49 protein-coding genes and 1 other RNA gene (2 of these 50 only partly in view) are annotated in these 57,202 nt (G+C 71.5%); 15 read left to right on the top strand and 35 right to left on the bottom strand.

The annotated features are described in order from the left end of the window. From ACIRD8_RS13375 to ACIRD8_RS13325, 11 genes are all read right to left on the bottom strand, one after another. Nucleotides 1-76 carry the start of a translation initiation factor IF-2 gene (locus ACIRD8_RS13375; protein ID WP_403989827.1) on the bottom strand. Its footprint begins 1,379 nt before the window's first position, so 76 of the gene's 1,455 nt are visible here — the first part of the coding sequence; the start codon lies at nt 74-76; its stop codon lies beyond the left edge, outside the window. Nucleotides 77-122: 46 nt separating this feature from the next. Next, complete coding sequence (locus tag ACIRD8_RS13370; RefSeq protein ID WP_403989825.1) at nt 123-629, bottom strand: hypothetical protein; 507 nt, start codon at nt 627-629, stop codon at nt 123-125. Nucleotides 630-767: 138 nt separating this feature from the next. Next, a complete protein-coding gene (locus tag ACIRD8_RS13365) occupies nt 768-3,104 on the bottom strand; it encodes a xanthine dehydrogenase family protein molybdopterin-binding subunit (RefSeq protein WP_403989823.1) in 2,337 nt (778 codons plus the stop codon). A 79-nt stretch (nt 3,105-3,183) separates the two neighbouring features. Further along, nucleotides 3,184-4,692 carry a (2Fe-2S)-binding protein gene (locus tag ACIRD8_RS13360; protein WP_403989821.1) on the bottom strand — a complete coding sequence of 503 codons (1,509 nt, stop codon included), beginning with the start codon at nt 4,690-4,692 and terminating at the stop codon, nt 3,184-3,186. Next, nucleotides 4,689-5,585, bottom strand: coding sequence for an FAD binding domain-containing protein (locus ACIRD8_RS13355; RefSeq protein WP_403989819.1), 897 nt, complete (start codon nt 5,583-5,585; stop codon nt 4,689-4,691). Before ACIRD8_RS13355 ends, ACIRD8_RS13360 begins: the two co-directional genes overlap by 4 nt. Before the next feature lie 249 nt (nt 5,586-5,834). After that, nucleotides 5,835-7,490 (bottom strand): beta-N-acetylhexosaminidase, encoded by a 1,656-nt coding sequence (locus ACIRD8_RS13350; protein WP_403989817.1) that lies wholly within the window; start codon nt 7,488-7,490, stop codon nt 5,835-5,837. A gap of 7 nt (nt 7,491-7,497) precedes the next feature. Beyond that, nucleotides 7,498-8,346 (bottom strand): carbohydrate ABC transporter permease, encoded by an 849-nt coding sequence (locus ACIRD8_RS13345; protein ID WP_403989815.1) that lies wholly within the window; start codon nt 8,344-8,346, stop codon nt 7,498-7,500. Continuing rightward, nucleotides 8,343-9,314, bottom strand: coding sequence for a carbohydrate ABC transporter permease (locus ACIRD8_RS13340; RefSeq protein ID WP_403989813.1), 972 nt, complete (start codon nt 9,312-9,314; stop codon nt 8,343-8,345). The genes ACIRD8_RS13345 and ACIRD8_RS13340 overlap by 4 nt, the downstream gene beginning before the upstream one ends. Nucleotides 9,315-9,316: 2 nt before the next feature. Then, nucleotides 9,317-10,621, bottom strand: coding sequence for an extracellular solute-binding protein (locus tag ACIRD8_RS13335; protein ID WP_403989811.1), 1,305 nt, complete (start codon nt 10,619-10,621; stop codon nt 9,317-9,319). A 254-nt stretch (nt 10,622-10,875) separates the two neighbouring features. Continuing rightward, the gene (locus tag ACIRD8_RS13330) at nt 10,876-11,178 is read right to left on the bottom strand and encodes a DUF3039 domain-containing protein (RefSeq protein WP_042837321.1); all 303 of its coding nucleotides are present in this window, start codon (nt 11,176-11,178) and stop codon (nt 10,876-10,878) included. Between the two features lie 30 nt (nt 11,179-11,208). Continuing rightward, nucleotides 11,209-11,811 (bottom strand): YqgE/AlgH family protein, encoded by a 603-nt coding sequence (locus ACIRD8_RS13325; RefSeq protein ID WP_403989809.1) that lies wholly within the window; start codon nt 11,809-11,811, stop codon nt 11,209-11,211. 297 nt (nt 11,812-12,108) lie between these two features. On the opposite strand from ACIRD8_RS13325, the gene murA reads away from it, so the two are divergent. Beyond that, entirely contained in the window at nt 12,109-13,449 is a 1,341-nt protein-coding gene (murA, locus tag ACIRD8_RS13320) for a UDP-N-acetylglucosamine 1-carboxyvinyltransferase (RefSeq protein ID WP_014155976.1), read from the top strand. 349 nt (nt 13,450-13,798) lie between these two features. Here the strand turns inward: murA and ACIRD8_RS13315 are convergent, their stop codons facing one another. The 13 genes from ACIRD8_RS13315 to ACIRD8_RS13255 all read right to left on the bottom strand — a co-directional run bounded on the left by ACIRD8_RS13315 (nt 13,799) and on the right by ACIRD8_RS13255 (nt 30,055). Next, a complete protein-coding gene (locus tag ACIRD8_RS13315) occupies nt 13,799-14,080 on the bottom strand; it encodes an HU family DNA-binding protein (protein ID WP_003968811.1) in 282 nt (93 codons plus the stop codon). Between the two features lie 402 nt (nt 14,081-14,482). Next, nucleotides 14,483-15,916, bottom strand: coding sequence for an NAD-dependent malic enzyme (locus tag ACIRD8_RS13310; RefSeq protein WP_403989807.1), 1,434 nt, complete (start codon nt 15,914-15,916; stop codon nt 14,483-14,485). A gap of 643 nt (nt 15,917-16,559) precedes the next feature. After that, entirely contained in the window at nt 16,560-18,929 is a 2,370-nt protein-coding gene (locus tag ACIRD8_RS13305) for a HelD family protein (protein ID WP_403989805.1), read from the bottom strand. 84 nt (nt 18,930-19,013) lie between these two features. Next, entirely contained in the window at nt 19,014-19,880 is an 867-nt protein-coding gene (locus ACIRD8_RS13300; RefSeq protein WP_403989803.1) for an anti-sigma factor family protein, read from the bottom strand. After that, nucleotides 19,877-20,464: a sigma-70 family RNA polymerase sigma factor gene (locus tag ACIRD8_RS13295; protein WP_403989801.1), complete on the bottom strand. Its 588-nt coding sequence runs from the start codon at nt 20,462-20,464 to the stop codon at nt 19,877-19,879. Before ACIRD8_RS13295 ends, ACIRD8_RS13300 begins: the two co-directional genes overlap by 4 nt. 130 nt (nt 20,465-20,594) lie before the next feature. Further along, nucleotides 20,595-21,182, bottom strand: coding sequence for a CGNR zinc finger domain-containing protein (locus ACIRD8_RS13290; protein ID WP_403989799.1), 588 nt, complete (start codon nt 21,180-21,182; stop codon nt 20,595-20,597). A gap of 99 nt (nt 21,183-21,281) precedes the next feature. After that, entirely contained in the window at nt 21,282-21,845 is a 564-nt protein-coding gene (locus tag ACIRD8_RS13285; protein WP_403989797.1) for a GNAT family N-acetyltransferase, read from the bottom strand. Between the two features lie 20 nt (nt 21,846-21,865). Next, on the bottom strand, nt 21,866-23,011 hold the full coding sequence (locus tag ACIRD8_RS13280) for a uroporphyrinogen-III synthase (RefSeq protein ID WP_403989795.1): 1,146 nt from the start codon (nt 23,009-23,011) through the stop codon (nt 21,866-21,868). 130 nt (nt 23,012-23,141) lie between these two features. Then, complete coding sequence (locus tag ACIRD8_RS13275) at nt 23,142-24,473, bottom strand: nitrate/nitrite transporter (protein ID WP_403989793.1); 1,332 nt, start codon at nt 24,471-24,473, stop codon at nt 23,142-23,144. A gap of 156 nt (nt 24,474-24,629) precedes the next feature. After that, nucleotides 24,630-26,066: an acyltransferase gene (locus ACIRD8_RS13270; protein WP_403989791.1), complete on the bottom strand. Its 1,437-nt coding sequence runs from the start codon at nt 26,064-26,066 to the stop codon at nt 24,630-24,632. Continuing rightward, on the bottom strand, nt 26,063-28,192 hold the full coding sequence (locus ACIRD8_RS13265) for a glycosyltransferase (RefSeq protein WP_403990706.1): 2,130 nt from the start codon (nt 28,190-28,192) through the stop codon (nt 26,063-26,065). The genes ACIRD8_RS13270 and ACIRD8_RS13265 overlap by 4 nt, the downstream gene beginning before the upstream one ends. Nucleotides 28,193-28,261: 69 nt before the next feature. Continuing rightward, the gene (locus ACIRD8_RS13260; RefSeq protein WP_403989789.1) at nt 28,262-28,918 is read right to left on the bottom strand and encodes a hypothetical protein; all 657 of its coding nucleotides are present in this window, start codon (nt 28,916-28,918) and stop codon (nt 28,262-28,264) included. 165 nt (nt 28,919-29,083) lie between these two features. After that, nucleotides 29,084-30,055, bottom strand: a complete 972-nt coding sequence (locus tag ACIRD8_RS13255; RefSeq protein ID WP_403989787.1) for a LysR family transcriptional regulator — start codon at nt 30,053-30,055, stop codon at nt 29,084-29,086. Nucleotides 30,056-30,138: 83 nt separating this feature from the next. Between ACIRD8_RS13255 and ACIRD8_RS13250 the strand changes: the two genes are divergently transcribed. Next, nucleotides 30,139-31,347: an MFS transporter gene (locus ACIRD8_RS13250; protein ID WP_403989785.1), complete on the top strand. Its 1,209-nt coding sequence runs from the start codon at nt 30,139-30,141 to the stop codon at nt 31,345-31,347. Between the two features lie 72 nt (nt 31,348-31,419). On the opposite strand, the gene ssrA is transcribed toward ACIRD8_RS13250, so the two are convergent. From ssrA to ftsE, 5 genes are all read right to left on the bottom strand, one after another. Continuing rightward, nucleotides 31,420-31,806, bottom strand: a transfer-messenger RNA (tmRNA) gene (gene ssrA, locus ACIRD8_RS13245). A 119-nt stretch (nt 31,807-31,925) separates the two neighbouring features. Continuing rightward, entirely contained in the window at nt 31,926-32,414 is a 489-nt protein-coding gene (smpB, locus tag ACIRD8_RS13240) for an SsrA-binding protein SmpB (protein WP_403989783.1), read from the bottom strand. An 18-nt stretch (nt 32,415-32,432) separates the two neighbouring features. After that, nucleotides 32,433-33,620 (bottom strand): S41 family peptidase, encoded by a 1,188-nt coding sequence (locus tag ACIRD8_RS13235; protein WP_403989781.1) that lies wholly within the window; start codon nt 33,618-33,620, stop codon nt 32,433-32,435. A 68-nt stretch (nt 33,621-33,688) separates the two neighbouring features. After that, entirely contained in the window at nt 33,689-34,609 is a 921-nt protein-coding gene (ftsX, locus tag ACIRD8_RS13230; protein WP_103760449.1) for a permease-like cell division protein FtsX, read from the bottom strand. A gap of 23 nt (nt 34,610-34,632) precedes the next feature. Further along, nucleotides 34,633-35,322: a cell division ATP-binding protein FtsE gene (ftsE, locus tag ACIRD8_RS13225; protein WP_014046319.1), complete on the bottom strand. Its 690-nt coding sequence runs from the start codon at nt 35,320-35,322 to the stop codon at nt 34,633-34,635. Nucleotides 35,323-35,579: 257 nt separating this feature from the next. On the opposite strand from ftsE, the gene ACIRD8_RS13220 reads away from it, so the two are divergent. Further along, entirely contained in the window at nt 35,580-35,771 is a 192-nt protein-coding gene (locus ACIRD8_RS13220) for a hypothetical protein (RefSeq protein WP_099172928.1), read from the top strand. Between the two features lie 31 nt (nt 35,772-35,802). On the opposite strand, the gene ACIRD8_RS13215 is transcribed toward ACIRD8_RS13220, so the two are convergent. Both ACIRD8_RS13215 and ACIRD8_RS13210 read right to left on the bottom strand, forming a co-directional pair. Beyond that, nucleotides 35,803-37,365: a class I adenylate-forming enzyme family protein gene (locus ACIRD8_RS13215; protein ID WP_403989779.1), complete on the bottom strand. Its 1,563-nt coding sequence runs from the start codon at nt 37,363-37,365 to the stop codon at nt 35,803-35,805. Between the two features lie 4 nt (nt 37,366-37,369). Then, nucleotides 37,370-38,905 (bottom strand): arginine decarboxylase, encoded by a 1,536-nt coding sequence (locus tag ACIRD8_RS13210; RefSeq protein ID WP_403989777.1) that lies wholly within the window; start codon nt 38,903-38,905, stop codon nt 37,370-37,372. 310 nt (nt 38,906-39,215) lie between these two features. On the opposite strand from ACIRD8_RS13210, the gene ACIRD8_RS13205 reads away from it, so the two are divergent. After that, entirely contained in the window at nt 39,216-40,514 is a 1,299-nt protein-coding gene (locus ACIRD8_RS13205; RefSeq protein WP_403989775.1) for an IS701 family transposase, read from the top strand. Here the strand turns inward: ACIRD8_RS13205 and ACIRD8_RS13200 are convergent. Both ACIRD8_RS13200 and ACIRD8_RS13195 read right to left on the bottom strand, forming a co-directional pair. Next, nucleotides 40,490-42,436 (bottom strand): helix-turn-helix domain-containing protein, encoded by a 1,947-nt coding sequence (locus ACIRD8_RS13200; protein WP_403989773.1) that lies wholly within the window; start codon nt 42,434-42,436, stop codon nt 40,490-40,492. The genes ACIRD8_RS13205 and ACIRD8_RS13200 overlap by 25 nt on opposite strands. Nucleotides 42,437-42,558: 122 nt before the next feature. Next, nucleotides 42,559-43,452, bottom strand: a complete 894-nt coding sequence (locus ACIRD8_RS13195) for a hypothetical protein (RefSeq protein WP_403989771.1) — start codon at nt 43,450-43,452, stop codon at nt 42,559-42,561. Nucleotides 43,453-43,682: 230 nt separating this feature from the next. Here ACIRD8_RS13195 and ACIRD8_RS13190 point away from each other — a divergent pair, with 230 nt between their 5' ends. The 11 genes from ACIRD8_RS13190 to ACIRD8_RS13140 are packed head-to-tail and all read left to right on the top strand — an operon-like array spanning nt 43,683 to nt 55,340. Further along, a complete protein-coding gene (locus tag ACIRD8_RS13190; RefSeq protein WP_403989769.1) occupies nt 43,683-43,871 on the top strand; it encodes a lysine biosynthesis protein LysW in 189 nt (62 codons plus the stop codon). Next, the gene (locus ACIRD8_RS13185) at nt 43,868-44,749 is read left to right on the top strand and encodes a RimK family alpha-L-glutamate ligase (protein WP_403989767.1); all 882 of its coding nucleotides are present in this window, start codon (nt 43,868-43,870) and stop codon (nt 44,747-44,749) included. The genes ACIRD8_RS13190 and ACIRD8_RS13185 overlap by 4 nt, the downstream gene beginning before the upstream one ends. 20 nt (nt 44,750-44,769) lie before the next feature. Next, nucleotides 44,770-45,399, top strand: coding sequence for a DegT/DnrJ/EryC1/StrS family aminotransferase (locus tag ACIRD8_RS13180; protein ID WP_403989765.1), 630 nt, complete (start codon nt 44,770-44,772; stop codon nt 45,397-45,399). After that, a complete protein-coding gene (locus ACIRD8_RS13175) occupies nt 45,396-46,715 on the top strand; it encodes a DegT/DnrJ/EryC1/StrS family aminotransferase (RefSeq protein WP_403989763.1) in 1,320 nt (439 codons plus the stop codon). The genes ACIRD8_RS13180 and ACIRD8_RS13175 overlap by 4 nt, the downstream gene beginning before the upstream one ends. Then, entirely contained in the window at nt 46,708-47,784 is a 1,077-nt protein-coding gene (gene argC / locus ACIRD8_RS13170) for an N-acetyl-gamma-glutamyl-phosphate reductase (protein WP_403989761.1), read from the top strand. Before ACIRD8_RS13175 ends, argC begins: the two co-directional genes overlap by 8 nt. Beyond that, on the top strand, nt 47,781-49,634 hold the full coding sequence (locus ACIRD8_RS13165) for a M20/M25/M40 family metallo-hydrolase (protein ID WP_403989759.1): 1,854 nt from the start codon (nt 47,781-47,783) through the stop codon (nt 49,632-49,634). Before argC ends, ACIRD8_RS13165 begins: the two co-directional genes overlap by 4 nt. Beyond that, complete coding sequence (locus ACIRD8_RS13160) at nt 49,634-50,482, top strand: thiamine pyrophosphate-dependent enzyme (protein ID WP_403989757.1); 849 nt, start codon at nt 49,634-49,636, stop codon at nt 50,480-50,482. Before ACIRD8_RS13165 ends, ACIRD8_RS13160 begins: the two co-directional genes overlap by 1 nt. Then, nucleotides 50,479-51,423, top strand: a complete 945-nt coding sequence (locus ACIRD8_RS13155) for a transketolase family protein (protein WP_403989755.1) — start codon at nt 50,479-50,481, stop codon at nt 51,421-51,423. The genes ACIRD8_RS13160 and ACIRD8_RS13155 overlap by 4 nt, the downstream gene beginning before the upstream one ends. 58 nt (nt 51,424-51,481) lie before the next feature. Next, nucleotides 51,482-52,735, top strand: a complete 1,254-nt coding sequence (locus ACIRD8_RS13150; protein WP_403989753.1) for an ATP-grasp domain-containing protein — start codon at nt 51,482-51,484, stop codon at nt 52,733-52,735. Next, nucleotides 52,735-54,045 carry a hydrolase gene (locus ACIRD8_RS13145; RefSeq protein ID WP_403989751.1) on the top strand — a complete coding sequence of 437 codons (1,311 nt, stop codon included), beginning with the start codon at nt 52,735-52,737 and terminating at the stop codon, nt 54,043-54,045. Before ACIRD8_RS13150 ends, ACIRD8_RS13145 begins: the two co-directional genes overlap by 1 nt. Beyond that, on the top strand, nt 54,042-55,340 hold the full coding sequence (locus tag ACIRD8_RS13140) for an MFS transporter (protein WP_403989749.1): 1,299 nt from the start codon (nt 54,042-54,044) through the stop codon (nt 55,338-55,340). The genes ACIRD8_RS13145 and ACIRD8_RS13140 overlap by 4 nt, the downstream gene beginning before the upstream one ends. A 107-nt stretch (nt 55,341-55,447) precedes the next feature. Here ACIRD8_RS13140 and ACIRD8_RS13135 read toward each other — a convergent pair whose 3' ends face one another. After that, nucleotides 55,448-56,104, bottom strand: a complete 657-nt coding sequence (locus ACIRD8_RS13135; RefSeq protein WP_403989747.1) for a hypothetical protein — start codon at nt 56,102-56,104, stop codon at nt 55,448-55,450. 368 nt (nt 56,105-56,472) lie between these two features. Further along, a protein-coding gene (gene prfB, locus ACIRD8_RS13130; RefSeq protein WP_359471426.1) for a peptide chain release factor 2 crosses the window boundary here: on the bottom strand, nt 56,473-57,202 show its 3' portion. The gene runs 377 nt beyond the window's last position; 730 of the gene's 1,107 nt are visible here — the last part of the coding sequence; its start codon lies beyond the right edge, outside the window — the gene reads right to left on this strand; the stop codon is at nt 56,473-56,475.

Here is a 57,202-nt window from a genome sequence, read left to right as displayed (position 1 = left end):
CGTCCAGCCACGCGAGCATCTCCTCGTGCGACATGCTGTCGAACGGAGTGCCCTGGCCTGCTTCCTTGTGATCCATCCCCGTACCCCCGTCTGTCCCCGTGCCGCACCAGTGATCGTCGTCCTCAGAGCCCGCTGACACCTGCGGTGTCGCCGGTGTCCGGTTCCGTCGGCTTCGTGGCAGACGGCTGTCCCCCGCCCTGCTTCGCCGGGCCCTGCGACGGGTCGTACTTCCCGCCGTACTGCTCCTCCACCCCGTCACTGATCGCGAGCATCCGGCGGCGCAGGTCGTCGTCGATGTTCGCGTAGCCGTTGTGCGAGGCGAGCACCGCGATACTCATGCCCTCGATGCAGTCCGAGAGCAGCTTGGAGAGCGACTCAAGCTCCATGATCACTGTCTGGTACGAGGTGAACAGCGAGGCCGCCTCGGCCCACCGGTTGTCGCCGCCGCCGAACTGCTGGCGGGACATGGGGTCCTCGGCAAGATTCCTGGGTCCCGCGGGGGACTCCTTCAGTTCGCGCAGAATTTCTTCTATGCGGGCACGGAACTTCGTGAACGACGTGAGCTCTGTCGCAAGGGACGCCGCCGCGATGCCCACTCCCGCGAACCCCGCCAACGGCATCGCCGCCATGCCCACTCCGGAACCATCACTCGGCAGCACAGCACTCCCCCGGATACAGCTCACTACAGCCTTCAGGTCACTGTAGCCAGCACCGGTGACACACCGCGCCCCCAGGTACACGTTTAGCGCACATCTGCGTCCGGAGCGTTACGCCTTGGGCGTAGCCGCCACCGCCGCCTGGGGCCGGATCGGCAGCCGGTTGACCGGGCGGCCCGTCGCCGCGCGGACCGCTGATGCCACCGCTGCCGGGGACGTCACCACCGGGGCCGCCGAGGCCGGCTTGGCGCCGAAGGGGGCCACCACGTCGCGTTCCTCGATCAGCTTGACGATGCGGATGTCCGGCGCGTCCAGGGACGTCGGAAGCGCGTACCCGGTGAGGTCCGGGTGGCGGATCAGGCCGCGGGCGGTGCGCAGGTTCTCCGTGAGGGCCGCGCCGATGCCCTGGGTGACGCCCGCCTCGATGCGGGTCGCCAGCTGGGACGGGTTGAGGATCCGGCCGACGTCCTGGGCGACGGCCATCTCGACCACCCGGACCGACCCGAGCTCGATGTCGACGTCGACCACCGCGCGGACCGCGCAGAAGGCCAGGCCCACGAACGCGTCGCCCTGGCCCGATTCGTCGAGCGGCTCGGTGGGGTGCGGGCGGCACTGGGCGGTCGCCCAGAGTTCCTTGCCGTCCATCGCCTCCGTGACCGTCGTGGACAGCACACCGTCGTACGAGGTGATCTTGCCGTCGGCGATCTGGAGGAGCTCCGTGGACATGCCGAACTTGTGCGCCAGCGGCTGGAGGAGCTGGGTGCGGACCATCTTGGCGGCGCGTTCGATCGCTCCGCCCGAGACCCAGGTGTGCCGGCCGTGCGTCGCCGGGCCCGCGGGGGGCTGGTCGGTGTCCACCGCCGCCACATGGACCTCTTCGACGCCCAGGGTCTCCTGGACGATCTGGCGGGCCAGCGTGGTGAAGCCCTGGCCGGTCTCGACGGCCGCGCAGATGACGGTGGCGACGCCGTCATGGACCCGGACCGTGGCCGTGGAGACCTCGTCGGCGCCCTCGGCGCCGAGCATGTGGACCATGCCGAGGGCGTAGCCGACACCCCTGCGTACGGCCCCGGGCTCGCCGGCGCCCTCCGGGCCGCCGGGGAGCAGCCAGTCGTCCTCCGGGGAGTCCTTGGGGAGCGCGGGGAGCGGGAAGTCGCGCAGCTCGCCGAGGAGTTCGGCGACAGGCGCGGGGCAGGTCACGGTCTGGCTGGTGGGCAGGATGTCGCCCGTGGACAGGGCGTTGCGCAGGCGGAGTTCGACCGGGTCGATGCCCAGCTTCGCCGCCAGCTTGTCCATCTGGCCCTCGTACGCGGCGCAGACCTGCATCGCGCCCTCGCCGCGCACGTGCCCGGACGGCGGGTTGTTCGTACGGACCGCCCAGCCCTCGATGAAGGCGTGCGGGACGACGTACGGACCGCAGGCGAAGGCCACGGCGGCGGCCAGGGACTCGGAGGAGGCGTCGGCGTACGCGCCCGCGTCGAGGAGGATCTGCGCCTCGACCTTGACCAGCCTGCCCTCGGTGTCCGCGTGGTGGCGGTAGCGCAGCAGGGTGGGGTGGCGGTGGGCGTGCCCGAGGAAGGACTCCTCGCGCGTGGCGGCCAGTTTGACCGGGCAGCCGGTGCGCAGGGCGAGCAGGCCCAGCGGGATCTGGAAGCCCGGGTCCTCCCGGTCGCCGGTCGCCCCGGGGACACCGGTCACGACGACCTTGACCCGCTCGGGGTCCAGGCCGAAGCAGGCGGCGGCCAGGTCGCGGTCGGTGTGCGGGTCGGTGGATGCCGTGTAGAGCTCGACGCCGCCGTCGGGGCGGGGCACGGCGAGGCCGGCCTCCGCGCCGATCGGGGCGGGGTCCTGCCGGCCGATGCGGTAGAGGCCCTCGACGATGACCTCGCCCACGGTGTCCGGGTCGCCGTAGCGCAGCGGGATGTGGCGGATGAGGTTGCCGTCGGGGTGCAGCGGCTCGGCGGCGAAGGCCTTCTCGGGGTCGGTGACCGGTTCGAGGACCTCGTACTCGACGGCGATCGCCGCGGCGGCCAGCCGGGCGGTGTCGGGGTGGTCGGCGGCGACGGCGGCGATCGCCTCGCCGTGGTGGCGTACGAGCTCGGAGGCGAACACCGGTCGGTCGACGACCCGGCGGCCGTACGAGCCGTCCCCGGGGATGTCCTCGTGCGTGACGACCGCGCGTACACCGGGCATACCGGCGGCGGCCGTCGTGTCGATCGACAGGATGCGCGCGTGCGGGTGCGGGGAACGCAGCATCGCGGCCCACAGCAGCCCCTCGGCCCACAGGTCGGCCGCGTACGGGAAGGTGCCCTCCGTCTTGGCGCGGGCGTCGGCGGGCGGCAGCGAGGTGCCCAGTCCGAGCGCGGGCAGCTCCTGGTCCTGCTCGGGGCCCTCGGGCGGCGGTGCCGTGCGTGGGGTGCTGGTCGCGGTGGCTGCGTCGCTGGTCACGCCGCCTCCTTGTCGTTCGCTCCGCTGTGGTGGCGGCTGGTGGTGGGGGTGACCGGTGGTGCGGGGGACGGCACGGTGTTCACCGGACGTCTCCCTCGTGCTCGGGTGCCTGGACGCCGCCCGCGCCGGGGGCGGCCTGGTGCGGGATGCGTGGTGCGGCGTCGTCCGGAGCGCTCGCCGCCGCCTCCGCGGTCGCCTCCCGGCCCTCGACGACCTCGCGTACGGCGTCGAGCACACCCCGGTAGCCGGAACACCGGCAGAGGTTGCCGCACAGGGCCTGACGGGTCTCCAGCTCGCTGGGGGCGTGGTTGCCCTCCAGGAGGTCGTGGACGGTCATGGCCATCCCCGGGATGCAGAAGCCGCACTGGACGGCGCCGCACTCGGCCAGGGCCCGCTGGACGTCGGACGGTTCGCCGTCCACCGCGAGCCCCTCGACGGTACGGACCTCGCTGCCCGCCGTCGTGGCGGCGGGAACCAGGCAGGAGGCCACGAGACGGCCGTCGACCTGGACGTTGCAGGCACCGCACTCACCCTGCGAGCAGCCGTCCTTGGCGCCGGCGAGGCCGAGGCGCTCCCGGAGCACGTACAGCAGGGACTCACCGATCCAGGCGTCGCTGACGGGGCGGTCCGCGCCGTTCACATGGAGGACGTACGACGCCGACGGGTGCTCGCTGGGGGCGGCCGACGGGGCGGGATCCGCGGGCTGCTCCGTGGCCTCCGTGGGCACGGGGCCGTGCTCCTGGGCGAGCTCGGGGTCATGTCCTGGGGCAGGTTCGTGGCCGGCCCCGGGCGTCTCGGCCGACGGCTCCGGGGCCTCTGCCGCGGGCTCCTCGGCCGTCACCGGCTCACCGGCGGGCTCCACAGGGGCCTCGGCCGCCTCGGGCGCCTCCCCGGCGGCCTCCGGGGTCTCCTGAGCCTCCACGGGCCCGGGCGGGGCCTCCTCCGCGGCGGGTGCGGGCTCGGCCACCGGCTCCTGCGTCGCCCACGGCGCGGGCGCACCGCCCGGCAGTGTGGCCGGGGGCGCCTCCGCGTACCACTGGGCCATCGCCGACGCGGCGAACTCGCCGGACTCCTCCGGGAGGTCGCCGTCGGCCACCGGGATCGTCCACTCGCCGGTGTGACCGGCGGGCTCAGGCGTGGGCTCGGGCTCGGCGGGGACGGCCTCGGTGAAGTTCCACTGGGCCGTCGTGGACGACGTCTGCGCGTACTGCGAGGTGTCCGGGTACGGCTGCCGGTACGGATCCTGCTGCTGGTTCGGGTCGGGCCAGTGCACCGCCTCGGGCGCGGCCTCCGGGCCCGAGGCGTGACCGGCCGCCCGCTCCTGCTGGCTCTGCGTCTGCACGACCCAGCTGCCCGTCGCCGCGGGGTCGAGACCGGCCGCCGGGGTCAGCGGAAGGATCATCGGCGGTACGTAGCTGTGGCCGGGAGCGGCCAGCGGGTCGTTCCCGAGGTCGGCGAGGTCCTCCGGGGGCAGGTGGACGAAGGCGGTCGCCTCGGCGTCGTACTCACCGCCCTGCGGGGTCGGCGTCCAGCCGGCGTACGGGTCGGGCTGCCCGTGCTGCTGCTCGGGGTTCTCTTCATTGCTCACGACAGTGCCCTCCCCAGTGCGCGTCGGGCGAGCGCGGCGACCGTGCGCCGCAGGTGCAGGACGGCGGGCGACAGCGGAGGTGCCTCTCCCCCGTCGTCCGGTGGAGCCTGGTCCGGGATGCAGGCCGCCGCGACGTACTCGCCGAAGGCGGCCAGCGCGTCCGGGGCCAGGCCGCGTTCGGCGTCCCAGTCGATCAGGGAGGCGATCCAGCGTTCGGCCTCCAGGGGCCGCAGCGGCATCGGGGCGATCGCGCCGACCGCGCAGCGCACGCCGCGCCGGGCCGGGTCCAGGACGATCGCGACGGAGGCGGTGGCGCGGCCGGGGCCGGTGCGGCCGGTCGCCTTGAGGAAGACCTGGGGGGCGTGCAGCAGCGGGACGCGGACGAAGCCGATCAGCTCGGCGGGTTCGAGCATCTCGCGGCCCGCGAGCAGGTGCGAGACGGGGATCTCACGGCGGGCGCCCCCGGGGCCGGCGATGACCAGCTCGGCCTCCAGGGCGGCCAGGACCGGCAGGGCGTCGCCGGTCGGGGCCGCGGTGGCGATGTTCCCGCCGAGCGTTCCGGCGTTACGGATCTGGGGCGGGCCCGCGGCGCGCGCGGACGCGGCCAGCGCGGGGATGAGCGCGGCGAAGTCGGGCCGCCCCATGCGCGCGTGGGTGAGCCCGGCCCCGAGCAGCGCGTGGCCGTCCTGGTAGTGCCAGCCGCGCAGCTCGCTGATGCGGCCGAGGCCGACCAGTCCCGAGGGCCGCAGGAGCCCCTTGTTGACGGCCGCCATGAGGTCCGTGCCCCCGGCCACGGGGACGGCGGCAGGCATGGCGCCGAGAGCCGCCACGGCCTCGTCGAGCGAGGCCGGGAGCGTCACCGACTGCATCGCCTGCGGTGCGTGCGTGGTCAACCCAGCTGCCCCTTCCCGGTGTCCCGGCAGTCCCGCCTGTCCGCCGTACGGTACGTGCTCACGGCCGGGACGTGGCAACTCTGGCACATCTTCCGGGCTGTCCGACGCGAGGGTCCGCGAAGGGTGTTTCCGTCCCCGACCAGGGGAAAAGTCACCTTTGGCAGCTCTTCTGCCCGGCGCACGAATTGACACTCTTCAGCGGGTTCGTACGACTTATTCGGTTCCCCTGGCCGGTGCGCGGGCCCCTGGTCACACGGTCGGGGGCGGCCCCTCGATCGGGCGACCCAGGACGCCGGGCCGCCGCTGCCAGGGGTGCGGGCCCGTCGGCGGCCGGTAGGCGACGCCCAGGGCGTCGAGCCGGGCGTAGTGAGTGTTCATCCGGCGTTCGAAATCGGCGAAGTCCCGCTCCCCCGGCGCCGGGAGCCGTGACCAGGCGACCTCGGCGAAGGCGGTGAGCCTCGGGAACACCTGGTAGTCGACGCGGTCCCGGTTCTGCATGACCTCGGTCCAGACGTTGGCCTGGGCGCCCATGATGTGTCCGGCGGCCTCCTCGGAGAGGCCCGGGGGCACGGGCTCGAATCGGTAGACGTCCTCCAGGGTGCGGACGTACCCGATGGGCATCGGCTCGTCGGGGCCGCCGTGCTGACGGTGGTCCAGGTACACCTGCTGCTCGGGGCACATCACGACGTCGTGCCCCGCCTCGGCGGCCGCGATGCCGCCCGCGTAGCCCCGCCACGACGTCACGGCCGCGCCCTCGGCGAGGCCGCCCTCCAGGATCTCGTCCCAGCCGATGAGGCGGCGGCCCCTGGCGGTGAACCAGCGGTCGAAGTGGCGGATGAACCAGGACTGGAGTTCGTCCTCGTCCCTCAGGCCGAGTTCGGCCATGCGGGACTGTGCCGCCGGTGACGCCTTCCACTGGTCCTTGGGGCATTCGTCGCCGCCGATGTGGATGAACGGCGAGGTCTCGGCGGGGAACAGGTCGAGCAGTTCTTCGAAGACGCCCTCGAAGAAGCGCAGGGTGTTGTCAGTGGGGGCGAGTACGTTCGGATTGACCCCCCAGGTGTCCCACACGGAAAGCGCGGAGGTATCGATGACGTCGGTGTTGCCCAGTTCCGGATACGCGCTGATGGCTGCCTGCGAGTGGCCCGGGATGTCGATCTCGGGGACCACCCGGATATGCCGCTCGGCGGCGTAGGCGACGATTTCGCGGATGTCGTCCTGCGTGTAGAAGCCGCCGTGCGGAGTCTCGTCCCACAGTTCGGAGGCTCGGTGGCCGTATTTGGTGCGTGCGCGCCAGGCTCCGGCCTCCGTGAGCCGCGGGTGACGCTTGATCTCGACGCGCCAGCCCTGGTCGTCGGTGAGGTGGAAGTGGAAGACGTTCAGTTTGTGGGCGGCCAGCAGGTCGAGCATGCGCAGCACGCCGTCCTTGGGCATGAAGTGCCGCGCCACGTCGAGCATCATTCCGCGCCAGCCGAAGCGCGGGCCGTCCTCGATCTCCGTGGAGGGGATGCCTTTCCGCTCATCGCCCGGACCGAGGGGCGCGCGGCGGAACGCCTCCGGGCCGAGGAGCTGACGGAGGGTCTGTGCTCCCCAGAACACCCCGGCCGGGCCACCCCCGGTGATCCGTACGCCCGAGGTGGGCGCCACGGTCAGCCGGTAGCCCTCGGGCTCCAGCGAGGGATCGATGCGCAGATCGACGGTGTTCGTGTCAACGGTGTTCGCGGTCCCGTCCGCCGGGGTGCCCGGGGCGAGCGGCACGCCGAAGGCCGCCCCGAGCGTGGTGCGCAGCCAGCGTTCCGTGCTCTCGGTGCCGGGGCCCGCCGTGAGGGTCGTGGCCGCGTCCAGGAGGAATACGCCCCCGCCGTCGCCGCCGGTGCGTACCGGTGCCGGGATCAGGTGGTCCATACGTCGATCAGTCCTTCACCGCGCCGCCGAGTCCGGAGACCAGGCGCCGCTGTACGAGGACGAAGAAGACCAGGACGGGAATGGTCATCACCGTGGAGGCCGCCATGATCCCTCCCCAGTCGTTCTCGTCGGGTTTGAAGAAGACCAGCAACGCCATGGGGAGCGTCGACTGGGAGGTGTCGCTGATGATGAACGATTTCGCGAACAGGAAGTCGTTCCAGGTCGAGATGAACGAGAAGACGCTCGTCGCGACGAGGCCGGGAAAGACGAGCGGGAAGAGGATCTGCCAGAGGAAGCGGGTGCGGCTCGCCCCGTCGATGTAGGCGGCCTCCTCCAGGGCGTCCGGGACGGCCTTGACGAAACCGCGCAGCATCCAGATCGCGAACGGCAGGGAGAAGGCGAGGTGCGGCAGGATCAGTGATCCCAGCGTGTTCAGCTGCCCGAAGTCCCGCATCAGGAAGAACAGCGGGATGGTCAGCGCCTCGACCGGCACCATCTGCGCCACGAGGAACATGATGAGCAGGGTCGTGCGGAACTTGAAGCGGAATCTCGTCACGGCCGTGGCGGCGAGGAACGCGATCAGCGCGGAGGCGATGACGACCGTTCCGGCGACGACCAGGCTGTTGAGGAAGTAGCGGCCGAATTCCTGCTGTTCGAAAACCCGCCGGAAGGAGTCGAGGGAGGGTGCCAGGGTCCAGGGGCGGGCCTCGGTGGACTGGATCTCGCCCGTCGGCTTGAAGGCGGAGAGCACCATCCAGTACAGCGGGAAGGCGACCACGACGGCGATGACGAGGGCCGCGGCCTCCGCCGCGAGCCTCCCGGGCCGGCGTACCCGCAGCAGCGTGCGCGCGCTCACAGTTCCTCCCCCTGGCGCCGCACCAGGCGCAGATAGACCAGCGTCACGGCCAGCAGGATCACCAGCATCACGACGCCGATCGCCGATCCGAGGCTGTACTGCGAGGACGCGAACGCCTTCTGGTACGCGTACACGTTGAGCACCAGGTTCTGGCCGGCGATGCCGCCGCCGTTGGTCATGACGTAGATCTGGGTGAAGACCTTGAAGTCCCAGATGACCGACTGGATGGTCACGACGACCAGGATCGGGCGGAGCATGGGGGCCATGACCGACCGCCAGATCCGCCACTGCGAGGCGCCGTCCAGCGAGGCCGCCTCCAGCACCTCGGTGGGGATCGCCCGGATGCCCGCGTACACGGTGACCATCACGAACGGGAACGAGCACCAGAGCACTTCGAGGAGCACCAGAGCGAAGGCGCTGTAGCGCCCGTACGTCCAGGAGAAGTCGCCGAGCCCCAGGACCTTGTTGACCGGGCCGAAGTCCGGGTCGAAGAGGAAGACCCAGACGGTGGAGCCGGTGATGGCCGGTGTGGCCCAGGCGCCCAGCGCGGCCATCATGAGCGCGAGCCGGGGCAGGGCGCGGACGCGGGTCAGCAGGACGGCCAGGGCGCAGCCGACGAACAGGGTGGCGAGGACGCAGGCCGCGGCGAAGACCACGGTCGCGAGGAGCACCTGCCAGAACTGGCTGTCGCGGAAGAGCGTGGCGTAGTTGCCGAAGCCCTGGAAGGTGGTCGGTTCGCCGCCGCTGACCTGGGCCTGGGTGTACTCCAGGAAGGAGATCAGGCCCAGCTGGTAGATCGGGTAGACGAGCAGCCCGCCGAGCAGGACGAGCGCCGGCAGCAGATAGAGCCAGGGGGTCCAGCCGGAGCGCCGCGCGGGGGAGGCCGGGACGCGCCGGGGCGGGCGGGCCGGAGCCCCGCTCGCCCCGGACACGGCGGGGACCTTGGGCGGTGCGGTGTTCGCGGTCATCGTCAGCCCGCTTCGGCGAACGCCGCGTCCATCTTCTTCGCCGCGTCGTCCGAGGCGGTGGCCACGTCCTTACGGCCGCTGACGATCTCCTGGAACATGTTCGGGAGCACCAGCGAGGCGTCGATCTGGCCCCAGGCCGGTGACGCCGGGACGAACTTGGCGCCCGCGCCGAGCGTGTCGACGAAGGGGCCGACGAAGGGCTCCTTCTCCGCGGCGGTGTCCAGCACGTCCGTGTACGTCGGCAGGAAGCCCATGGCGTCGAACATCTTCGCCTGCGTCTTCTTACCGGTCAGGGACTTCATCAGGTCGACCGCGAGGGTGCGGTGCGAACTGCTCTTGAGCACGCCGATGTTGTTGCCGCCGGCGAACGCCGGGGCGATCGTGCCCTTCTTCACGCCGGGCAGCGGCACGACGGCGTACTTGCCCTTCACGGTGCCCGCCTCGACCGCGGCGTGGCTGAAGTCGCCGCCGATCGCCATTGCCGCCTTCCCGGAAGCGAAGGCGGTGACGGTCGCGTTGCCGCCCATGGCCGCGCACTTGGCCGCGGGGCAGTTGTCGTCGCCGAAGAGCGAGGTGTAGGCCTCGATGCCCTTCCGGGCCTTCTCGCTGTTGATGGCGGACTGGTAGGTCACCCCGGTCTCGTCGGCCAGCTCGCCGCCCCGCGCCCAGATGAACGGCATGGCGCCGTAGGTGTACGCGCCGCCGACCGCGAGGCCGTAGAGGCCGGGCTTCTTCGCGTGGATCTTCTTGGCGGTGGAGATCAGCTCGTCCTGGGACTTCGGGGGCTCGACGCCGAGGTCCTCGAAGACATCGGTGCGGTAGTACAGCGCCCGTACGCCGACGAAGAACGGCGCACCGTAGACCTGGCCGCCCACCGTCACGGACTGCTTGGCGGTCGGGTCGGTGTCCTTGGCCTCGTCCCAGGCCGCGAACTCCTTGCTGACGTCGGCCAGTCCGCCGTCCTTCACGTATCCGGCGGTGTCGGTGTTGCCGTACTCGATGAGGTCGGGGGCGCTCTTCGGGTCGTTGAAGGCGGCCTTGATGCGCTGGGCGCGGGTGTCGACGGGTATGTACTCGACCTCGACCTCGGCCCCCTCGTGGGCCTTCTCGAAGTCGGCGACCGCCGCGTCGACGACCTTCTCCTTGGGCTTGTTGCCGACCTCCTGGAAGAGCCAGACGCGGAGCGTCCCGGACTTCTTGTCGCCCTCGGCGCTCGTGTCGGAGGTCTGCGGCGCGCAGGCGGTGGCGGTGAGGCCGGCCAGCACAAGTGCCGCGGCCGGAGCGGCGATTCGGGCAGAAAGCTTCATCCGGGACCCCTACCGGTCAATCGTTGCATTCCATGCAACGTGCGTTTCGTTCTGCACAACCTGCAGGAGACTAAGGGCGCCTCACCACGCCGACAAGTGGTCTCAACCACTCTGTGACCCCGGGGTGCAGCCCGTGCAACGGCCCCGGGGCTCCCGGGCATGCGAACGGCCCCCGGGGCGCGCGTCTCCGCGCGCCCCGGGGGCCGGGGTCAGGGTCCGGACAGGAGGGAAAAAGGGATAAGAGGCCGGGCGGGCTACTTCTTGCCGCTGTTGTCCTTGCCGCCCTTGCCCTTGTCCTTGTCGCCACCGGCGCCCATGGACTCGTAGATCTCCTTGCACATGGGACAGACCGGATACTTCTTCGGGTCGCGGCCCGGGACCCAGACCTTCCCGCACAGCGCCACCACGGGGGTGCCCTCCAGGGCACTCGCCATGATCTTGTCCTTCTGGACGTAATGGGCGTAGCGCTCGTGGTCACCGTCGCCGTTCGACACCTGCGGCGTCGGCTCTACGAGGGTCCCCGTACCTGCCCCGCGCTCGGGCTCAAGAGTGCTCATAACTGCCAAGCGTACTGAAAGCTCCGCGCATCAGTTCACCGAAGGGTCGTCCGGATACGTCGCGATCATCGCGAGTTCGCTGCGCTGGCGCCGCAGAACCGCACGCCAGAGGTTCTCCGGGCGTGGCGAGGAGACATCGCCGGGCTCCGACTCGACCACGTACCAGGCGCCGTCCGAGAGCTCCGCCTCCAGCTGGCCCGGTCCCCAGCCCGCGTATCCGGCGAAGATCCGCAGCGAACCGAGCGCCGCGGCCAGCAGCTCCGGCGGCGCGTCCAGGTCCACCAGACAGATCGCCCCGTGCACCCGGCGCCAGCCGATGGGAGCCCCGCCGCCGCCCGGGCGGAGCCGGGAACCCGGGGAGGCCCCCTCGTCCCCGGGGATCACCGCCACGCCCAGCGCGGAGTCGAGCGAGACCGGGCCGCCCTGGAAGACCACGTCCGGCTCGCCGGTCAGACCGGCCCAGGACGCGAGGATGTCCCTGACGCCGACCGGGGTCGGACGGTTCAGGACCACACCGAGCGAGCCCTCCTCGTCGTGGTCGAGGAGCAGCACCACCGCACGGTCGAAATTCGGGTCCGCCAGGGCGGGCGCGGCCACGAGCAGCCGCCCTGTGAGCGAGGACACCTCCGTCATGGCACAGATGATCCCGCATCCCGGCCCTCCGTGGGGGCCAAGTGGCCCGCCCGGCCCCGGCCGGCGCAGCGGCGCAGCTCAGGGCGTACGGACGCCGCACGGGCGCACGGGGAGCGCTCGGCCGGGGGGCCGCCGGAGCGGCCTTGCGGACGGTGACCCTCCGCAAGGCCCGGGGAGCAGAACGTGTTGTGGCCGATTCATGACATTCGTATACCCCCCGGCGCCCTACGGAAGGGGGGCGTGAGCCCATTACCCTTTTGATGGCCCCCTGCCCGACCACTCCGGAACGCGAGATACATGACCGGCACAGACGATGTCCTGCTTGTCCACGGCGGCACCCCGCTGGAGGGCGAGATCCGCGTCCGAGGCGCCAAGAACCTGGTGCCGAAGGCAATGGTCGCCGCGCTGCTCGGCAGCGGGCCCAGCCGGCTCCGCAACGTGCCCGACATCCGCGATGTGCGGGTGGTCCGGGGGCTGCTGCAGCTGCACGGCGTGACCGTCCGCCCCGGCGACGAGCCGGGCGAACTCATCCTCGACCCGTCCCACGTCGAGAGCGCGAACGTCGCCGACATCGACGCCCACGCGGGCTCGTCGCGCATCCCGATCCTCTTCTGCGGTCCCCTGCTGCACCGCCTGGGCCACGCCTTCATCCCGGGCCTCGGCGGCTGCGACATCGGCGGCCGGCCGATCGACTTCCACTTCGAGGTGCTCCGCCAGTTCGGCGCGACCATCGAGAAGCGGGCGGACGGCCAGTACCTGGAGGCCCCGCAGCGACTGCGCGGCACCAAGATCCGGCTGCCGTACCCGTCGGTGGGCTCCACCGAGCAGGTGCTGCTGACCGCCGTACTCGCCGAGGGCGTCACCGAGCTGTCCAACGCGGCCGTCGAGCCGGAGATCGAGGACCTCATCTGCGTACTGCAGAAGATGGGCGCGATCATCTCCATGGACACCGACCGGACCATCCGGATCACCGGTGTCGACAGGCTCGACGGTTACACCCACCGGGCGATCCCGGACCGTCTGGAGGCCGCCTCCTGGGCGTCCGCGGCGCTGGCGACCGAGGGCAACATCTACGTGCGCGGCGCCCAGCAGCGCTCGATGATGACCTTCCTCAACACCTTCCGCCGTGTCGGAGGTGCCTTCGAGATCGACGACGAGGGCATCCGCTTCTGGCACCCGGGCGGCGCGCTGAACGCCATCGCCCTGGAGACGGACGTGCACCCCGGCTTCCAGACCGACTGGCAGCAGCCGCTCGTGGTGGCCCTGACGCAGGCCGCCGGTCTTTCGATCGTCCACGAGACGGTCTACGAGTCCCGGCTCGGCTTCACCTCGGCGCTCAACCAGATGGGTGCGCACATCCAGCTCTACCGCGAGTGCCTCGGGGGCTCCGACTGCCGCTTCGGGCAGCGGAACTTCCTCCACTCCGCGGTCGTGTCCGGGCCCACGAAGCTCCAGGGCGCGGATCTGGTCATCCCCGACCTGCGCGGCGGGTTCTCGTACCTGATCGCCGCCCTGGCGGCCCAGGGCACGTCCCGGGTGCACGGCATCGACCTGATCAACCGCGGCTACGAGAACTTCATGGACAAGCTCGAGAAGCTCGGCGCCAAGGTCGAGCTGCCCGGCGGTTCACTCGTCTGACGCTCCGCCCGGCGCGCTCCGGCGCGCGCACAGTGCTGCCGCACACAGCATTGCGCACCCCCGCACCACAGTCCGCCGCCCCGGCCCCCGTGAGGGACCGGGGCGGCGGACTTTTGCGTCCACCCGTCCCGGCCGCCCCGTACGGGCGCCGCAGAACGCCCGTACAGAGCCGAACGGGGCGGGTGGCCTCCCCCCGGGCCGACAGGGGGCGCCGGGGGGCCGCAGGCCGCCTCACAGCCCCCGTACGGGCGATGTGCGCGCGGCTGAAGGCTCCCGCGTCGGCCTCCGGGTATGCCGAAGGGCGGCCGCCCCGGTCAGGACGGCCGCCCTTCTTGATGCCTTGGGGGCCTTACTTGCCCTTGGCGGCTTCCTTGAGCTTCGAGCCCGCGGAGACCTTCACGCTGTAGCCGGCCGGGATGTTGATCGGGTCGCCGGTCTGCGGGTTACGAGCGGTGCGAGCGGCACGGTGGGTGCGCTCGAAGGTCAGGAAGCCGGGGATGGTGACCTTCTCGTCGCCCTTGGCGACGATCTCGCCGACGGTCTCGGCGAGGGCGGCCAGAACGGCGTCGGCGTCCTTGCGGGTCACCTCGGCACGGTCGGCCAGGGCGGCCACCAGCTCACTGCGGTTCATGTTTGTACTCCCGTGTTCTTCTTGCCTGTGAGGCGTGAGATCGAAGCCGATGCTGCCAGGGCCCTCTGACAGTCCCCGGACCCGGGTCTGATGTCAGACCCTCGCGCCCGAATACGCATCCTGCCCCCACCTGCGGCGCTAACGCCAATCCGGAACCCCTCGACGTCACACGAAAAGCACCACCGAATGCCTGTGATGACGTTCCGTCGACTTGTTGGAGCGGTCCGCAGCGGATGCCGGGCCTGTGGGGCTCGCTGCCCGCCCACCCTAAAGGGGCGTTTGGGACGCCGCGACCCGCGACGCGCCGGACGGGCCGCCCGGACGTGAGCTACGGCACCGTCCGCGGGAGCCGTGGCCGACCCCCGCGGACGGCGTGTGACAGGGCCGTGCGGTCGTACGGTCCTACGCGGGGTCGGACGCCGCCTCGGCGACGCCGGCCGCTTTCGCGGCCTCCCGGACGGCGCCCGCGACGGCGCCCGCGACCTTGTCGTTGAAGACCGAGGGGATGATGTAGTTCGCGTTCACCTCGTCCTCCGCGACGACGTCGGCGAGGGCGCGCGCCGCGGCGAGCATCATCTCCGTGTTGACGGTGCGGGACTGAGCGTCCAGCAGGCCGCGGAAGACACCCGGGAAGACCAGCACGTTGTTGATCTGGTTCGGGAAGTCGGAGCGCCCGGTGGCGACAACGGCCGCCGTCTCGCGGGCGATTGCCGGGTCCACCTCGGGGTCCGGGTTCGCGAGCGCGAACACGATCGCGCCCTCCGCCATGGCCGCGACGTCGGCGCCGTCCAGGACGTTGGGGGCGGAGACGCCGATGAAGACGTCGGAGCCGGCGACGGCCTGCTTGAGGGTGCCGGTGGCGCCCTCCGGGTTGGTGTTGTCGGCGATCCAGCGCAGCGGCGAGTCGGGGGTGGCGTCCACCAGGTCCTCGCGGCCCGCGTGCACCACACCGTGGATGTCGGCGACGACCGTGTGCTTGACGCCGGCCGCGATGAGCAGCTTCAGGATGGCCGTACCGGCCGCGCCGGCGCCGGACATGACGACCCGTACGTCACCGATGGACTTGCCCACCACGCGGAGCGCGTTGGTCAGCGCGGCCAGGACGACGATCGCGGTGCCGTGCTGGTCGTCGTGGAAGACCGGGATGTCCAGGGCCTCACGCAGCCGTGCCTCGATCTCGAAGCAGCGGGGGGCGGAGATGTCCTCCAGGTTGATGCCCGCGAAACCGGGGGCGATCGCCTTGACGATCTCGACGATCGCGTCGGTGTCCTGGGTGTCCAGGCAGATCGGCCAGGCGTCGATGCCGGCGAAGCGCTTGAAGAGCGCCGCCTTGCCCTCCATCACGGGGAGCGACGCCATCGGGCCGATGTTGCCGAGGCCGAGGACCGCCGAGCCGTCCGTGACCACCGCGACGGAGTTCCGCTTGATGGTGAGCCGGCGGGCGTCCTCGGGGTTCTCGGCGATCGCCATGCAGACCCGCGCCACACCGGGGGTGTAGATCATCGAGAGGTCGTCACGGTTGCGGATGGGGTGCTTGGACGCCATCTCGATCTTGCCGCCGAGGTGCATCAGGAACGTTCGGTCGGAGACCTTGCCGAGGACGACGCCCTCGATGTCGCGCAGACCTTCGACGATCTCGTCCGCGTGCGAGGTGGAGGAGGCCGCGATCGTGACGTCGATCCGCAGCTTCTCGTGGCCGGAAGCGGTCACGTCGAGGCCGGTGACCGAGCCACCGGAGGACTCCACGGCCGTGGTGAGCTGGGAGACCGCTGTGCCGCTCGCGGGCACCTCCAGCCTGACCGTCATCGAGTACGAGACGCTGGGCGCCGTTGCCATGGCCGAGTCCTTCGCTTTCCTGAGCTTCGTTGCCGCACGCAGACGGGGTACTGCCCCGTACGTGCGTTCCGATCGTCGCACCTACCGGCCGGTAGCCGGTAATGACTGCCACCTTTCGGAAACTTTCTTCCACCATACGAGAAGTGACGGTTCTGCGTAACCCCGGAACGGTCCGGATCGGCCCGGGTCACCCCCAGGAACATCCCGGCAACACAAACAGACCCGCGCCACCCTCAGGTGACGCGGGTCTGTCTTCTTGCTGTCAGGTGACACCGGCCCGCCATGCTCGCCTCGCGGCAAGTGGTCGCTCGAAGCGACGAAGGTTGGGCCCGGGGGCTTGGATCGAGCCGGTGCCAACACCAGGCTAACAAAGACCCCGGAAAAGTGATTCCCGTGCGCCGGGTTGACTCGGGAAAGCCTGGCGGCCTAAGGGCTGTCCCGTAATCCCTGGCGGGCGCACGACGACAGCTACGGCACCTCGCCGCGTTGTCGGAACGCCCGAATACATCCAGTATGCGGACGTCCCTCCGCCTTGCGATGCACCGCATCTGACGCCGTGCGCTGATCCACCAGGGATTACGGGACAGCCCTTAGGGCCTTTCGTTTGGATCAGGCGAGCCCGGCATGATCCAAACGAGAGGCCCTAGTCCCTCAGCAGGTCCGGGACACCGGCCTCGTCCGGCATGTCGCGCTCCCCGGAGACCACGGTGAGCTGCTGCGTCGCACGGGTGAGTGCCACGTACAGCACCCGCAGCCCGGCCGGGGACTCGTCGGCGATCTCCGCGGGAGAGACCACCACCGTGGCGTCGTACTCCAGCCCCTTCGCCTCCAGGCTGCCCAGCGCCACGACCCGCCCGCCGAGCTCCTCCAGCCACCCACGGGCCTCGGCGCGGCGGTTCATCGCGACGACCACGCCCACGGTGCCGTCCACCTCCGCGAGCAGCCTGCGGGCCTCCTCGCGGACGGTCGAGGCGAGGTCCCCGCCCCGTACGCTCTCGAAGCGCGGCTCGACCCCCGTCGAGCGGACCGCCGCCGGGGACTCCATCCCCGGCATGGCCAGCGCCAGCACCTTGGCCGCGAGCTCGGCGATCTCCGCCGGGTTGCGGTAGTTCACGGTCAGGGTGAACCGGCGCCGCGGCCGGTTGCCGAGCGCCTCGTCACGGGCGGCGGCCGCCTCGTCCGGGTCCGACCAGGAGGACTGCGCCGCGTCACCGACGATGGTCCAGGTCGCGTGCCGGCCGCGGCGGCCGACCATCCGCCACTGCATCGGCGTCAGGTCCTGCGCCTCGTCGACGATGACGTGCGCGTACTCCGTACGCTCCGCCGCCAGCCGCTCGGCCCGCTCCCACTGCGTCTCCTCGCGCTGCGGCATCAGCTCCTCCAGACCCGTGAGCTGGTCCAGCGGGCTCGCCTCCCGCTGCCTCTTCGGGCGGGCCGGGGTGCCCAGGAGGGTCTGCAGCTCGTCCAGGAGCGCCACGTCGTGGACGGAGAGCGGGCCCTTGCCGTCCTCGTCCAGCCGCTTCAGCGAGCGGGCGAGGCGGCGCACCTCGCCCTGGTTCAGAATCCGGCGCGCCCATCTGCTGAGCCGCCGCTCGTCGGACATCGCGGCCAGCACCCCGCGCGGGGTGAGCTCCGGCCACCAGGCGTTCAGGAAGGTGAGGAACGGGGTCTCGGTGGACACGTCCTCGTCGAACGAGGAACGCAGCTCCGCGACCAGCTCGGGGTCGGTGTAGCGGCCCCGGCCCGAGGACTTGTTCCACAGGGCGTCCAGGAGCAGCTTGCGGGCGCGCGGGCGCAGCAGGTTGACGGGTGCCGTGCCGCCGAGGACGTTGTGCCGGATCCGCCGGAGCTCGTCGGCCTCCAGCTCCACCCGGGCGCCGAAGGCCACCACCCGCAGCCGGGTGGGGGTGCCCGCCTCGGCCGGGGCCTCCCCGAACTCCAGCTGCCCCTCCTGCGGGGCGGGCCGGGGCGCGGGCTGCTCCAGCGCCCCGCGGGCCGCCTTGCGCAGCACGTGGAGCATCCGGGACGAGCCCTTGATCCGGGCGACGGCGGGTTCGTCGTATGTGGTCGCGCCCTCCACCCCCGCGGCCTCGTCGGACAGCGAGCCGACCGCGCGGATCGCGACCTGGCCCTCCTCGCCGAGCGAGGGCAGCACGCCTTCGGTGTACGCGACGAGGAGCGGGGTCGGCGAGACGACGAGGATGCCGCCCGCGTACCGGCGCCGGTCCTGGTAGAGGAGGTACGCGGCCCGGTGCAGGGCCACCGCCGTCTTGCCCGTGCCGGGGCCGCCGGCGACCTCGGTGACGGAGGCGGCGGGGGCGCGGATCACGAGGTCCTGCTCGGCCTGGATCGACGAGACGATGTCCCGCATCGTGTGGCTGCGGGCCTGGCCCAGCGCGGCCATCAGGGCGCCGTCGCCGATGACGGGCAGCTCCTCGCCCTTCAGCCGGGCGGTCAGCTCCGGGCGCATGAGGTCGTCCTCCACCCCGAGGACCTTGCGGCCCTTGGAGCGGATGACCCGGCGGCGTACGACCCGGCCGGGGTCCTTGGGCGTCGAGCGGTAGAAGGGCGCGGCGGCCGGCGCCCGCCAGTCGATGACCAGCGGTGCGTAGTCGGAGTCGAGTACTCCTATGCGGCCGATGTGGAGGGTCTCCGCGATCTCGGCCGTGTCGTCCTCCCCCACGGCGTCGTCGGCCGCCTCCACGGAGGTGAAGGCGCCGTCCGGGCCGCGTTCACCGTCCTTGCCGCGCAGCAGGTCGATCCGCCCGAAGAGGAAGTCCTCGAACTCACTGTTCAGCCGGTTGAGATGGACTCCGGCGCGGAAGACCTGTGCGTCCCGTTCGGCGAGTGCCCCGGGGGTGCCTACCTGGCCCCGTTTGCTGGCGTCCCGCATGAGAAATTCCGCCTCGTCGATCTTCTCTTCGAGACGGTGGTAGACCCGGTCCAGATGTTCTTGTTCGACACCGATTTCCCGGTCCCGCAACGAATCGACAGCGGCATCCTGCGCGGCCACCGAGGCCCCCTTCTGACGTGCATCGGGCAGCCGTCAACCGTACGCGAAAGGGGGGCCCGAGCGCACCTGCCGCCCGCATTGCGTTTACGCGTCGATCTCCACGAGCCGCTCGCCGTCGAAGGTGCGGACCTCGAAATGGTCGATGTCCCCGCGCGCCATCGCCGCGCCGCCGTGCACGTACAGGGGGTGCTGTGCGCTCGCGTGGGAGGAGTCCTCGATCCCGTATCCCCATTTCGGTACGGACCAGGAGGTGACGACCTCCTCGTCGCCCGACTTGGACACGGCGACCAGGCTGCATTTCTGCGGGCCCTTGACGTTCTTCAGTTCCAGGACCGTGTGCGTGCCCCAGGCCTTGGGTTCCATGCCGACCGTGGCGTCGACCCGGGTGACGGGATCGGTCGCGCTCAGCTTCTCCGGCATGTGGTGGAAGAAGGCGTCCTCGGCGGGGCTCGTGGGGTGCGGGTCGGCCGCCTCGACCTGCCGGCCCGAGTCCTCCCCCGCCGTGGCGGTGACCGCGACCACCGGGCCGCCGATCACGAGGACGGCCGCCGCGGCGATCAGATACCGGGTGCGCCGCCGCCGCTGGGAGCGCTTCCGCGTGACCTCGTCGACCAGTCCGTCCAGCAGCCGGGGCGCGGGGGGCTCCGGGACGTGCGGGACGGGGCGTGCGCCCGGCACGGCGGACGGTGACTCCGCGAGCATCGCCAGCATGGGTTCCATCCCGGCGAACTCGTCGAGATGCGCGGCGCACAGCGCGCAGCCTGCCAGATGGGCCTCGAAGGCGCTCGCCTCGGCGTCGTCGAGGATGCCCAGCACATAGGCACCGGCGGCGTCGTGCGCCTCGCCCTGCGCGGGGAACCCGAAGAGGTCGCCCGGAGGGTCCGGCGGTCCCGACGGGCGCCGGGGGGCGGCCGGGCGGGGCCCGAAGGGCTGCCAGTCCTGGTCGCTCATGCCGTGATCCCCCTCTCCTCGAGTGCGAGCTTCATGGAACGGAGTGCGTAGAACACCCGGGACCGCACGGTCCCGCTGGGGATGCCGAGCACTTCGGCGGCCTCATTGACCGTACGGCCCCGGAAGTAGGTCTCGACCAATGCTTCCCGGTGGGCCGGGGTCAAATCTTCGAGTGCGTCCGAGAGCGTCATCAGCCACAGCGCCTTGTCGATCTCGTCCTCCGCGGGGATGACCTCCAGCGGCGACGGATCGACCTCACGCGGCCGGGCCTGCCGGCTGCGATGGGCGTCGATGACGATGCGCCGGGCGACCGTCACCAGCCAGGGGCGGACGGAGCCGGTGGCCCGGTTGAGCGAACCGGCGTTCTTCCAGGCACGGATGAGCGTCTCCTGCACCACGTCCTCGGCCCGCTGGCGGTCACCCGCGACGAGACGCAGTACGTAGGCGAGCAGCGGCCCGGCGTGTTCGCGGTAGAGCGCCCGCATCAGCTCCTCGTCGGGGACGTCGGAGGGAGGACGGGGCGGTGCACCGCGATGTCGAGCCCTGTGCGGACGGTCATCGGCCACGGCCGCATCCTTGCGCACCCGAACCTCCCGGTCGAGACCCTGTCGAGCTCTGTGGCCATCGGTACGGAAACGGGCGCGGGTTCATTCAACGAGCGCACAACTTTCTTTCGCCGCCGACGATTTGGGATCAACTGCCGCACTCGCGGCGTCAGGTCACCGCCCTGACGCGGCGTCGGTGTCTGGCCACCCGCTCCCGGTTGCCGCAGACCTCGCTGGAGCACCAGCGGCGCCGCCGGCCCCGCGAGGTGTCCAGGTAGAGCAGCCGGCAGGCATCGCCCTCGCACCGGCGCAGCCCCGCCAGCGCGACCGGGTCCGTCAGCAGGTCCACGGCGTCCCTGGCCACCGCGGCGAGCAGTTCCCCGCACCCCGGGTCGGCGATCGGCGCCCGTACGAGGGCCCCGCCCCGGTCCCGTACGGCCCGCAGCCCCGGCGGGGCGCCCGCCGCCAGCGCGTTGACGCGCTCCAGCGCGTGGTCGGCGTTCCCGCCGGTCAGTTGGGCCGACATCAGCCGGTCGATTCCCGTACGCAACTGCCGGAAGCGCGCCACCCAGGTCTCGTCGACGGCCGCCATCGGGGTCCCGTACGGAACCAGCCGTGAGGCCACCAGCCACTCGGCGAGACGCGCGGGGCGGTCCAGCCGCTCGCACGCGCCGGAGGCCGGCCCGGTCGCCACCAGGTCCAGACAGACGCGCCCCGGGTCGAACCGCCGGTCGTACACGCCCGTGCCCGCCGCCATGAGCCTGTCACCGCCTCGGGGGTCCCCTGTGGAGTCACCCCCAGAGTGCCCGCATCCGGCCCGGCCCGGAACCCCTCCTGCCGCGCTGTCGGGCGGGCCTCAGCGCTGCGGCGGGCCGTCGTGCAGGATGCGCTGGAACATCCGGTGGTCCTGCCAGGCGCCGTTGATGTGGAGATAGCGCGGAGCCGTGCCGTACAGCTCGAATCCGCACTTCGCCAGGACCCGCTGCGAGGCCGCGTTGTCCAGGACCGTCCCGGCCTCGACCCGGTGCAGGCCCAGGCCGTCGCGTGCCAGCTCGCAGACCCGGGTGACGGCGGCCGTGGCCAGGCCCCGGCCGGCCTCGTCGACGTCGATCCAGTAGCCGAGCCGGGCGTTGCGGAACGGCCCGCGTTCGATGGAGGCGAGCGTCATCGCCCCCACGACCCGGTCCTCGTCGTCCACCAGCGCCCAGGGCATCGCGCGCCCCGCGTCCCGGTCCGCCAGCAGTCCGGTCAGCCGCTGGTGCTGGCCCTCGGGGGTGTAGAAGGCCTCGGGGCGCACGGGGTCCCAGCGCCGCATGTACGCGCGACTGCGGGTCAGGGTCTCGGCGAACGACCCGGCGTCGTCGAGGGTCACGGGCCTCAGCCGGACGCCGTCGGTCAGGGGGTGGATGTCGTTGATCATCCCCGCACCGTAGCGGCCCGTCAGGAACCGTCGTACTTGGTGTCCGCCGAGGGGTCCAGCGCCAGCCGGTAGCCCCGCTTGACGACCGTCTGGATCAGCCGTGGCGCCCCCAGCGCCGTACGCAGCCGGGCCATCGCCGTCTCCACCGCGTGCTCGTCGCTGCCGCTGCCCGGCAGGGCGCGCAGCAGGTCGGCGCGGGAGACCACCCAGCCCGGTCTGCGGGCCAGCGTGTGCAGCAGGGCCATGCCGGCCGGGGGCACCGGCCGCAGGGCGCCGTCGACCAGCACCGCGTGGCCGCGGATCTCGACCTGGTGGCCCGCGACGGGGAGCGTACGGGCCCGGGCGGGCAGCTGGGCGCAGAGGACCTGGACGAGCGGGCCCAGCCGGAAGCGCTCCGGCTGGACGGTGTCGATGCCCTTGGCCTGCAGCGGCAGGGCCGTGACCGGCCCGACGCAGGCGGTGACGACGTCGTGGCTCAGGGCGTCCAGCACCTCCGGGAGCATGCCGCGGGCCTCCGCCCGGTTCAGGTAGGACGCGGCGGCGGGGGCACTGGTGAAGGTGAGGGCGTCCAGACCGCGGGCGACGGTGACGTCGAGCATGCGGTCCAGCGGCGCGATGTCCTCCGGGGGCATCCACCGGTAGACGGGTACGCCGACGACCTCGGCGCCGGCCGCACGGAGCGACTCGACGAAGCCCGGCAGGGGTTCGCCGTGCAGCTGGAGGGCGATCCGGCGGCCGGAGACGCCTTCGCCCAGCAGCCGGTCGAGGACCTCTGCCATCGACTCCGACTGCGGCGACCACGCCTCGGTGAGCCCGGCCGCCCGGATGGCGCCCTTGACCTTGGGGCCACGGGCGAGCAGCTCGATGCCGTGCAGCAGTTCGAGGAGCCGGTCGCCGATGCCCCAGCCGTCCGCGGCCTCCACCCAGCCCCTGAAGCCGATGGCGGTGGTCGCGATCACGACGTCGGGCGCGTGGTCGATCAGTTCCTTGGTGGCGGCCAGGAGTTCGCTGTCGTCCGCGAGCGGCACGATCCGCAGTGCGGGCGCGTGCAGGACCGCGGCGCCCCTGCGCGTGAGGAGCGTCCCGAGCTCCTCGGCGCGACGGGCTGCGGTCACCCCGACCGTGAAGCCCGCCAGGGGCCCGTGCTGTGCGTCGTCGTCGTGCATGGCGTGATACCCGGCTCTCGTCCCGCTGTTGCTCGATGATGCGGAGGACCGAGACTGTCAACGTCGCGTGACAGTCTCGGTTCTCCTGTATTTCCCGCCCGTTACGTCGTGCGCCGTCCTATGGTCATCCTCACACCTCGGCATAGCTGAGCTGGGGCTTCGCGGCCACCGCTTCGGTACGCCGAAGGTATACCGCCCACGTGAGGGTGAAGCAGACGGCGTAGAAGCCCAGGAAGCACCAGAAGGCGGCCGTTCCGGCGCCCGAGGTGGCGAAGGACTGGCGGAACGCGAGGTTGATCGCGAGACCGCCGAGGGCCCCGATCGCCCCGATGAGGCCCATGGCCGCCCCGGAGAGCCGCCGTCCGTACGCCGCCGCCTGTTCGCCGCTCAGCCCCTTGGCGATCCCCTGCGCGTGGAAGATGCCCGGGATCATCTTGAAGGTGGAGCCGTTGCCCAGTCCCGTCAGCACGAACAGCGCGATGAAGCCGACGAGGAACACCGTGAGCGACTCGATGCGCGAGGCGTGGACGACGACACCGGTCGCGGCGGCCATGGCCGCGAAGTTCCACAGGGTGATCCGGGCGCCGCCGTACCGGTCGGCCAGCCAGCCGCCCGCGGGCCTGATCAGGGAACCGAGCAGGGGGCCGATGAAGGTGAGCGAGGCGGCCTGCAGCGGCGTCCGGCCGAACTGCGTCTGGAGGACGAGGCCGAAGGCGAAGCTGTAGCCGATGAACGAGCCGAAGGTGCCGATGTAGAGCACCGACATGATCCAGGTGTGCGGCTCGCGCACGGCCTGGAGCGCCGCCCCGGTGTCGTTCTGGACGGGCCTGAGGTTGTCCATCCTGAGCGCGGCGCCGAGCGCGGCGACGACGATCAGCGGTACGTACACCCCGAGCACGATCCGCGGGTGCGCGGCGCCGGCCGTGCCGATGACCAGCAGCCCGACGAGCTGGACGACGGGGACGCCGATGTTGCCGCCGCCCGCGTTGAGCCCGAGCGCCCAGCCCTTCTTGCGCAGCGGGAAGAAGGCGTTGATGTTCGTCATCGACGAGGCGAAGTTGCCGCCCCCGATGCCGGTGAGTGCGGCCACGACGAGGAATGTGGTGTACGAGGTGCCCGGCTCCATCACCCAGAAGGCGGCGAGGGTCGGCAGCAGGAGCGACAGGGCGCTGACGATGGTCCAGTTACGCCCGCCGAACAGTGCCACCGCGAAGGTGTACGGCACCCGGACGACGGCTCCGACCAGGGTGGCCGTGGAGATCAGGAAGAACTTCCCGGCCGGGTCGACGCCGTACTCCGGCCCCATGAACAGGACCATGACGGACCACAGGGACCAGACCGAGAACCCGATGTGCTCCGAGAGGACGGAGAACCACAGGTTCCGCCGGGCGGTCCTCTCGCCCGTCTCCCGCCAGAAGGTCTCGTCCTCCGGCTCCCACTGTTCGATCCAACGACCGGCCATCACGCGCCTCCACAGGGGTCGGGGTGTTGTCCTGTCGACGCTAGGGAGTCCGCGTTTCGGTGCGGTGCCGTGAGGTGACCGGTGCGCAACCTTGCTCTCACTCGGCCGAGGGGGGTGCGGTGAGCCGCGCCCACCGCACCCCCGCGAGGAACCGGGTCAGGCCTTGCGCGCCCGGCCCGAACCGTTCGGCCACAGGCGTGGCCGGCGCTTGGCCGCGACGTCCTCGACCCAGCCGAACGCCAGTATCGCGAGCCCTATCAGCGGCCATATGGCGATCAGGACCAGCACCTCGTACGACTGCTCTATGTACGTGTCGAACGTGTCGCCGAACCACGGGACGGACCAGAGCTCGTCCACGAGGTGCGCGGCCGCCATCAGCAGCAGGTTGTGCCACAGGTAGATCGTCACGGCCCTGTTGTTGGCCAGCGTGACCAGGCTGTCCCAGCCGGCGAGCCGGCCGGGGAGCTTCTGCCAGGACGGGGCGTAGATCAGGAGGATCGCGCAGAAGCCGAGGGACCAGGTGGCCTGGGCGAGCGGGATCTCGTCCAGGTTCCAGCCCTCCTCGGTGAGGTGCCCGGAGGCCCACCACAGGCCGAAGCCCATGACGATCGCGGCGGACGACACCGCGATGTAGCGCGGGATCTCCTTGAGCAGCCCGTCGTTGTGGGCGAATCCGAGGATCCAGCAGGAGCCGAAGACGGCGAAGTCGATGAGCCCCTCACCGAAGGTGCCGGGGACCGTCACGAGGCCGGTCCCGATCACTGCGGTGAGGCCGATCGGGGCGAGCAGCGTGACCCACGGCAGCCTGCGGAACGCCTTGAGCAGCAGCGGTGAGGCGAGCACGAACCAGAGATAGGCCCGGATGTACCAGAGGGGTCCCGCCGCCTGGTCCGCCCAGCTCAGCTCCAGCCATCCGCCGGTCGAACCGCTCTCCTCGGGGTACGGAGGCGAGCCGAGCGGGAAGAGGTAGCTGCCGAGCTTGATGAACCACCACAGCCCCTCCTCCCGGACGGGCTTCCAGCTGAGCGCGAACATGATCGGCACGATGACGAGCGAGAACGCCCACATCGGGGGGAGCAGCCTGCGCAGCCGACCGCGGATGACGCTCACTGCCGGCCGGGCCAGCGAGCGGGCCATCAGCGAACCGGCCAGGGCGAACATCACGCCCATGGACGGGAAGAGGACGGTCAGCCAGGCCCAGCCGAAGAGGTGGAACACGACGACCCGGACCAGGGCCACGGCCCGGAGCAGGTCGAGGTAGCGGTCCCGGCCCGGCTTGGCGCGGGGTGCGGGGGCGGCTTCTGCGGGTGCCCCGCCCGCCGGAGCGGCGGTGTGCGGGCCGGCGGTGTGCGGCCCGGCGGGGGCCTGCTCCGGGTACGCCGCCGGGGCGGGGGCCGTGGCGGCGTGCACGGGCCCGGGGTACGCCGCGGGGGCGCGCTCCGGGTACCCCGCGGGGGCGGGCTGGGCGGGCAGCCGGGCGGCGTCGGAGGACGGCCAGGAGCCGTCGCCGTACCCGGCCCCGTCTCCGTATCCGTCTCGGTATCCGTCTCCGTATCCGGCGCCGTCCTGAAGAGGCCGGTCGGGGTAGGTCATGCCACCGGCCTCCGGTCCTTGTCCATGTCCTTGCGGCGGTTCTGGGTGCCGCCCGGTGCCTCCACCACGCCCGTACGCCGCAGCTTCTGCCAGCGCAGCCGGCCACCGGTGAGAGCGGTGATCCAGGACTGGAGCAGCACGACGTACATCAGCTGCCGGTAGAGGATCTGCTGGAGCGGCAGGGAGATCAGATGGGTCATGCGCTCCCGGTCGAGCCGGAAGGCGTACGCGGCACAGACCGCCTGCACCAGCAGGACGCCGAACCAGGCCGCGACCGTCTTCCCCGTCGGGCCGAAGACCAGTCCGTACAGCAGGAAGACGTCGATCAGGGGCGCCAGCAGTGGGGCGACGACCATGAACAGGGAGACGAACGGCAGGCCCACGCGTCCGAAGCGGCCCGAGGGTCCCCGCTCGATGACCGCGCGGCGGTGCTTCCAGATGGCCTGCATCGTGCCGTACGACCACCGGTAGCGCTGCGACCACAGCTGCTGCACGGACTCGGGAGCCTCGGTCCAGGCGCGGGCGTTCTCCGCGTAGACGACGCGCCAGCCGTCGCGGTGCAGCGCCATGGTGACGTCGGTGTCCTCGGCGAGGGTGTCCTCGCTCATGCCGCCGATCCGGTCCAGCGCGTTCCGGCGGAAGGCGCCGACCGCACCGGGGATGGTGGGCATGCAGCCCAGCAGGTCGTACATCCGGCGGTCGAGGTTGAAGCCCATCACGTACTCGATGTGCTGCCAGGCGCCGATCAGCGAGTCGCGGTTGCCGACCTTGGCGTTGCCCGCGACCGCCCCGACCCTGGGGTCGGCGAACGGCTGGACGAGCTCGCGCACGGTGGACGGCTCGAAGACCGTGTCGCCGTCCATCATCACGACGATGTCGTAACGGGCGTGCGCGATACCGTTGTTGAGGGCCGCGGGCTTGCCGGCGTTGCGCTGGCGCACGACCCGGACGTTCGGGATCCACATCGCTTCGACGAGGTCGGCCGTGCCGTCCGTCGAGCCGTCGTCGATGACGACGACCTCGATCGGATAGTCACTGGCCACCAGCGACCGCACGGTGGCCTCGATGCACTCGCGCTCGTTGTACGCGGGGACGAGGACCGACACGGGCCGGGTGAACTCCTCGCCCCAGCTGAAGTTCCTGCGGCGCACCTTCCTGGCGTGCAGGAAGGACAGCAGCAGCATCAGGCCGAAGCGGACCATCACCAGCACACCGATGGCCGCGAGCCCCACCACCAGGACGCCGGTGATGTTCTCGGAGATCTCGACCGCCCCGATGAACGCCTTGCCCTTCCAGAGCGCGAGCCCGGTGACCGGGGTGTGCGCGCTGGGAGCGCCGAGCGCCGCCGTCAGGTTGGTGAACTCGTAGCCGCGCTCCTGCATCTCCGGCAGGAACCGGCCCAGGGCGGCCACGGTCTGCGACCGGTCGCCGCCGGAGTCGTGCATCAGGATGATCGCGCCGTCGCCGTGCTTGGGCGTGGCGCGCTCGATGATCGCGCGGACGCCGGGGCGCTTCCAGTCCTCACTGTCGGTGTTGTTCACGACGGTGAGGTAGCCGCGGCTGCCGATGTACTGCGTGACCGGCCAGGACTTGTTGTCCATGGCGTCGGAGAACGAGGAGTACGGAGGCCGGAACAGCGACGTCCGGATGTTGGCCGCACCGGCCAGCACCAGCTGGTTCTGGGAGAGCTCCCAGTCGATGCGGCTGGTGGACTGGAAGGAGAGGTCGGGGTGGTTGAAGGTGTGCAGCCCGACCTCGTGCCCCTCGTCGACCATCCGCTTCACGAGGTCCGGGTAGCGCGAGGCCATGGTGCCGGTGACGAAGAAGACGCCGTGGGCGTGGTGCTTCTTGAGCTCGTCCAGGACACGAGGGGTCCAGACCGGGTCGGGGCCGTCGTCGAAGGTCAGGACGATCTTGTGATCGGGGATCCGGAGCGTCTTGGCGTCCTCGCCCGCCGCGCGGGCGTCGATGACCGGGCCGCCTTCGAGCACCTTGTCGGGTACCTGGGTGGTGGGAGCGGGTGCCTGGACGCGGTGGTCGGCGAGGATCTCGCTGTGCACGTATCCGCGCAGCATGAGCATGGCGAGCAGAGCCACAAGGAGGAGTGACGGAAGCAGATAGCGCATGGGAAGTCTGCGCCGGACGGTCCGCTTCTTCTTCCTGTTGTGTCTGCCCCGCGAAACGGGGGTTGTCATTTACTGAGCGCCTTCTGGTTGCACCGGGGATTCCGAGGGGTCCGGGGAGGCCGGCGGACTCTCCTCGACGGGCGGTTCGGGGGTGACCGACGGGGACGGGTCACCGGTCGGCTGTACGGAGACCGAGCCGCCCGGGACGGCGGGGGCCGAGGAGGTGCCGGTCCGGGGCGGCTTGCTGGACGCGGAGGCCGAGGCGCTCGCGCCGGGCCCGGCCGGGCCGCCGGATGCCGCGGAGGCACCGCCCGACGGGGACGTCACGGTGTCGCCGGAGGCCGAGGCGGAGGCGTCGGGCGTGGCTCCGGGGCTCTGCGACACGGCGTCGCCGCTGGAAGCGGGCCGCACCTCGACCTCTTCCGCGTGCTTCTCCTCCTGCCCGGAGAGGGGCAGCCAGGGAGCGCTGGAGTTCCCGCCGAGCACGGCGACCACGAGTGTCACCGCGTACACCGCGCAGATCGCGGCGAGTACCCAGCCCACACGCCGGTACGTCTTGCTGCGGCGGCCGCTCTCGTCGACGAAGACCGGGCCGTCGGACGGGTCCGGAGGGCTGGGTTCAACGGGTAGCTCGGAGAGCTGACGACCGAGTCCGTCCAGTTGGACGGTGACGTCGTTCGGCTCATGCGTGTGCCCGGTTCGGGTACCTTCGCGCCAATTTTCCACAGGTGTTCGCACTTCCCCCACTCAAAGAACCAGGTGCGCGGGAAATGACTGGAACCGTGCCATCGGACCGGGCCCCCACCCGTCCGTTCGCACCTGCCACCGTGCACCCGAAACCACGAATGTAGCGCACGCCGGCGACCGGCAGAGGGCTGTATCACCTGTTGTTCATGAACAGTGACGCATGAGTGACAGATCGGTTTCCGGCAGCCAGGATGTCGGTGGCCGCGCCATCCATCCTTCCTTTACGGCGAGTTCGTCCACCGCTCCACGCAGTGCGGCCAGGCCGGGGTGATGGAGCCCCCTGCGCCACACCATCAGGAGCGGCGACAGAGGCACCGGGCGCACGAGCGGGCGCAGCACCGTCCCCGGCAGGGGCGGAAAGCCGGCGACGGCCAGCACGGGGTTCCCCGTCTTCGCCATGACCCGCTGGAATTCGGCCACTCCGACGGCGAGCGGGGCCGGCGGAGCCAGGACGATGTCCCACTCCGCGAAGAGCGCGGCCGCGAGGTCCGTCCACTCCAGCGTGCGCGCATTGCCCGCCCCGGCGTAGACGGTTTCACCGGTCAGATCACTCATCGCGACCTGCTCGCGCCCTGCCAGGGGATGGCCGGCCGGCAGGAGAACGGCCATCGGCTCGTACCGCACCGGCTGTACGGAGAGCTGGGCGAGCACCGCGGGATCGAGGCCGGCGGCCCGGCCGAAGGAGACGTCGAGCCGTCCGGCGAGCACCTCGCCCGCCGCCCAGGTCAGCCCGCTCTCGAAACGCGCCATCAGCTCGCACTCGGGTGCGAGCTCGCGCGCCCGGGCCAGCACCCGCGCCGCCGTCATCCCGTCGGTGTTGAGATCGACGAGCAGCGGGCGGTCCGCCGGGTCCGCGAAGGCGGCGGAGAGCGCGGCGTGCGCGGCGAGCACCCGGCGGGCGTGCGGAAGGAGACGTTCCCCGTCCGGGGTGAGCGACACCTGCCGGGTGGTACGGACGAAGAGCTCGCGGCCCAGCTCGCGCTCCAGCCGGCGGATGTCCCGGCTCAGCGCCTGCTGGGCGACGTAGAGCCGGGCGGCGGCCCGGGTGAAGTGCAGCTCCTCGGCCACTGCGACGAAGGCGCGGAGGAGCCGGGGATCGATTTCGGATGCGGCCACCCACCCAATTTACAACGCAGGTGCGTCAATGGGCCGGGATCAGGTGTTGGACGCCACCGGCCGCCCGGACCGAGGCTGGACACGTGCCTCAGAAGACCGCCGCCCCGGCCCTCGCCGACGCCCCGCCCGCCCTCGCCCCGTCCAATCCGTACCTGCGCCTGCTCGCCACCCCGGGGGCGCGCGCGTTCACCGCGGGCAACCTCCTCGCCAGGCTGCCCATGGGGATGTTCAGCGTCAGCGCCGTCATCATGATCGCCGGGGCGCACGATTCGTACGCCCTGGCCGGGTCCGTGACGGCGACCGGGCTGGCGGCGACCGCCGTGGTCGCCCCCTGGACGGCGCGCCTCGTCGACCGGTACGGCCAGGCCAGGATCGCCGTGCCCGCCACCGCGGTCGCGGCGCTCGGCTCGCTGGCCCTGGTCCTCTGCGTGCACTACGGCGCACCGGTCTGGACCCTCTTCGCCGCCTACGCCGCGACGGCCACCACCCCGAACACCGGCGGCATGTCCCGGGCCCGCTGGGCCCATCTGCACCGGGGCGACCCGGCGGCCCTGCACACCGCGAACTCCTTCGAACAGGCCGCCGACGAGCTGTGCTTCATGCTCGGCCCGGTCCTCGCCGCGTCCCTGTGCGGGGCGCTCTTCCCGGAGGCCGGCACGCTCACCGGCGCGATCCTGCTCATGACCGGTGTCCTGCTCTTCGCCGCACAGCGCGCGACCGAGCCGCCGGTGGCCCCCCGCACGCCGGCCGCCTCTCCCCTGCGGACGCCGGGCATCCCCGCGCTGCTCGCCGTCTTCCTCGCGACCGGGGCGGTCTTCGGCGCGATGGAGGTCGTCTCCATCGCCCACGCCGGGGGCGCGATCCTCGCACTCCAGGCCGGCGGCTCCTGCGTGGCCGGGCTGCTGTACGGGTCGCTCCGCCCGGCGGCGGCCGTCGGGCGCAGGCTGCTGCTCTGCCTGGCGGGGATGACCGCGCTGATGTCCCTCCCGCTGATCGCCGCGGCCACGAGCGACTCGCTGCTCGTCCTCGCGGGCTGCCTGCTGCTGGCGGGGGCGGCCACCGCGCCCACCATGGTCACCGGCATGACGCTGATCCAGCGGCTCACCCCGCAGGCGCAGCTCAACGAGGGCATGACGCTCGCCGTCACCGCGCTGCTGGGCGGCATAGCGGCGGGCTCCGCGGCGGGCGGCTGGACGGTGGAGCACGCCGGGACGGTGACCGGATACGCGGCACCGATGTGCGCGGCGGCCCTGGCCCTGGCCGTCGCGGCCGTGGGAACGCGCAGAGCCTGAACGCGCGGGAGCGCACGCAGACAAACGAGGACCCCGCTGCCAGGGGCAACGGGGTCCTCGTTCACATGGGAATTGTGGAGATGGCGGGAATCGAACCCGCGTCCAACGGTGCGGAACCAGGGCTTCTCCGAGTGCAGTTCACTACGCTTTTCTCGGCCCCGGAGGTCACGCGAACAAGCCTCCGACAGGCCCAGTCACTGTTTGATTTCCTCCTGGGCCCCGTGACCGGGCTCAGGAGTTTAGATCCCTAGTTGATGCCAGGATCCGGGTCGGGATCACCCCCGGGCTGACACTCCGCAGAGTCTTCGCTAGCTGCTAATTAGGCAGCGAGGGCGAAGGCGGAGGAATCGCGCTTGGAATTGGCGATTATTGTTTGCGACATATGGTTTACGAGATCATTGCCGCTTCCTCGACTCGCTTCCCCTGCTTCGACATCCGCTGTCGAAACCGATCATCCCCATGTTGATTTTTCAATCGTGCGCCCTCTGTGGGGTGCACGCCCATCGTACGTGACCAACGCACGCGGATGCCACCGTATTCCTGCGGCTCCGGGGCGCGGGACCCGGGCCGCACGGCGGCTATGCGCTGCGCTGCCGGCGGCGGGCCGCCGAGATCGCGCGGTTCGTCTCCCGCGTGTCCTGCTTCTCGCGCAGCGTCTGGCGCTTGTCGTACTCCTTCTTGCCCTTGGCGAGCGCGATCTCGACCTTGACGCGGCTGTCCTTGAAGTACAGCGCGAGCGGCACGATCGTGTGGCCCGTCTCCTGCGACTTGGCCTGGAGCTTGTCGATCTCGGCCCGGTGCAGGAGCAGCTTGCGCTTGCGCTTGGCCGCGTGGTTGGTCCACGTGCCCTGCACGTACTCCGGGACGTGGATGTTGTGCAGCCACGCCTCCCCGTCGTCGATCTGGACGAAGCCGTCGACCAGCGACGCCCTGCCCATCCGCAGCGACTTGACCTCCGTACCCATGAGCACGAGACCGCACTCGTAGGTGTCGAGGATGTGGTAGTCGTGCCGCGCCTTCTTGTTCTGCGCAATCATCTTGCGCCCGGTGTCTTTTTCCTTGGCCATAGTGCGGTCATTTTCGCACTACGACCCACCCCCGAGGCCACTCAATACCGTCTCGCCCCGCTGCTGGGCCTCCGGACCCGCCCCGACGTCCGGTGTGATGCCGCTTCCCTCGACGCTGCGGCCCGCCGGAGTGCGGTAGTGCCCGACGGTCAGCTCGGCCACCGAACCGCCCGGGAGCTTGCTGGGCAGCTGCACGGAGCCCTTCCCGAAGGTGCGCGATCCGACGGTCACGGCCCTCCCCCGGTCCTGCAGCGCCCCGGTCAGGAGCTCGGCCGCGCTCATCGTGCCGCCGTCCACCAGGACGACCACGGGCCGGTCGGTGTCCCCGCCGGGCTCGGCGTAGAGGGCGCGCTGCTCACCGTGGACGTCGTACGTGGCGACGAGCCCGCCGTCCAGGAAGGCGGAGGAGGCGGTGACGGCCTCGCTGACCAGACCGCCCGAGTTGGCCCGGAGGTCCAGGAGGATCCCGGCGTCCCCGGGCGCCTCGTCCACGGCGTCGCGGACCGCGGCGCCGGCGCCCTTGGTGAACGCGGCGACCCTGATCAGCACGGCCGAGGACGGGTCCTGGCCGAGGCGCCGCACGCTCACCGGATCCGTGCTGAGGCGGGCCCTGCGCAGGGCCGCGGTCCAGGAGTGCCCGCCGCGGCTCAGCCCGAGGGCCACCTCGGAGCCCTCCGGCGCCTTCACCCGGTCCCCGCGCAGCAGGGCGACCACCTCGGCGACGGGGCGCTTCTCGACCGGGCGGCCGTCCACGGTGCGCAGCAGGTCGCCCTTGCGTACGTCCGCGAGGTCCGCCGGTCCGCCCGGCTGGACCCCGGTCACGGTGACCTCACCGCGGGCCGAGCGGCGGGCGGAGATCCCCACCCCGGTGTACGAGCCGTCGAGGGCCCGCTCGAACTCCTCGTACTCCCGTTCGTCGTACACCGCACCCCAGCGGTCCCCGCTGCGGCTGACGACCTCCTCGGCCGCGTCCGTGCCGGACTTGCCCTCGGCCTCCGCGTCCACGACCGCGTCGGCGATCTCCTCGCGGTCCACGGAACCGACGGTGGAGGAGACCGCGCGGGTCCTTATCTCCGTGCCCTCCGCGTCCTTGCGGGGCAGCGACCCGGTGGCCGCGGCGGTGGCCAGCACGCTCGCGAACACCAACGTCAGGGCCGCCCCGCGGCAGATACCGCGGGGTTTCAAATGGTACGTAAGGCCCGGCATGTGGCCGAGTGTAGGACAACGCCCCGTCCGCACACGGTTCGTTGGCCGCATGCGGGACGGGGCGCTCGTCACACCTTGAGGTACTTGCGCAATGCGAAGAGAGCGGCAACGGCGGGCATCAGCAGCCCGATCGCGAGGACCAGCGGGAGCTTCGTGAGGACCGCTTCCCAGCCGATGAAGTCGATCAGGTTCAGCTTCTCCTGGAGCGCGAGTCCGCCGTCGATCAGGAAGTACCGCGCCGCTATCAGGATCACGCAGGCGAGCAGTCCGCCGATCAGGCCGGCGAACGCGGCCTCCATGATGAACGGCATCTGGATGTAGAAGCCCGAGGCCCCCACCAGCCGCATGATGCCCGTCTCCCGTCTCCGGCTGAACGCCGAGACGCGGACGGTGTTCACGATGAGCATCAGCGCAATGACCAGCATCAGCCCCATCAGGAAGATCGCGGCCACGTTCATGCCGTTCATCAGCCCGAAGAGGTTGTCCAGGATGCTGCGCTGGTCCTGGACGGACTGCACCCCGTCACGGCCCGCGAAGGCCGTCGCGACCACCTTGTACTTCTGCGGGTCCTTGAGCTTGACGCGGAACGACTCCTGCATCTGGTCCGGCGTGATGTTGCCGGCCATCGGCGAGTCGCCGAACTGCTCCTGGTAGTGCTTGTACGCCTGGTCGACCGTCTCGAAGAGGACCGGCTTCTCGACGGCCTCCATCTTCTCCAGGTCGGCCTTGATCTCCTTCTTCTGCTCCGCCGTGACGGCACCCTTGGCGCACTTGGGCACGTCCTTGGCGTCGTTCTTGTTGCAGAGGAAGATCGAGACGTTGACCTTGTCGTACCAGTAGGTCTTCATCGAGCTGACCTGCTCGCGCATCAACAGCGCGCCGCCGAACAGGGCGAGCGAGAGGGCGACGGAGACCACGACCGCGAAGGTCATCGTGAGGTTACGACGAAGACCGACGCCGATCTCCGACAGGACGAACTGGGCGCGCATGGCGTCCTTTCAGTACTCGATGCTCAGTGCTGGTAGCCGTAGACGCCACGCGCCTGGTCACGGACGAGACGGCCCTGCTCGAGCTCGATGACGCGCTTGCGCATCTGGTCGACGATGTTCTGGTCGTGGGTCGCCATGATCACGGTGGTGCCGGTCCGGTTGATCCGGTCCAGCAGCTTCATGATGCCCACGGAGGTCTGCGGGTCGAGGTTTCCGGTCGGTTCGTCCGCGATGAGCAGCATGGGGCGGTTGACGAACGCCCGCGCGATGGCGACACGTTGCTGCTCACCACCGGAGAGCTCACCGGGCATCCGGTCCTCCTTGCCCCCGAGACCCACGAGGTCGAGGACCTGCGGCACGGCCTTGCGGATCTCGCCGCGCGGCTTGCCGATGACCTCCTGCGCGAAGGCCACGTTCTCGGCGACGGTCTTGTTGGGGAGGAGCCGGAAGTCCTGGAAGACCGTGCCCAGCTGGCGGCGCATCTGCGGCACCTTCCAGTTGGACAGCCGGGCGAGGTCCTTGCCGAGCACGTGGACCATGCCCTGACTGGCGCGCTCCTCCCGGAGGATGAGCCGCATGAAGGTGGACTTGCCGGAGCCGGAGGAGCCCACCAGGAAGACGAACTCGCCCTTCTCGATGTCGAGTGAGACGTCCCGGAGAGCTGGGCGGCTCTGCTTCGGGTAGGTCTTGGAGACGTTGTCGAATCGGATCACGGATGCACCACGGTCGGCCGGGGGTAGGTGAGCGTGACCATACGCGAACCGGGCTGACGCGTGCAGTCGGCGTCCGGCAATGGGCGTTATGTGACGGAACGCGAAGGTGTACGAACCGGGGCGTGCCGGACCTTGCCCGGTGGGGCGCGCCGAATGCCCCGCGACCTGGCACAGTGGTAGGGGAACGGTTGGGTTTCCCAAAGCGTTGTGCGGAGAGAAGGCATATGCGGCTCCGCCGCGCGGGAGGAGGAAAGCGCATGACCTATGACCGACTGGTGTGCGCGAACTGCGCGGCTCCCGTCAGCGAGGGTCGTTGCCGCGTCTGCCGGGCGAGCCGGGAGCGCATGCAGGAGGAGGGTCCGTTCGCGGGGCTGAATCCGGCGATGCTGATCGCCCTCATGGTGATCCTGACGGCCGCCCTGGCCCTGCTCGTGCACCAGGCCGTGTGACCGGAGGGTCACCGCCGGTCACCGCACGCCTCTAACTCTCCGCCTCTCCCGTGAGCACGCGCGGGAGCACCGCGTCGAGCAGTTCACCGGCCCGCACCTTGCCCGTCGGGCTGTACGGGATGGACGGGACCGGCAGGACGTGCGCGGGCAGACAGGGCACCCGGCCGGCGCACGCCGCCCGTACGGCCCTGAGCGCCCCCGGCTCACGCTCCGGGGAGACCGGGACGACAGGCACCACCAGCGCGTCACCGAGCGTGGGCAGGTCGACACGGAGGACGGCGGTGTCCCGCACACAGGGCAGGTCCATCAGGTCGTACTCCAGGCCGAAGACGTTCACGTCCAGCGGGGCGGTCTCGTCCACCTTGGAGACACCGTCCGTACGGCCGGTGAGTTCGAGGTGCCCCTGCTCGTCGAGCACCCCGCTGTCGCCGGTGAGCAGGAAGCGCCGGGGGCCTTCGCCGTCGCCCGGGTCGAGCTCCAGGAAGACCGGCAGCTCGGCGGCGTAGTCGTCCATGAGCTGGTAGCTCGCGATGGCGACGCGTCCGCGCACGCCCGGCGGGAGCAGGTGCCCCTGTGCGTCGACCACCGCGAGCGTGCTCCCCTCCCAGGCGCGACCCGCCCTGCCGGGGGCGGTGTGCAGCTCGTCCGGGGTGATCAGGGTGTTCACACCGGTCTCGGTCGTGCCGTAGTACAGGTGCAGCACCGGCCCGAGGCGCTCCCAGGCCGTGGCGATCAGCCACCGGTTGAGCTGACGGCCGCCGGAGAGCACGAACCGCAGCCGGGAGGTGTCGGCCAGCCCACGGGAGTCGGGATGCGAGACCAGGGACGCGAGGACCGGCGGGACCATCAAGGTGGTGGAGACGCCCTCCGCCCGGATCAGCCGGGCCATGTCCGCCCCGTCCCCCTGCGGGCACAGGACGATCCTGCCGCCGCGGGCCAGAAAGACCCGCGCCCAGCCGGGACCCGACGAGTGGTACAGCGGGACCGTCACCAGATGCACGTCGTCCGGGCCGAACGCGAACTGGCGTACCAGGGTGGCGAGTCGGCGTTCCTCGAACGAGAAGTTCCGGATCACCATCTTGGGCCTGCCGCTGGTGCCCGAGGTGAAGCAGTACGTCGCGAACGGCTGGTCCACCGGCGCCACTTCGCGCGGTTCGGCGGCCGCGAGGGAGGCGTACGTGGGGGTGCCATCAGTCGAGCCGTCCAGGTGCACGGCGAGCACGCCGTCGCCGCCGCCGGGCACCCCCGCACGCTCCAGCAGGGGCCGGCACGCGGCTGTGCTGATCAGCACCGTGGGCCGCAGTTGCGCCAGGGCGTGCGCCGTCGCCTCGGGGGTGGCAGTGTGGTCGAGGCCGACACAGGGGATGCCCAGGCTCGCGCAGGCGGCCATGACGACGACGAGCTGCCAGCTGTTCCCGGCGGCGAACGCCGCCCGGGCCGGGCGTTCAGGGGGCAGGAGCGCGTGCAGTCCGGCCGTCACCCGGCTCGTACGGTCCTCGAACTGCCGCCAGGTCAGGCGGGTCGGGCCGTCGACGATCGCGATGCCGTCCGGATGCCGGGCGGCGTTCCTGCGGATGTCCGCGAGCTTGAGCATCTGTTCACTCCGTATCCACCGAGGCCACGGTGTCCGTCGTCCTGCCGACAGGGGAGACCGCCGCCGTACGTCCCTGGCGCAGCGTGTAGATCTCGACGCCGCTGGTGCGCAGCGCGTCGAGTTCGCCGCGGGTGCGGTCCGAGAGCTTCTCGCCGGGCACGGTGATCGGGATGCCCGGCGGGTACGCGATGATGAAGTGTTCGGCCACGTCCCCCGCCAGCGCCTCGGTGGTGGCCCGGTAGGTGCGCTGGACCGTGCGCAGGGCGTCCAGCAGCCGTAGCAGGATCCCCTCGTCGACACCGATGTGGACGTGGAAGACGACCGCGTCACCGCTCTCCCGCGCGACGTACAGGGCGTACTCGTCGAAGAGGATGCGGCGGAACTCCGCGGCGGTGATGCCCAGGGCGCCGATGTCCACCAGGACCCGGGTGGGGTCGTCGTGGACCAGCAGACCGGGATCGCTCAGGTGCCCCTCGGGGCCGAGCGTCCGGTACGCCGAGAGCCGGGGGTCCGTGCGGATCTCCTCGCGCAGGGTCCTGGCCAGGTTCAGTGAGCGGTCCAGCAGCGCCTCGCCCTCCGCCTCCGCCTGCAGCCTGGCCAGGTCGAGGCTGGCCAGCACGGGCCAGCTCGGCGAGGTGGTGTGGTGCTGGAACAGCGCCTGCGCGATCGACTCCTGCATCTCGCCGTCGCCCATCAGATGCAGGTACGAGCCCTGCCGCAGCGCCGACATGGACTTGTGCGCGGAGTGGGTGACCGCGACCGTCATCGGCAGCCCGGGGTCGGACACGCGCAGTCCGCGCACCGCCTCCAGAGCGGTCAGCGGCTGCAGCCGGGGGTGGAAGCGGTGGACGGCGCCCCAGGCCTCGTCGACCAGGACGGACACCCCGGGGTGCAGCTCGGCCAGCGCGGCGAGCAGGGCCGGCATGTCGTAGCGGACGCCGTCGTAGGAGACGGCGGACAGCACCACCGTGTCGTACGGCACGCCTTCGGCGACGGCGAGCGCGAACATGTCGAGCAGCTGCCGCAGATCCGCGAAGGTCCGCGGGCAGTCGGCGCAGCAGCGGCGCATCGGTGCGTACTCCGTGGTGGCGTTCATGTCACCGAGCGCGAAGTGCACCGACTGGTGGCAGCTGCGGTCGGCGAGCACCCGGCCGCCGCGCGGCACCAGGGCGCCGAGGGCGACCCTGTTGGCGGTGCTGGTCCCGGCGGACAGGAAGGTGGTGGAGTCGGCGCCGAAGCTTGCCGCCGCGAGCTGCTGGGCGGCACGCAGGGGCCCGCGCGGGCGGAAGAACGAGTCGAGCATCGTGCCGCTGTACGACACCTCCGAGGCGAGCTGCGCCTGGCCGAACAGCGCTTCGTAGACATCACGGATCTTCGAGTTGCGGATGGACCCGCCGTGGGACAGGGGAAGGGCGTGGAACGAGGCGATGTCCCGGCGGGCCACGGAGAGCACCGCCTCGGCGAGCGGTGCACCGCTCGCCGAGGCGGGCAGGGCCCCGGGCCCCGGACGTACAGCGGTACCGCTGCCGGCTTCAGGCATGGCATGTGCTCCAGGGGGTGAGGGAACACCCGCGAGGGTGTCGTGGGCCCACTCTCCGCACCCGCGCCCGGGGACGACAGCCGGTCCGCCGCGCCCCGTCAGATGCGGGTGACTTCGTCAGGTGTTCCGTCACGTGATCCGTCACCTCGGTGGGTACGGGCGGTGGCCCGGCCACACCGCGCACGGCCGCGTCAGGGGAGTTCGGGGCCACGGCACCGCGGCCCAGTGGTGGCCGGACCACCATCGCCGGGAGCGATCTGGTGCCCGGCGCACCTCGTCCGCCGGCCCCTGCGGGGGCCACCGTTGGCGTATGAGTGGAGCCCTGAATCAGACCAAGGATGTGTTCGCCGATTTCCCGGACGGCGCCGGGCCGTCCGATGTGGTCTCCGAGCTCGCCGCCGCGGTGTTCTCCGCCTCGCTGCGGAGGAGGGACCAGCGGGCGAAGGGGGAGCAGTACCTGCGCGGGCTGCTGACCGTGGGCGGACGCAAGACCATGCGTAACGTCGCCTCGCTCGTGGGCGGTTCGGCCGCCGAGCAGAGCCTGCAGCACTTCATCTCCAGCTCCACCTGGGACTGGGCGCCCGTCCGGGAGGCTTTGGCCTGCTATGTGCAGCGGACCGTGCCGCCCCAGGCCTGGGCGCTGCAGCAGATGTCCATCCCCAAGGCCGGTGACCAGTCGGTGGGGGTGGCGGCGGGGTCCCCGGCGACCGGGGAGGCGCCGGGCCAGCGGGCCTACGGCCTGTGGTTCGCCTCGGAGGAGATGAGCGTCCCCGTCAACTGGCGGCTGCACCTGCCGGAGTGCTGGCTGCAGGACACCTCCAGGCGGCGGCGCGCGGACATCCCCGCGGAGACCGTCGCGGAGTCGCGGGACGAGTGCGCGGTGGCGACCGTGCGGGAGACGATGGACCGCTGGCCGGTGCCGCCCAGGCCGCTGCTGCTGAACGCCGGCGGGCACGACCTGCCCATGCTGATGCGGGAGTTCGGGGACGCGGGGGTCCCCGTACTCGCGAGGATCGGGCCGTCGAGCCGGCTGGCGGTGGCCGATCCGGCCCTTCCCGGTTACGGCGCGGGCGCGGTGTCCGCCCAGCAGATCGTCGAGGCGGTCAAGGGCCTGCGCCACCCCGTCCGCTGGGGCGGATCGAGCGCGCTGGTCGTCGCCGTGCGGGTGGTGTTCGGGCAGCGGGCCCCGTTCGCCCGGGCGGACGCGCAGGACCGGGGAGGGCGGAGCCTGCTCCTGCTCGGGGTGTGGAACGATCCGCTGCGGCCGGCCGGGGAGCTGCTGCTCACCGACATGACGCAGGCCCCGGTGCCCGCGCTGCTGCGGATGAGCAGGCTCGCCCGCCGGGTCTCGCGGGACTTCACCGAGGTCGGGGAGCGCGTCGGGCTGCGGGACTTCGAGGGCCGCTCCTTCCGCGGCTGGCACCGGCACATCACGCTGGCCTCCGTCGCCCACGCGGCGGCGCTGCTGGGCGGGACGGGCTGGGGCGAGACCACGCCGCGCGGGTCCCGGCCCACGCTGGTCCCTTCCCTCCCACCCGTGCCGGTGCAGCTCCGCACGGCCCGGCCCCCGCGCCTGACCAGCCCTTACGTCGCGGGCGCCTCGGCCTGAGGCAGCTCGCCGCCCTTGCGGAGCGTGTGCCGGGCGCGGTGCAGCCGCAGGGCGAGCTGGACCTCCAGGGCGCGCACCGGCTCCTGCCAGCCCGCGCCCATGAGATCGGTGATGCGCTCCAGCCGGCGCGAGACGGTGTTGGGGTGCACGTGCAGGCTCTCGGCCGCGCGCGTGGGGCTGTTCCCCGAGGCGAAGTAGGCCTCCAGGGTGCGCACCAGCTCGGTGCACTGCCGGCTGTCGTAGTCCAGGACGGGCCCGATGGTGAAGGTGATGAAGGCGACGGTGTCCGGCCGCTCGGACAGGAGCATGCCGAGGAAGCCCAGCTCCTGGGGCGACGCGGTGGCGCCGTCGCCGCCCAGCGCGGTCAGCGCGTCCAGGCAGCGCCTCGCCTCCTGGTACGTCGGGACGATCGACCCGGCACTGGTGATCGGTCCGGCCGCGCCGGCCGTCACCGGGTGACCGAGCACCGGGGACAGCTCGCGCGAGACCCTGCGCGCCGCCGCCCCCGGATCGGTGCCGGGCAGCAGCAGGACGATGCAGCCGCCGTCCGTGGTCTTCAGCCCGGAGAGCCGGTGGGCGTACGAGGACGCCCAGACGACGGCCTTGCCCTGCGCCCCGCCCTCCGGACGTGCCACCACGGCCACATGAGGCTCCGTCAGGTCCACGGCCAGCCTGCGGGCCCGTTCGGCGAGCTGCGCGGGGGTGTACTGCGAGGAGCTGAGCAGCTCGTGGAAGAGCTGGTCGCGCATCTGCCCCTCGGCGGCGGCCGCGCTGCGCTGCACCTGGAGCAGGACCGCGGTGGCCTGGGCGACGATCCTCAGCAGCTGGGCGGTGATGTCGGTGGACGCCTCCCGTGGCGCGAACACGAGCGTGGCGAGGATCTCGTCGCCCGCCGTCGCCGGGCAGCACCACAGGCCCTCGGCCGACCGGACCGGGGCCCGCTCGGTGTGCGCGTCCAGGACCGTCCTGAGCAGCTCGTCCTCGTCGAGGCCGGGGACCACGCCCGCGCCCGCCAGCTCACGCCCGGCCACGTCGCGTACGAGCAGGACGCCGTCGAGGGCCCCGGCCGCGACGGCGGTGAGCTCGTGCAGGTCACGGCCGCGCAGCACGAGGTCGATCAGGCGGCTCTGTGTCTCGCGCAGATGGCGCGCCGCGGAGAAGAAGTCCATGGCCCGCGAGGAGTCGAGCTCCAGCTCGGATATCTCGTCCCTGGCCCGGTCGAGCAGCCGGGCCTTCTTGATCGCCACGGAGACCAGGTCGCCGAGCGAGGACATCAGGGTGATCTCGTCGGGCGCGAAGTGGCGCACCTTGCGGTCGGCGACGTACAGCGACCCGAAGACGTGGTTCCCGTCGTGCAACGGCACCGCCATCAAGGCCCGCAGCCTCTCGGCGCGTACGACGTCGTCGATCGCCCCGGAGTGCGGGAAGCGGTCGTCGCCGAGGAAGTCCGGGGACCAGAACGGGGCCGCCGGTGTGCCGGGCCGGCTGCCCGGACCACCGGCCTCGGCGATCCGGAAGCCCACGGTGATCGCGGACGCGTGCCCGTCGGCGGCCCGGACGTACGAACAGTCCTCGGCCGGGTCGTGGAAGCTGATCCACGACATGTCGAGGTTGAGCAGCAGCCGGGCGCGGCGGGTGACGACCTTCAGCAGCACGTCCAGCTCGTAGGGGAGGGTCAGTTCCCTCGCGGTGTCGACCAGGGCGGCGAGTCCGGCCTCGCGCTGGTGCCGGCGGGCGAAGAGGCTGTGGATGTCGAGGGCGAGACCTCTGGCGCGGTCGAGCAGCGCGGCGGACTCGGTGTCACCGCGGTCGGGCAGGGCGGTGCGGATCACTTCCTCGAAGTGCTCGGGAGGTGCCTCCGTGGCCAGTAACTCGAACAGCCCGAACAGGGCGTCACGTACTGCGTGGTCCTCGCTCGGCACCGGTCGTTCCCTCCCCCAGGGCCGCCCCGGGGTCTCCGGGACGTAGGACCGCGAACGTCCCTCCGTGAACCTAAAACCTGCGAGCGGAATCGGTCAACCACAGGGGGTGGTGAACGCGCTGGTCAGCAAGGGTCGGCGTGGCCGGGCGCCCGGAACACCTCAGCCATGTCGACGCCGACGCCGTCGAGGGCCGCCAGGGCGGCACGCCCCGCCTCCTCGGCCTTCAGCAGCGTGTCACCGTTCGGCGGACCGTGGACGACGGCTGCCTCCAGCCGCTCCGGGGACACCGCCTGCCCGGTCCGCCAGCCCACCAGCGCGGTCAGCTGGTGCGGCAGCGGCGCGGTCCACAGCAGGCGCGGGGGCCGCGCGCCCGCGGCACGGAGCACCCGCCACCACTCCCCGCCGAGGCGCTCCTCACGCACCCGGAACGCCAGCCTGGCCACCGCCAGGGCGGCCGTACGACGGTGCCGCAGGGCCTCCGGGGAGCCCAGCCGGGTCAGCCGGGCGTCGGCCTCCGCGTCGATCTCTCCCACCGGCACCGAGATGACGGCGGCCAGCCGGCCCAGGCTCAGCCCCGCGGCGAGCGCCAGCTCAAGACCGCTGAAATACGCGTCCATGGCCTCGACGCAGCCGTCCAGCGAGCGGACGGGCGAGACGTCGACGCCCAGCCCGGCGGCCACCGTCGCGGTCACCGCGCGGAGTCCGGGGCCGTCGGGTGTGAGGCGTACCAGCAGGTTGGGCCTGTCGACCGCGCGGACCGTGTCGGGCCGTACGGCGGCGGACACCAGCCCCGCGTCGCCGTCGCCCGCGTCGTACACCCGCAGGAGCGCGTCGCAGGCCTCGCGCACGGCGTCGGCGGAACCGGCCGTGGAAACCAGGCCGCTGAAGTTCCCGTCGGCCGTGAGCCGGCGCAGCCGGGCCGGTGCGAAGGGTGCCGAAGCGTCTTCCGCCAGCCAGCCGGCCACGCCTTCGGCGGCCAGTTGCCGCAACAGCGCGGCTGCCATGGGGCTGATCATGGGAGCCGAGATTAGAGGAGCCCGCACGCGCGCGACAGCGCCGCCCGGCTTCTCCGTCAGGTCCCCCGTTCCTCGGTCAGGTCCGCCGTTCTCCGTCAGTCCCACGGCGCACAGGTGACTTATTCCCGGGCAGTTGACGGAATTCCCGTTCGCCCTTTGCCGCCTCGTCACGGGAACGGGATGTTCGTTGCGGTCACCGGTCCGGTGCCCGACGAGACGAGAGGACCGCAATGCCTGCAACCATTTCCGTACCGCAGTGCCTCGTGTGCGACACGGACTTCGAGATCCAGGACGACTGGGAGCGGGGCGAGATAACCGCGTGCGGTGCCTGCGGGCAGGAGCACGAGGTCGTGGAGAAGAGCGACGCCACCGTACGGGTCGCCCTGGCCCCCGAGGTCGAAGAGGACTGGGGCGAGTGATCGACGCCCCCGAGGTACTGCTCTCGGTCACCATGCTGCGGCCGGACGAGAAGCTCCTCCTCAACGCACTGCGCGACGAGGGACTGAACGTCCGGCCGCTGCTGGCGGAGGACCTCGCCGAGGTGGTGTCGGGGGTGACGCCCCCGCCCGCCTTCGCCGTGGTCCGCAACCTGTCCCACCGCGAGGCGGTCGGGGTCGCCCGCCGGCTGGAGTTCACCGGTGTGACGGCGCTGAACCGCGCGTCCGCCATCGAGACCTGCAACGACAAGGGCCTGCAGGCCCTGCTGTTCGCCCGGCACGGCATCCCGCACCCGGTGTCCCGTCACACCTTCAGCTACGACCAGGTGCGCAGGACCGTGGCGGAGCTCGGGCTGCCGACGGTCATCAAGCCGGTCAGCGGTTCCTGGGGGCGCGGAGTCACCAAGGTCACCGACGACGACTCGCTGGAGGCGTGGGTCGGCGGACGCGAGTCGGCGGACGCCGGCGGCAAGCTGTTCCCCGTCCTGGTGCAGCAGTACATCGACAAGCCGGGCCACGACCTGCGGGTTGTGGTGGTGGGGCGCACCCCTGTCGTCGCCATCCAGCGGGTCTCGGACAACTGGCGGACCAACACCCATCTGGGCGCCCGGATCGAGCGCCTGGAGATCACCGGCCCGATCGAGAAGCTCTGCGCCCAGGTCGTCGACGCCCTGGGTGAGGGCTTCTACGGAATCGACCTCATCGAGGACCTCGCCACCGGCGAACTCCTGGTCCTCGAAGTGAACGCGAATCCCGACTTCGCCCGTTCGTCCGCCGTTCACGGCGTGAATGTGGCAGGCCATCTGGCCGCGTACATCGCGGAGTTGTGCAGCGACACCCCGCTTCCCGCGGCCGCGTGACACGAAGGAAGACAGATCTCATGGAACTGTTCGACACAGCCACCGTGCTCACCCGGGTGATGACCTCCGGTGTGGTCATGAGCATCGAGAAGAGCGACCGCGAACTGCCCGGCCTGGAACGTCTGCTGACCAAGCGGACCGGGCGCGCGCACGCGGTGCTCGTCAACAGCCGCAGCGCCGCCGTCCACGCGGCGCTCGCCGGACAGGGCATCGGGCACGGCGACACCGTCAGCGTGCCGGAGCTGTCACCGAAGGACGCCGCGTTCCTGGCCTGGCTCGGCGTCGAGGTGGCGGACGAGCCGGGTCCGCCCGCCTTCGAGCACATCGCGCTGGACGCCGGCCGGGCCCATCTGCTCGACGAGCGGGCGAGGGCCCTGCGGGCGCCGGCCCTGGTCGTCGACCTCACCGGACTCGGCTTCGGCCCCGCCGCCGCCGTACTGACCGACGACCGCACCGTCTGGGCGCGTGCCGAGCGGCTCAAGATCTTCGGCGCGTACGACCTCCGCACGATGTGGACCCAGGAGGAGTCCGAGACGGATCTGATCCCCGGCGTGCAGTTCAACTACCGGCTGAGCCCGCTCGTAGCGGCCTGTGCCCGTATGGCCCTCAGCCAGGCCGTGCGTCCCCTCACCACCGGAGCCCCGTCATGATCACCGACTTCCCGTCCGCCCCGCTCCCGCTGCCCTCCGCCGAGGAGGTCGCCTCGGAGCTGGCCGCCCTCGGCGGCGAGGCGCTGATCCCCAAGGAGCTGCGCCGCACGCTCTTCCCGGTCATCACCAAGGAGGACGTCTTCAACCTGATGCTCTCCCAGCGGAGAGCGCCCGAGAAGGTCGTCGCCGACTTCGCCGAGGCCTACCGCTCCTATGTGGGCGCCGCGTACGCGCTGCCCACCGCGAGCGGCACGTCGAGCCTGCACCTGGCCCTCGTCGGCGCGGGGGTTCGGCCGGGGGACGAGGTCATCGTCCCGGCGTTCACCTTCATCGCCACCGCGCAGGCCGTCGTCGCCGCCCACGCGATCCCCGTGTTCGTCGACATCGACCCGCGGACGTACTGCATGGACCCGGCGGCCGCCGCGGCCGCGGTCACGGACCGGACCCGCGCCATCATGCCGGTGCACGTGCACGGCCTGCCGGCCGATGTGCCCGCGCTGCGCGCCCTGGCCGACAAGCACGGCATCGCGCTCGTCGAGGACGCCTCGCACGCCCACTCGGCCCGCATCGGTGACCGTATCGCCGGTTCGTTCGGCGACGCCGCCGGCCAGAGCCTGATGGCCGACAAGAACTTCCCGCTCGGCGGCGAGGGCGGCATCGCCTTCTTCGCCACCGAGGAGGCCCATACCCGTGCGACCGAGTACACCGTGCGCAACGGCATCGACTACGGGATGTCGTGGGTCGCCGCCGCGTTCGGCCACAGCCAGCTGGAGCGCCTGCCGTACTACGACGAGGTCCGGGCCCGTAACTCGCGGCTGATCGCGGACACGCTGAACTCCACCGGGCTCTTCCGGGCGCCGTACGTCCCCGAGGGCCACGTCCACGCCTACAACATGTACCGGATCACCCTGCTGCCCGAGGCCGTCGGCCTCGACGACCTCCCGGTGTGGGCGGTCAAGGAGGCCGTGCACGAGCTGCTCGTCGCCGAGGGCGTACCCGCCCGGGAGTGGCAGAACACCCCGATCCCCTGCCACCTGCCGTTCGTGCACCGCGCGGGTTTCGGCAACGGCTACCCGTTCACGCTCAACCCGGGCGCCGTACGCGACCACCGGCCCGAGGACTTCCCGGCGACCCTCGCCATGCTCGACTCGACCCTGGTCCTCTGCCGTGAGCTGCGCTCGCCGGTCGAGTACGAGAGGGCCCTGCGCTACGCGGACGCCTTCACCAAGGTCGCCCGGCGCCCGGACGCCATCCGCAAGCTCGTCGAGGCCGGCGACTACCGCCGTCCCTACGAGAAGGCGGCCCGCCTTGGCTGAGCGGACGACACTCCAGAATCCGCCCTCCCTCGACCGGAAGATCCGCGTCGCCGTCATCGGCGCGAGCGGCTACACCGGCGGCGAGGTCATCCGGCTGCTCCTCAACCACCCCCATGTGGAACTCGCGTTCCTCTCCGCCGAGCGCGCGGCGGGCAAGCAGGTGGGCGCCGTCCACCCGTGGCTGCGCAACCACCCCCGGCTCACCGGCATCAAGCTGCGTCCGCTGGACCAGCTGGGCGAGGTCGACGTGGCGATCACGTGCCTGCCCACCGGCGCGCTCCCCGAGCGGCTGCCGCAGATCGCGGACCGCGCGAAGTACGTCCTCAACCTGGCCGGGGACTTCCGGCTGGACAATCCGCAGGAGCGGGCGAAGCACTACCCGGCGTCGGTGGCCCATCCACCGGCCGACGACTTCCTCTACTTCGTACCGGATCTGTCGGAGTCCCTGCCGGAGGGCCGGTTCATCAACCTGCCCGGCTGCATGGCCGTCGCGACGGTCTACGCGCTGTACCCGCTCTTCGCCGACGGCCTCGTCGAAGCGGACGTGGTGGTCGACGCGAAGACCGGCTCCACCGGCGGAGGCCGGGGCGGCTCCGAGCAGCCGGCGGAGCGCTCCGGGAACTTCCGGGTGCACAAGCTGCACGGGCACCGCCATCTGCCGGAGATCACCCAGGCACTGACGCACTTCACCGGTGCGGCGCCCGAGCTGCGCTTCTCCACGCACAGCCTGGACGTGCCGCGCGGCATCCTGATCTCGGCGTACAGCCGGCTCAAGGAGGGCGTCAGCCCGCTCGACGTCAAGCGCGCCTACGCCAAGGCGTACACGGGCAAGGCGTTCGTACGGGTACGGCCCTCGCCGAAGGCCCCGCAGGACTTCCCGATGCTCAAGGCCGTCGTCGGCTCGAACATCGCCGAGGTCGCGGTCTCCGTCGACGGGGACCAGTGCGTCTCCATCGCCGCCATCGACAACCTCATCAAGGGCGCGGCCGGCCAGGCCGTGCAGGCGATGAACCTGGCCCTCGGCTACACCGAGTGGACCGGGCTGAGCTGTGCGGCGGTGGCACCGTGACCCGCCCCCTGTACGTGGTCAAGGTCGGCAGCGCCACCCTCGACCGCGGCACGATCCACACCGAACTGGCGGCCCTCGTCGCCCGCGGCGCCCGGCTGCTGCTGGTCGCGGGCGGCGCGGTCGGCATCGAGCAGCACTACGCCGCCCTCGGCCGGCCGATGCCCGAACTCCGGCTCGCCAACGGCGACTCGGTGCGCTACTGCCCGCCCGCCGAGATGACGCACCTGGTCGACGCCTACGAGCGGGTCACCCTGCCCGGCGTCGAGGACGGGCTGCGCGCCCTCGGCCTCGACGTGTTCACCGCGGTCGCCGCGCGCGGCGGCCTGGTCACCGGCCGCGCCAACCGGCCGCTGAAGACGGTGAGCCCCGAGGGCCGCACCCGGGTCGTCCGCGACCACCGGGCCGGCGTACCGGTGGAGGCCGACACCGCCCGGCTGCGGGCGCTGCTGGAGGCGTACGACGTGGTGTGCCTCTCCGCACCGGTACGTGACCGGGACGGCGGCGCCCCGCTGAACGTGGATGCCGACGTGCTCGCCGCGGCCCTGTCCAACGCCCTGGGCGCCGACCATCTGCGCCTGGTCACCGGGACCGCGGGGCTGCTCACCGACCCCTCGGACCCGGCGTCGACACTGCCCCACGCGTACCAGGGCGAGGCGGCCCGGTACGCGGGCGGCAGGATGCGGCAGAAGGTACGGGCCGCCGAGATGGCGCTGGAGGGCGGCAGCGCCGACATCGCCATCACCGGCCCGCACACGCTGGCCGAGCCGGCCGGCTGGACCCGGTTCTGGCGCGGCACCGCGCCGGAGACGGACCTGGAGCTGCTCGGCCGCACGGTCGGGGTGCCCTCGGTCTCCGGGGACGAGCACGAGCTGGCCGCCTACCTGGCCGACTGGTGCGCCGAGCGCGGCATCGACGCCAAGATCGACGCCGTCGGGAACCTGGTGGCGACCCGGGGCACCGGGGACCGCGCCCTGCTGCTGCTCGGCCATCTGGACACGGTGCCGCACCACTGGCCCGCCGAGTGGCGCGAGGGCGAACTGCACGGCCGGGGCAGCGTGGACGCCAAGGGCAGCCTGGCGGCCTTCCTTGAGGTGCTGGCCACGGCCGACGTCCCCGCGGACGGCTCGCTGCGGGTGGTGGGCGCGGTCGAGGAGGAGATCTCCTCCTCGAAGGGCGCCTTCCACGCCCGCGACCACTATCCGGCCGACGCCGTCGTCATCGGCGAGCCCAGCGGCAGCGACAAGCTGACGCTCGGCTACTACGGACTGTTCAAGCTCCGGGTCACCGCATGGGTCGACAGCGGTCACTCCGCCGGCATGGACGCCGTCTCCGCGCCGGACGCATTGACGGAGGCCGTCGCATCCATCAGGGCCTCGGTCCTGGAGCAGGCACCGGACGCCCTGAGCGCCCTCATCGACGTCCGCTGCGAGACGGGCCGCGAACGCCACCGCGCCGTCGGCATCCTCAACTTCCGGGTGCCGCCGGGCGCCGACCTCGACGCCCTGCGCGAGGCCGCCCTGTCGCACGGGAGCGACGCCGTGGAGATCGCGGTGGAGCGTGCCACCCCCGGGCACAGCGGGGGCCGCACGAGCTCCCTGGCGAAGGTGTTCAGCCGTGCCTTCGGACAGGCCGGCGTCCGGCCGAGGTTCGTGGTCAAGAAGGGCACCTCCGACATGAACACCCTCGCCACCACCTGGCGCGGGGTGCCGATGGTCGCCTACGGCCCCGGCGACTCCGCGCTCGACCACACCGATGAGGAACGCATCGGCGCCGGGGAGTACCGCGCCGCGCGGTCGCTCCTGGCCGACGCGGTGGCCCGCTGGTTCGCCCTGCCCGAAGGGAGCCGATGATGACCGTGCTGACCGACGTCCTGGAACCCGTCGACAGTGCCCTCGCCACCGAGCACACCGAGCACGCCGAGCACGCCCTGCTGGCCGAGCGGGCGCGGGAGGCCCGCAGGCTGGTCGTCGACATGGCGGCGAGCCCGCGCGGCTGCCACCTCGGCGGCAGCCTGTCCGTGCTGGACATCCTGATCGCGTCGCTGCACCGGGCCTCCTCCGGTGACGGCACCGAGGTGGTCCTCAGCAAGGGCCACGCGGCCGCCGGCCTCTACGCGGCGCTGTACGTGAACGGCGTGCTGCCCGAGAACCCGGCCCCGCTGTACGGCATGGCCGGCCACCCGTACACCGGCCATCCGGGCCCCAAGGTCCCCGGGGTGCGCTTCCCGACCGGGAGCCTCGGGCACGGAGTGCCGTACGCGGCCGGCTGGGCCATGTCCCGCAGGCTCGGCGGGAAGCCGGGCCTCGGCATCGCCGTGACGGGGGACGGCGAGCTCCAGGAGGGGCTCGTCTGGGAGACCTGCCAGGTCGCCGCCGCCCAGCGGCTGGGCAACTTCGTGCTGGTCGTCGACCGCAACGGCGGCCAGAACGACGGCATGGTCGCGGACGTCTCGCCACTGCCCGAGCTCGCCGCACGCTTCGCCGCCTTCGGGTTCGAGACGGCCGAGGTCGACGGACACGACCTCACCGCCCTCGGCGAGGTGCTGTCCGGCGACCGTACGGAGGCCACCCGGCCCCTCGCGGTGATCGCCGACACGGTCAAGGGCAAGGGCGTGCCCGCCGTGGAGGGCAAGGCCGCCTCCCACTACGTCACCATCGACGCGGCCCGCGCCGCCAAGTGGAAGCGAGCGATCCGATGACGGCGACGATCACGGAGGCCCGGCCGGCCCTCGCGGGCCGGGACGCCTACCGCGACGAACTCACCCGGATCGCCGGGGAGGACCCCCGGGTGCTCTGCCTGGAGGCGGACCTCGGCGGCAAGAACCACCCCTTCCAGCGGGCCCATCCGGACCGGTTCTTCAACCTGGGCATCGCCGAGGGGGCCATGGTGGACATGGCCGCCGGGCTCGCGGTGGGCGGCTACCTGCCGTTCCTCTCCACCTTCGCGCCGTTCGCGGCGCTCCGGGCGGCGGAGAGCCTCAAGCTGACGCTGGGCTATCTGAACGCGGGGGTCACCGTCGTCGCGCCGTACGCCGGTGTCTCCGGGGCCTGGTTCGGGACGACGCACCACTGTCTGGAGGACCTGGCCGTCCTGCGCAGCGTGCCCGGGGTGGCCATCGCGGCACCGTACGGCGAGGCCGAGATGCGGGCGGTCGTCCGCGCCGCCGCCCGGTCCGGGAAGCCGCACTACATCCGCACCGGGCGCAACGCGGCGTACACCTCCCTGCCCGGCCAGGACGGTGAACTGCCGCTGGTCGCCTGGGACTCCGCCGGTGCGACAGCCGACGCGCCCTGCCTGGTCTCCGTGGGCGAGGAGGGCACCCGCCTCGCGCTCGAAGCACGGGAGCGTGAGCCGGGACTCGCCCACGCCCACCTCGTGTACCTGGACCACGACCACCTGGCCCGGTCGGCCGCCGAACTGGCCGGGAGACACAGCAGGTTCGTGGTCGTCGAGGAACACCGGCGCGAGGGCGGCGTCGCCGAGGCGCTGGCCCTGCTGATGCCCCGGTGCGAGGTCGTGGGCGTGAACGCGGGCCACGCCTGGCCGGCCGAGGGGGGCGACCACCACGAGGTGATGGCCCGGCTCGGCTTCGACCTGCCGGCCGTCCTCTCCGCCGCGTCCCGGCTGCGCGCCCCCTGAACTGCCTCTGAACCCTCTCCGGACTGCCCCGAACTCCTCCGAACCTAAGGACTTTGCCATGCACATCCTCATGATCGAATGCAACCCCAACGGCATCGCCGGCATCGCCAACGCCCTGGAGCTGGGCCACGACGTCACGTTCGTCTCCGCCGACCCGGACTTCTACCTCGGCGCCTCGCCGCTGGCCGAGGCCGCGTTCGCCCACGACAAGTGCGACGTCGTCAAGAGCACCGAGGCCTTCTCCATCGACGAGCTGGAGCGGCTCGCCAAGGAGATCAACGCGCAGAAGCCCGTCCACGGCGTCATGACCTACAGCGAGTACCACACGGTGCACGCCGCCTCGGTGGCCCGCTCGCTCGGACTGCCCGGGATGAGCGTGGAAGGCGCCCTCAACGCCCGCCACAAGCACCGCACCCGCCTGACGCTGGAGAAGACCGACGTGCGCCAGCCGCGCTTCGTGTCCGTCGCGGACCCGAAGGACATGGCGGCCGCCGTCCACGAGATCGGCTTCCCCTGCGTCGTCAAGCCGTCCGACGGCACCGCCAGCCTGCACGTGCTCCTGCTCCGCAACGACCAGGAACTCACCGACTACCTCGCCGAGCTGGCGAAGGTGGACGACTACGGCCGCGGAGTGACCCGCATCCCGGAGATCGTCGTCGAGGAGTTCGTCGAGGGCGAGCTGGTCTCCGTGGAGGCCTGCGTGCTCCAGGGCGGCGAGATCGTCAACCTCGGGATCACCGACCGCAACCTGAGCGGTTTCCCGTACTTCATCGAGATGGGCCTCACCTACTTCCGCGGCCACCCGCTCCAGGACGAGCTGTTCGCGATGAACGAGAAGGTCCTCAAGGGCCTCGGCGTCGACTTCGGCTTCATCCACGCCGAGTACATCCTCGCCGAGGGCGGCCCGGTGCTGTGCGAGGTCAACGGCCGGCTCACCGGCGGCATCGTGCCGCAGCTGATGGAGCTGTCCAGCGGCGTCAACGCCTACCTGGAGGTCATCCGCCAGGCGCTCGGCGAGAAGCCCGAACTGCCCGTCCCCGGAGACGTCATCGCGGGCGGCCACTGGTTCGGCTCGCCCGTCGACGGCGAGATCGTCTCCATCGGCTTCGACAAGCTCCAGGGCACCCCCGGCTTCGTGGAGGCACTGGCGTACGCCAAGCCCGGCCGCACCGTGTCCCGGCTGTCCAAGAGCAACTTCGACTGGCTGGGCCACCTCATCTACACCGGCAAGGACCGCGACGAGGCCACCGGCCGGGTCCGGGCCGCCCTCGACGACATCGACTTCAACCTCTCGGTGAAGGTGGCCCGCTGATGCGCGTCGCGATCCCGGAGCTCGATCCGTCCGCCCTCTACGACGTCACCGTCGAGGACGGCCACTTCTCCTCCGTCCGCGCCGTCGCGGACCGCGACGAGAACGACGCGGACACGCCGGAACTGTGGCCGGGCTTCGTCGAGGCGCACGCCCACCTGGCGCTCCCGGCCAACTTCGACGACTCGCTCGACGACCCGCGCATCTCCGCGCTCCAGTACCTCTACCACGGCATCACCCACGTCACGGACCTGTTCGGCTTCCCGCTGGTCAAGGACGGCTGGGAGCAGGGCAAGCGGGAGCTGGGCCTGCCCTGGCCCGAGGTGGTCCACTGCGGTTACGCCGCCACCGCGACCAAGGACATCGACGGCCACTACGGCCACGGCGTCGAGTTCCCCGCGCCCGTCTTCATGCTGAGCGTGCAGGACGACCTCGCCACGGTCCTCGCGGCGAACAAGGCACGCGGCGCGACCTTCCTGAAGGTCATGTACACCGAGGGCGCCGAGCAGCCGGAGAGCAGCAAGCGCTTCTCCCGGCTCCCGGGCAACCTCCTCGCCCACGTACCGCGGGTGGCCGCCGAGCACGGTCTGAAGGCGGTCATCGACTGCAACACCCGCGACGAGGTGATGCAGGCCTACGCCTTCGGCTTCCGCATCTTCGCCCACCCGGTACGCGACGTCGGACTGTCGGCGGCGGACTGGCAGACGCTCGAAGGCGCCCGGTTCGTCTCCACGCTCAGCGGTCTGCGCCCCATGATCATGGAGCGCGAGGACTTCCTGCGCGAGTACCGGCGGCCCGGCTTCCGTGAGACCCAGGACCTGGCCAACCTCGACTTCGTATCGAAGATCGAGGAGCCGTTCGGCATCCAGTACGAGGTCCAGGACACCCGGACCGCGGCGCTGGTCAACATGCGCGACAACAGCCTGGCCGCGCTGGAGCGCGGGGCGCTGCTGATCGGCACGGACTGCGGCAACACCGGTGCGTTCCACGGCGACGCGCTCAAGGGCGAGCTGGACCTGCTGGCCGGCGACGACCTGGGCAAGCCCGGTCTGCGCGAGGCGCTGCTGCGTACGGCGACGACCACGGCCCGTGGCTTCTTCGACGAGCTCTCCGGCCGTGAGCCCGCCACGGACCTCATCGCGGAGGGCAGTCCGGCCACGTTCAACCTGATCGACCCGGCCGCCGCCGGACAGCCGCTGTCGCAGCTCCCCCGCGCCACGTACGTACGCGGCACGGCCGTCGACCGCGCGGCACTCGTGCGGGCCATCCAGGACCTGCGCTCCACCCCCACCCGAGGAAAGGTCACCGTATGAGCCGCCAGGAACGCCATGTCCTGAGCCCGCAGACCCGCAAGGTCCTGCTGGGCGTCAACTCCGGCATCGCGCTCGCCCACATCGGCAACTACATCTGGTTCCCCCACCTGATCTCGACGCTCGGCGTGGAGTACAGCGGCTTCTGGGCCGGGTTCGTGATGTTCCTGACGTACGTGGGCCGGCTGAGCGCGACCTTCTTCTACGAGGGCGTCGCGGCCCGCTTCGGAACCCGCACGAGCATCATCGCGGGCATCGCCCTGGAGGCCGTCGCACTCGGCGGGATGGGCTTCGCGGACGGGGTGCCGTTCTACAGCCTGCTGGCCTTCTTCGTCGGCTTCGGCTCGGGGATCTCCTTCCCGGGGCTGAAGAACATCCTCGGCACCCTGCCGGCGGCGGACCGGCCCAAGGCCTTCTCCTCCTTCCAGATGTCCTGCCAGCTCGGTGTCATCGCCGGTGCGGTGATCGGCGGGCTGTTCCTCGGCTCCTCCATGACGGTCCTGTTCCTGGTGGTCTTCGTCCTGTTCGCCGGCTACTGCGCGGCCGCGGCCTCGTTCATCCCGGCCGACGCGGGCGACCTGGGCGACCCGGCGGCGAAGGAGACGCCGCTGGTCAACGTGGCGATCCTCAAGGGCCTGCAACTGGGCGGTGGCGGCAGCTACTTCCTGCTCTCCAGCGTCTTCTGGATCCTGTCGATCAGCTTCCTCGTCGGCATGCCGCTGCACATGGAGGAGTTCGCCGCGGACCTGCCGGTCTCCACCCCCTTCTGGATCACCGGCCTGGCACTCCTGGTGCTCCAGTACCCGGCCTTCCGCTACATGTCCAAGCACCTGAGGCCCGGTCAGGTCATGGGCGTCGCGTTCCTCGCGATGGCGGCGGCGTACGCCCTGTTCGGGGCCGGTCAGACCGCGGTGTGGGTGGTCGTGGGCTGCCTGGTCGTGGTCTTCGGCGACATCCTGTTCACGCCGTCCTTCGACCTGTGGGTCGCCGACCGGATTCCGGCGGACCGGCTGGCGCGGGCCATGGGCGCCATGCACTTCTTCCGCAGCTTCGGCAACATGGTCGGCACGCTCGCCGCGGGCGCGCTCTACGACCTCTCGCGCTCCACCGACATCCCGGGCCTCAACTGGTACGTGGTCGGGGCGATCGCGCTGGTCTGCGCCGCCGTCAGCTTCTCCTCCGCGAAGAAGGAGAGCGCCGCCCCGGCGCAGGGCGCCCCGGCCTTCGCGAAGACGGAGGCAGCACCCGTCGCGGAGCCCGTCGTGGAGCCCCGTCAGGCGGCCGACTCGACGGCCTGACGGTTCGTTCCTGTTGGTTCCCCCCACATGCAGAGGGACCCGGCCCCCGCGGAAGCGGGCCGGGTCCCTCTGTGCGTACAGGCGCGTAGGCCTACCGCAGGCGCTTACTAGGCGGCCGTACGACCGCCGCCGGCCAGACGCGGCAGGATGCGGAAGCCGATACCACCGGCGATCATCGTCGCGGCGCCGATCAGCAGGAACGTGGTCTCGGCCGCACCGGTCTCGGCGAGCTCGTCCTTGCCCTTGCCCTGCTCGACCGGCTGGTTGCCGACGCTGTCGGTGTCGGTGTTGTTGTCACTGCCACCGGCGTCCGGGTAGGACGGGTCGGACGGGGTGCCGGTGGGCGCCTCCGTGGAACCGTCGGTCGGCTCATCGGTGGGCGTGTCCGTCGGGCCGTCGGTGGGCTCGTCGGTCGGCTCGCCGGTCGGCGTGCCCGGGTCGGTGGGCTCGTCGGTCGGCGTGCCCGGGTCCGTCGGCTCATCGGTCGGCGTGCCCGGGTCGGTGGGCTCGTCGGTCGGCTCATCGGTGGGCTCGTCCGTCGGGTCCTCCCCGCCCGGGTTGGTCGGGTCTTCCCCGCCCGGGTTGGTCGGGTCGTCCTCGTCGTCGCCGATGTGCAGGCCGACGCTGACCTCGGTGTCGTCGACCCCGAGGCCGAGACCGAGGCCCGCCGCCTGCGCCGCACCAGCGGCGGTCAGCGAGGCACCCGCGGCAATAACCGCACCAGCGGCTATCCGCGCGACGCGGATGCGCGTCTTCTTGGTCATCTGTTGCTACCCCCAGTAGCTGATCGTGTCGATGGAGCAGCCCTATGCGGTCCACGGCCCTGCGGGGTCACACACTCTGCAGGGCCACGCCGTACCGTGGTCATCCCGCCCGCCCCCGTTCACACCTGTCCCAGACATAAGCGTGCTGCTCTAGCACCCTGTCCAGAGATAAGGACTACGTCAAGGCCGTTCCGGGGGCATACAGGCCGCTATGGGGGCTCTTGACGGGTATTCGGAATCACGACTGTGACTCATTCGCCACACCTTCCCCCCAACTCCCCTGTGCCTCCGCCCGGATGGGCCGGACGGGAACGCGGACGGGCCCGGACAGGAATACCTGTCCGGGCCCGGCAGCCGTACGGCTGAGGCTACTTCTCGCTCTGCTTGCGCCAGCGGATGCCCGCCTCGATGAAGCCGTCGATCTCACCGTTGAAGACGGCTTCCGGGTTGCCGATCTCGAACTCCGTACGCAGGTCCTTGACCATCTGGTACGGGTGGATGACGTACGAACGCATCTGGTTGCCCCAGGAGTTGCCGCCGTCGCCCTTGAGCGCGTTCATCTTCGCCTGCTCCTCCTGGCGGCGGCGCTCGAGGAGCTTCGCCTGGAGGACGTTCATCGCGGACGCCTTGTTCTGGATCTGCGAGCGCTCGTTCTGACAGGAGACGACGATGCCCGTGGGCAGGTGGGTCAGGCGCACCGCGGAGTCCGTGGTGTTGACGCCCTGGCCGCCGGGGCCCGAGGAGCGGTACACGTCGACGCGGAGCTCGGACTCGTCGATCTCGACGTGGTCCGTCTGCTCGACCACGGGCAGCACCTCGACGCCCGCGAAGGACGTCTGGCGGCGGCCCTGGTTGTCGAACGGCGAGATCCGGACGAGCCGGTGCGTGCCCTGCTCGACGGAGAGCGTGCCGTAGGCGTACGGAACCTCCACCGCGAAGGTGGTCGACTTGATGCCGGCCTCCTCGGCGTAGGCCGTCTCGTAGACCTCGGTCTTGTAGTTGTGCCGCTCGGCCCAGCGGAGGTACATGCGCTGGAGCTTCTCGGCGAAGTCGGCGGCGTCGACGCCACCGGCCTCGGCGCGGATGGTGACCAGGGCC

Source organism: Streptomyces sp. NPDC102451 (genome assembly GCF_044765485.1).
Lineage (GTDB): Bacteria > Actinomycetota > Actinomycetes > Streptomycetales > Streptomycetaceae > Streptomyces.
Note: the sequence above shows the minus strand (reverse complement) of the source record. Positions and strands in the feature narration are given on the sequence as shown.

Bases quoted from the DNA above. Each gene is read 5' to 3' on its own strand.
- ACIRD8_RS13370 (WP_403989825.1), bottom strand. From the start codon at position 629: ATGGCGGCGATGCCGTTGGCGGGGTTCGCGGGAGTGGGCATCGCGGCG.
- ACIRD8_RS13350 (WP_403989817.1), bottom strand. From the start codon at position 7,490: ATGGACCACCTGATCCCGGCACCGGTACGCACCGGCGGCGACGGCGGG.
- ACIRD8_RS13340 (WP_403989813.1), bottom strand. From the start codon at position 9,314: ATGACCGCGAACACCGCACCGCCCAAGGTCCCCGCCGTGTCCGGGGCG.
- ACIRD8_RS13335 (WP_403989811.1), bottom strand. From the start codon at position 10,621: ATGAAGCTTTCTGCCCGAATCGCCGCTCCGGCCGCGGCACTTGTGCTG.
- ACIRD8_RS13330 (WP_042837321.1), bottom strand. From the start codon at position 11,178: ATGAGCACTCTTGAGCCCGAGCGCGGGGCAGGTACGGGGACCCTCGTA.
- ACIRD8_RS13325 (WP_403989809.1), bottom strand. From the start codon at position 11,811: ATGACGGAGGTGTCCTCGCTCACAGGGCGGCTGCTCGTGGCCGCGCCC.
- murA (WP_014155976.1), top strand. From the start codon at position 12,109: ATGACCGGCACAGACGATGTCCTGCTTGTCCACGGCGGCACCCCGCTG.
- ACIRD8_RS13315 (WP_003968811.1), bottom strand. From the start codon at position 14,080: ATGAACCGCAGTGAGCTGGTGGCCGCCCTGGCCGACCGTGCCGAGGTG.
- ACIRD8_RS13310 (WP_403989807.1), bottom strand. From the start codon at position 15,916: ATGGCAACGGCGCCCAGCGTCTCGTACTCGATGACGGTCAGGCTGGAG.
- ACIRD8_RS13300 (WP_403989803.1), bottom strand. From the start codon at position 19,880: ATGAGCGACCAGGACTGGCAGCCCTTCGGGCCCCGCCCGGCCGCCCCC.
- ACIRD8_RS13290 (WP_403989799.1), bottom strand. From the start codon at position 21,182: ATGGCGGCGGGCACGGGCGTGTACGACCGGCGGTTCGACCCGGGGCGC.
- ACIRD8_RS13285 (WP_403989797.1), bottom strand. From the start codon at position 21,845: ATGATCAACGACATCCACCCCCTGACCGACGGCGTCCGGCTGAGGCCC.
- ACIRD8_RS13280 (WP_403989795.1), bottom strand. From the start codon at position 23,011: ATGCACGACGACGACGCACAGCACGGGCCCCTGGCGGGCTTCACGGTC.
- ACIRD8_RS13275 (WP_403989793.1), bottom strand. From the start codon at position 24,473: ATGGCCGGTCGTTGGATCGAACAGTGGGAGCCGGAGGACGAGACCTTC.
- ACIRD8_RS13270 (WP_403989791.1), bottom strand. From the start codon at position 26,066: ATGACCTACCCCGACCGGCCTCTTCAGGACGGCGCCGGATACGGAGAC.
- ACIRD8_RS13265 (WP_403990706.1), bottom strand. From the start codon at position 28,192: ATGCGCTATCTGCTTCCGTCACTCCTCCTTGTGGCTCTGCTCGCCATG.
- smpB (WP_403989783.1), bottom strand. From the start codon at position 32,414: ATGGCCAAGGAAAAAGACACCGGGCGCAAGATGATTGCGCAGAACAAG.
- ACIRD8_RS13235 (WP_403989781.1), bottom strand. From the start codon at position 33,620: ATGCCGGGCCTTACGTACCATTTGAAACCCCGCGGTATCTGCCGCGGG.
- ftsX (WP_103760449.1), bottom strand. From the start codon at position 34,609: ATGCGCGCCCAGTTCGTCCTGTCGGAGATCGGCGTCGGTCTTCGTCGT.
- ACIRD8_RS13220 (WP_099172928.1), top strand. From the start codon at position 35,580: ATGACCTATGACCGACTGGTGTGCGCGAACTGCGCGGCTCCCGTCAGC.
- ACIRD8_RS13215 (WP_403989779.1), bottom strand. From the start codon at position 37,365: ATGCTCAAGCTCGCGGACATCCGCAGGAACGCCGCCCGGCATCCGGAC.
- ACIRD8_RS13210 (WP_403989777.1), bottom strand. From the start codon at position 38,905: ATGCCTGAAGCCGGCAGCGGTACCGCTGTACGTCCGGGGCCCGGGGCC.
- ACIRD8_RS13205 (WP_403989775.1), top strand. From the start codon at position 39,216: ATGAGTGGAGCCCTGAATCAGACCAAGGATGTGTTCGCCGATTTCCCG.
- ACIRD8_RS13195 (WP_403989771.1), bottom strand. From the start codon at position 43,452: ATGATCAGCCCCATGGCAGCCGCGCTGTTGCGGCAACTGGCCGCCGAA.
- ACIRD8_RS13190 (WP_403989769.1), top strand. From the start codon at position 43,683: ATGCCTGCAACCATTTCCGTACCGCAGTGCCTCGTGTGCGACACGGAC.
- ACIRD8_RS13180 (WP_403989765.1), top strand. From the start codon at position 44,770: ATGGAACTGTTCGACACAGCCACCGTGCTCACCCGGGTGATGACCTCC.
- ACIRD8_RS13175 (WP_403989763.1), top strand. From the start codon at position 45,396: ATGATCACCGACTTCCCGTCCGCCCCGCTCCCGCTGCCCTCCGCCGAG.
- ACIRD8_RS13160 (WP_403989757.1), top strand. From the start codon at position 49,634: ATGACCGTGCTGACCGACGTCCTGGAACCCGTCGACAGTGCCCTCGCC.
- ACIRD8_RS13155 (WP_403989755.1), top strand. From the start codon at position 50,479: ATGACGGCGACGATCACGGAGGCCCGGCCGGCCCTCGCGGGCCGGGAC.
- ACIRD8_RS13150 (WP_403989753.1), top strand. From the start codon at position 51,482: ATGCACATCCTCATGATCGAATGCAACCCCAACGGCATCGCCGGCATC.
- ACIRD8_RS13145 (WP_403989751.1), top strand. From the start codon at position 52,735: ATGCGCGTCGCGATCCCGGAGCTCGATCCGTCCGCCCTCTACGACGTC.
- ACIRD8_RS13140 (WP_403989749.1), top strand. From the start codon at position 54,042: ATGAGCCGCCAGGAACGCCATGTCCTGAGCCCGCAGACCCGCAAGGTC.
- ACIRD8_RS13135 (WP_403989747.1), bottom strand. From the start codon at position 56,104: ATGACCAAGAAGACGCGCATCCGCGTCGCGCGGATAGCCGCTGGTGCG.